General features: G+C 67.3%; 43 protein-coding genes. 8 read left to right on the forward strand and 35 right to left on the reverse strand.

What is annotated here, in order from left to right:
- Nucleotides 1-199: 199 nt before the first annotated feature.
- The 14 genes from AB4Y94_RS16900 to AB4Y94_RS16965 all read right to left on the reverse strand — a co-directional run bounded on the left by AB4Y94_RS16900 (nt 200) and on the right by AB4Y94_RS16965 (nt 16,358).
- Nucleotides 200-1,162, reverse strand: a complete 963-nt coding sequence (locus tag AB4Y94_RS16900; RefSeq protein WP_441729178.1) for a pseudouridine synthase — start codon at nt 1,160-1,162, stop codon at nt 200-202.
- A gap of 18 nt (nt 1,163-1,180) precedes the next feature.
- Entirely contained in the window at nt 1,181-2,851 is a 1,671-nt protein-coding gene (locus AB4Y94_RS16905) for a cytochrome b/b6 domain-containing protein (protein WP_441729179.1), read from the reverse strand.
- Between the two features lie 2 nt (nt 2,852-2,853).
- Nucleotides 2,854-3,822, reverse strand: coding sequence for an electron transfer flavoprotein subunit alpha/FixB family protein (locus AB4Y94_RS16910; protein ID WP_441729180.1), 969 nt, complete (start codon nt 3,820-3,822; stop codon nt 2,854-2,856).
- An 11-nt stretch (nt 3,823-3,833) separates the two neighbouring features.
- Nucleotides 3,834-4,610 carry an electron transfer flavoprotein subunit beta/FixA family protein gene (locus tag AB4Y94_RS16915; RefSeq protein ID WP_441729181.1) on the reverse strand — a complete coding sequence of 259 codons (777 nt, stop codon included), beginning with the start codon at nt 4,608-4,610 and terminating at the stop codon, nt 3,834-3,836.
- A 76-nt stretch (nt 4,611-4,686) separates the two neighbouring features.
- On the reverse strand, nt 4,687-6,153 hold the full coding sequence (locus AB4Y94_RS16920; protein WP_441729182.1) for an aldehyde dehydrogenase family protein: 1,467 nt from the start codon (nt 6,151-6,153) through the stop codon (nt 4,687-4,689).
- A gap of 8 nt (nt 6,154-6,161) precedes the next feature.
- A complete protein-coding gene (locus tag AB4Y94_RS16925; protein ID WP_441729183.1) occupies nt 6,162-6,977 on the reverse strand; it encodes an enoyl-CoA hydratase/isomerase family protein in 816 nt (271 codons plus the stop codon).
- Nucleotides 6,974-8,191: a CaiB/BaiF CoA transferase family protein gene (locus AB4Y94_RS16930; RefSeq protein ID WP_441729184.1), complete on the reverse strand. Its 1,218-nt coding sequence runs from the start codon at nt 8,189-8,191 to the stop codon at nt 6,974-6,976. The genes AB4Y94_RS16925 and AB4Y94_RS16930 overlap by 4 nt, the downstream gene beginning before the upstream one ends.
- Nucleotides 8,188-9,333: a citramalate synthase gene (locus tag AB4Y94_RS16935; RefSeq protein ID WP_441729185.1), complete on the reverse strand. Its 1,146-nt coding sequence runs from the start codon at nt 9,331-9,333 to the stop codon at nt 8,188-8,190. The genes AB4Y94_RS16930 and AB4Y94_RS16935 overlap by 4 nt, the downstream gene beginning before the upstream one ends.
- A complete protein-coding gene (locus AB4Y94_RS16940) occupies nt 9,330-10,724 on the reverse strand; it encodes an MmgE/PrpD family protein (protein WP_441729186.1) in 1,395 nt (464 codons plus the stop codon). Before AB4Y94_RS16940 ends, AB4Y94_RS16935 begins: the two co-directional genes overlap by 4 nt.
- 5 nt (nt 10,725-10,729) lie before the next feature.
- Nucleotides 10,730-11,917, reverse strand: coding sequence for an acyl-CoA dehydrogenase family protein (locus AB4Y94_RS16945; protein ID WP_441729188.1), 1,188 nt, complete (start codon nt 11,915-11,917; stop codon nt 10,730-10,732).
- Between the two features lie 79 nt (nt 11,918-11,996).
- Nucleotides 11,997-13,406 carry an MmgE/PrpD family protein gene (locus AB4Y94_RS16950; RefSeq protein WP_441729189.1) on the reverse strand — a complete coding sequence of 470 codons (1,410 nt, stop codon included), beginning with the start codon at nt 13,404-13,406 and terminating at the stop codon, nt 11,997-11,999.
- A complete protein-coding gene (locus tag AB4Y94_RS16955) occupies nt 13,403-14,251 on the reverse strand; it encodes a cyclase family protein (RefSeq protein WP_441729190.1) in 849 nt (282 codons plus the stop codon). Before AB4Y94_RS16955 ends, AB4Y94_RS16950 begins: the two co-directional genes overlap by 4 nt.
- The gene (locus AB4Y94_RS16960) at nt 14,248-15,117 is read right to left on the reverse strand and encodes an HpcH/HpaI aldolase/citrate lyase family protein (RefSeq protein ID WP_441729191.1); all 870 of its coding nucleotides are present in this window, start codon (nt 15,115-15,117) and stop codon (nt 14,248-14,250) included. The genes AB4Y94_RS16955 and AB4Y94_RS16960 overlap by 4 nt, the downstream gene beginning before the upstream one ends.
- Nucleotides 15,117-16,358 (reverse strand): CaiB/BaiF CoA transferase family protein, encoded by a 1,242-nt coding sequence (locus AB4Y94_RS16965; RefSeq protein ID WP_441729192.1) that lies wholly within the window; start codon nt 16,356-16,358, stop codon nt 15,117-15,119. Before AB4Y94_RS16965 ends, AB4Y94_RS16960 begins: the two co-directional genes overlap by 1 nt.
- A gap of 216 nt (nt 16,359-16,574) precedes the next feature.
- On the opposite strand from AB4Y94_RS16965, the gene AB4Y94_RS16970 reads away from it, so the two are divergent.
- On the forward strand, nt 16,575-17,786 hold the full coding sequence (locus AB4Y94_RS16970) for an FAD-dependent monooxygenase (RefSeq protein ID WP_441729193.1): 1,212 nt from the start codon (nt 16,575-16,577) through the stop codon (nt 17,784-17,786).
- A gap of 15 nt (nt 17,787-17,801) precedes the next feature.
- On the opposite strand, the gene AB4Y94_RS16975 is transcribed toward AB4Y94_RS16970, so the two are convergent.
- The 6 genes from AB4Y94_RS16975 to mdlC form a co-directional block, all read right to left on the reverse strand.
- A complete protein-coding gene (locus AB4Y94_RS16975; RefSeq protein ID WP_441729194.1) occupies nt 17,802-18,554 on the reverse strand; it encodes an IclR family transcriptional regulator in 753 nt (250 codons plus the stop codon).
- Between the two features lie 10 nt (nt 18,555-18,564).
- Nucleotides 18,565-19,860 (reverse strand): MFS transporter, encoded by a 1,296-nt coding sequence (locus AB4Y94_RS16980; protein WP_441729195.1) that lies wholly within the window; start codon nt 19,858-19,860, stop codon nt 18,565-18,567.
- Nucleotides 19,861-19,956: 96 nt separating this feature from the next.
- The gene (locus tag AB4Y94_RS16985) at nt 19,957-21,060 is read right to left on the reverse strand and encodes an ABC transporter substrate-binding protein (protein ID WP_441729196.1); all 1,104 of its coding nucleotides are present in this window, start codon (nt 21,058-21,060) and stop codon (nt 19,957-19,959) included.
- A 47-nt stretch (nt 21,061-21,107) separates the two neighbouring features.
- A complete protein-coding gene (locus AB4Y94_RS16990; RefSeq protein WP_441729197.1) occupies nt 21,108-22,919 on the reverse strand; it encodes an ABC transporter permease in 1,812 nt (603 codons plus the stop codon).
- Nucleotides 22,916-24,061 carry an ABC transporter ATP-binding protein gene (locus AB4Y94_RS16995; RefSeq protein ID WP_441729198.1) on the reverse strand — a complete coding sequence of 382 codons (1,146 nt, stop codon included), beginning with the start codon at nt 24,059-24,061 and terminating at the stop codon, nt 22,916-22,918. The genes AB4Y94_RS16990 and AB4Y94_RS16995 overlap by 4 nt, the downstream gene beginning before the upstream one ends.
- Before the next feature lie 14 nt (nt 24,062-24,075).
- Nucleotides 24,076-25,653, reverse strand: a complete 1,578-nt coding sequence (gene mdlC, locus AB4Y94_RS17000) for a benzoylformate decarboxylase (RefSeq protein WP_441729199.1) — start codon at nt 25,651-25,653, stop codon at nt 24,076-24,078.
- Nucleotides 25,654-25,776: 123 nt separating this feature from the next.
- On the opposite strand from mdlC, the gene AB4Y94_RS17005 reads away from it, so the two are divergent.
- A complete protein-coding gene (locus AB4Y94_RS17005) occupies nt 25,777-26,667 on the forward strand; it encodes a LysR family transcriptional regulator (RefSeq protein ID WP_441729200.1) in 891 nt (296 codons plus the stop codon).
- Nucleotides 26,668-26,736: 69 nt separating this feature from the next.
- On the opposite strand, the gene AB4Y94_RS17010 is transcribed toward AB4Y94_RS17005, so the two are convergent.
- Nucleotides 26,737-27,510: an IclR family transcriptional regulator gene (locus AB4Y94_RS17010; RefSeq protein ID WP_441729201.1), complete on the reverse strand. Its 774-nt coding sequence runs from the start codon at nt 27,508-27,510 to the stop codon at nt 26,737-26,739.
- Nucleotides 27,511-27,653: 143 nt separating this feature from the next.
- Between AB4Y94_RS17010 and AB4Y94_RS17015 the strand changes: the two genes are divergently transcribed.
- Nucleotides 27,654-28,679 carry a cupin domain-containing protein gene (locus AB4Y94_RS17015; RefSeq protein ID WP_441729202.1) on the forward strand — a complete coding sequence of 342 codons (1,026 nt, stop codon included), beginning with the start codon at nt 27,654-27,656 and terminating at the stop codon, nt 28,677-28,679.
- The gene (locus AB4Y94_RS17020) at nt 28,679-29,533 is read left to right on the forward strand and encodes a fumarylacetoacetate hydrolase family protein (protein WP_441729203.1); all 855 of its coding nucleotides are present in this window, start codon (nt 28,679-28,681) and stop codon (nt 29,531-29,533) included. The genes AB4Y94_RS17015 and AB4Y94_RS17020 overlap by 1 nt, the downstream gene beginning before the upstream one ends.
- On the opposite strand, the gene AB4Y94_RS17025 is transcribed toward AB4Y94_RS17020, so the two are convergent.
- Nucleotides 29,520-30,578, reverse strand: a complete 1,059-nt coding sequence (locus tag AB4Y94_RS17025) for an MBL fold metallo-hydrolase (RefSeq protein ID WP_441729204.1) — start codon at nt 30,576-30,578, stop codon at nt 29,520-29,522. The genes AB4Y94_RS17020 and AB4Y94_RS17025 overlap by 14 nt on opposite strands.
- A 173-nt stretch (nt 30,579-30,751) precedes the next feature.
- Here AB4Y94_RS17025 and AB4Y94_RS17030 point away from each other — a divergent pair, with 173 nt between their 5' ends.
- Nucleotides 30,752-31,450, forward strand: a complete 699-nt coding sequence (locus tag AB4Y94_RS17030; protein WP_441729205.1) for a helix-turn-helix transcriptional regulator — start codon at nt 30,752-30,754, stop codon at nt 31,448-31,450.
- Here the strand turns inward: AB4Y94_RS17030 and AB4Y94_RS17035 are convergent.
- On the reverse strand, nt 31,424-31,873 hold the full coding sequence (locus AB4Y94_RS17035) for a group III truncated hemoglobin (RefSeq protein WP_441729206.1): 450 nt from the start codon (nt 31,871-31,873) through the stop codon (nt 31,424-31,426). The two genes, AB4Y94_RS17030 and AB4Y94_RS17035, sit on opposite strands and share 27 nt — an antisense overlap.
- 45 nt (nt 31,874-31,918) lie before the next feature.
- Here AB4Y94_RS17035 and AB4Y94_RS17040 point away from each other — a divergent pair, with 45 nt between their 5' ends.
- Nucleotides 31,919-32,416 carry a hypothetical protein gene (locus AB4Y94_RS17040; protein WP_441729207.1) on the forward strand — a complete coding sequence of 166 codons (498 nt, stop codon included), beginning with the start codon at nt 31,919-31,921 and terminating at the stop codon, nt 32,414-32,416.
- A gap of 27 nt (nt 32,417-32,443) precedes the next feature.
- Here AB4Y94_RS17040 and AB4Y94_RS17045 read toward each other — a convergent pair whose 3' ends face one another.
- The 4 genes from AB4Y94_RS17045 to pdhA form a co-directional block, all read right to left on the reverse strand.
- Nucleotides 32,444-35,236, reverse strand: a complete 2,793-nt coding sequence (locus AB4Y94_RS17045) for an aconitate hydratase (RefSeq protein WP_441729208.1) — start codon at nt 35,234-35,236, stop codon at nt 32,444-32,446.
- A gap of 65 nt (nt 35,237-35,301) precedes the next feature.
- Nucleotides 35,302-36,660 carry a pyruvate dehydrogenase complex dihydrolipoamide acetyltransferase gene (locus AB4Y94_RS17050; RefSeq protein WP_441729209.1) on the reverse strand — a complete coding sequence of 453 codons (1,359 nt, stop codon included), beginning with the start codon at nt 36,658-36,660 and terminating at the stop codon, nt 35,302-35,304.
- Between the two features lie 8 nt (nt 36,661-36,668).
- Nucleotides 36,669-37,661 carry an alpha-ketoacid dehydrogenase subunit beta gene (locus AB4Y94_RS17055; protein WP_441729210.1) on the reverse strand — a complete coding sequence of 331 codons (993 nt, stop codon included), beginning with the start codon at nt 37,659-37,661 and terminating at the stop codon, nt 36,669-36,671.
- Nucleotides 37,658-38,770 carry a pyruvate dehydrogenase (acetyl-transferring) E1 component subunit alpha gene (gene pdhA / locus AB4Y94_RS17060; RefSeq protein ID WP_441729211.1) on the reverse strand — a complete coding sequence of 371 codons (1,113 nt, stop codon included), beginning with the start codon at nt 38,768-38,770 and terminating at the stop codon, nt 37,658-37,660. The genes AB4Y94_RS17055 and pdhA overlap by 4 nt, the downstream gene beginning before the upstream one ends.
- 383 nt (nt 38,771-39,153) lie before the next feature.
- On the opposite strand from pdhA, the gene AB4Y94_RS17065 reads away from it, so the two are divergent.
- Together AB4Y94_RS17065 and AB4Y94_RS17070 are read left to right on the forward strand one after the other, a co-directional pair.
- A complete protein-coding gene (locus AB4Y94_RS17065) occupies nt 39,154-39,993 on the forward strand; it encodes an ABC transporter ATP-binding protein (protein WP_441729213.1) in 840 nt (279 codons plus the stop codon).
- Nucleotides 39,990-42,506, forward strand: coding sequence for an ABC transporter permease (locus tag AB4Y94_RS17070; RefSeq protein ID WP_441729214.1), 2,517 nt, complete (start codon nt 39,990-39,992; stop codon nt 42,504-42,506). Before AB4Y94_RS17065 ends, AB4Y94_RS17070 begins: the two co-directional genes overlap by 4 nt.
- 172 nt (nt 42,507-42,678) lie before the next feature.
- Here AB4Y94_RS17070 and AB4Y94_RS17075 read toward each other — a convergent pair whose 3' ends face one another.
- From AB4Y94_RS17075 to AB4Y94_RS17110, 8 genes are all read right to left on the reverse strand, one after another.
- Nucleotides 42,679-43,050 carry a PH domain-containing protein gene (locus AB4Y94_RS17075; RefSeq protein WP_441729216.1) on the reverse strand — a complete coding sequence of 124 codons (372 nt, stop codon included), beginning with the start codon at nt 43,048-43,050 and terminating at the stop codon, nt 42,679-42,681.
- Between the two features lie 166 nt (nt 43,051-43,216).
- A complete protein-coding gene (locus tag AB4Y94_RS17080; protein WP_441729217.1) occupies nt 43,217-44,650 on the reverse strand; it encodes an MFS transporter in 1,434 nt (477 codons plus the stop codon).
- Nucleotides 44,651-44,807: 157 nt separating this feature from the next.
- Complete coding sequence (locus AB4Y94_RS17085) at nt 44,808-46,289, reverse strand: MFS transporter (RefSeq protein WP_441729218.1); 1,482 nt, start codon at nt 46,287-46,289, stop codon at nt 44,808-44,810.
- 2 nt (nt 46,290-46,291) lie between these two features.
- Entirely contained in the window at nt 46,292-46,888 is a 597-nt protein-coding gene (locus tag AB4Y94_RS17090; protein WP_441729219.1) for a DJ-1/PfpI family protein, read from the reverse strand.
- A 73-nt stretch (nt 46,889-46,961) separates the two neighbouring features.
- Nucleotides 46,962-49,730 (reverse strand): AAA family ATPase, encoded by a 2,769-nt coding sequence (locus AB4Y94_RS17095; RefSeq protein WP_441729220.1) that lies wholly within the window; start codon nt 49,728-49,730, stop codon nt 46,962-46,964.
- Nucleotides 49,731-49,958: 228 nt separating this feature from the next.
- Nucleotides 49,959-51,365 (reverse strand): alpha/beta fold hydrolase, encoded by a 1,407-nt coding sequence (locus AB4Y94_RS17100; RefSeq protein WP_441729221.1) that lies wholly within the window; start codon nt 51,363-51,365, stop codon nt 49,959-49,961.
- Nucleotides 51,366-51,443: 78 nt separating this feature from the next.
- Nucleotides 51,444-51,836, reverse strand: a complete 393-nt coding sequence (locus tag AB4Y94_RS17105) for a GlxA family transcriptional regulator (RefSeq protein ID WP_441729222.1) — start codon at nt 51,834-51,836, stop codon at nt 51,444-51,446.
- Nucleotides 51,722-52,084 carry a DJ-1/PfpI family protein gene (locus AB4Y94_RS17110; protein ID WP_441729223.1) on the reverse strand — a complete coding sequence of 121 codons (363 nt, stop codon included), beginning with the start codon at nt 52,082-52,084 and terminating at the stop codon, nt 51,722-51,724. Before AB4Y94_RS17110 ends, AB4Y94_RS17105 begins: the two co-directional genes overlap by 115 nt.
- Between the last annotated feature and the right edge of the window lie 167 nt (nt 52,085-52,251).

Raw genomic sequence — 52,251 nt, forward strand, 5'->3', positions numbered from 1 at the left:
AGCCACGATGGCGAGAACTCCACGAGGCCCAACTCAGCAACCGGGATCACGGTGAACTCGTCGAACTCGACGGCGGCCACTACCTCCACTGGACCCAGTCGACAACCATCGCCCAGAAGCTCACGCAGTTCCTCGACTCCGTCGCGGTAGCCCGGTGAACTCCATCATCATGGGCGGCGCCTCGGAACCCCGATCCGCGCTAGCGAGCTTCGCCCTGGAGTGGAAGCCTGCGGACGCTGTCGAATTGGCGCATTCCCCCGTCGATGGGATCGCTGAACCGCACCTGGCTGGCCAGGAGTTGCAGCGGGGTGGTGAAATCGTGCACCGGGACATCCTGAACCACCGGGTACAGCGGGTCGCCGATAATCGGAACGCCGAGGCCGAGCATATGCATCCGCAACTGGTGGGTGCGCCCGGTGCGGGGCGTCAGCCGGTAGATCGCCGTATCGGCTGACAGCACGGATTCCCGTTCGATCAACGACTCGGCGTTGGCCGGAGCGCCCCGCACCACCTCGGCCTGCATCCGGCCGCGATGCTTGATGAGGTGGTTGCGTACGGTGGCCGGGAGGTCGAGGTCCGGCCGATGCGGGGCAAGCGCATGGTAGGTCTTTCCCACCTCCCCACGTTGGAACATCGTCTGGTAGGCTCCCCGCCAACGCTTCTCGGTGGCGAGGATCAGCAGCCCCGACGTCACCCGGTCCAGGCGATGCAGTGGCGACAGTTCGGGCAGGCCCAAATCGGCGCGCAGGCGCACCACCACACTCTGTTGCACATGCCGGCCGCGCGGGATCGTCGAGAGGAAGGCCGGTTTGTCGATCACGACGATCCGCTCATCGCGGTGGACGATATGAATCTGCCCGGGCACGAATGTCTCGCTGGAAAGGTCTCGATGAAACCAGACGAAGGTGTGCGGTCGGTATACGTCGCCCCCGTCTGCCGGTGTTCCATCCTCGTAGACAAATCGTTCCTCGGCCAGAAAGGCGGGCACGTCGATGAACTCCGAGAGCTTCGCGCCGATCCAATCACCCATCGTCGGCCAGGGAAACGGCTGCGCGCTGTCAAAATCCGGGGTGCGTATCCAGGCGGCATCCAGTCCCAGTCGTTGCGGCAGCGGAGAACGTGGAGGCACCACCTGATCGTACGTGCCGTCGGCGATGCCCACTCGCTGGCCGGCCGGCTCCTAGCGCGCGCTGACCTTGCCCATGAGGCCGGCGATCGGCGCCAGCACCAGCGGCCGGGCGGCCGCCCAGCCCGCGGCGATCACGATCAGCGACCCGGCGAAGATCCAGAAGCCCACCCAGTTGCCCGCGTCCTGGCCGCCGTACATGTGGTTGAGGTTGCGTAGGGCGCCGGTCGAGATCACGAGCACCACGTGCACGAAGATGAACAGGACGAAATACAGCATCACCGGGAAATGCACGGCCCGCGCCCACTCAACCGGGTAGGCCCTGGTGAGCGCCTTGGCCCTGCTCGGCCAGAGACCGGACATGCGCACGCCCGTGATGGCGGCCAGCGGCGCGGCGATGAACACCGTCGTGAAGTAGGCGAGCTGCTGCAGCGCGTTGTAGTTGACCCAGCCGTTCTCGACCGGCCAGTCGAGCGAGAGGTACTGCAGGGCCGCAGACAGCGCGTTCGGGAACACGTCCCAACTCGTCGGCACGATGCGCATCCACTGACCGGTGACGAACAACAGCACGACAAAGGCCAGTCCGTTCACCAGCCACAGGATGTCGAGCGACTGGTGGAACCACAGCGTCAGGCTGATTTTGCCCCTGCTGCCGTTCTTCGGCGTCCAGAATGCGTTCGGCCGCTTCTCGGATCGCACCTGCAGGCCCGAGCGGATGATCAGCACCATCAGGAACACGTTGAAGAAGTGTTGCCAGCCGAGCCACGCGGGAAACCCGACCGGGGCGCCCCCTGGCAACTGGTACTCGCCGGGGTATGTGGTGAGGAAATCCTGCATGATGTCGAGGTCGAGGAACCAGCGCACACCGAGCACGAGCAGCGCGGCGAGCACGATCAGCCATCCGCTGCCCAGGGCGACCCCGACCATCCACTGCCGTCGCGTGAAGCGGCCGAGGCCCTTCTCGCCCGTGGCGGGTGTGGGCTGGGCAGGTGTGTGGGGGGCAGGTGTATGGGGGGCAGGGGTGTGCGGGGCGGTTGTAGCGGCTGCCGCAGGCGGGAGCGTCTCGACGACGACGGGCCGTGCGGCCGGAACCTCCACGACGACGGGTGCGGCGACGACGGGTTCACGCACGACAGGAGTCGCCACCGCCTCGGTGGCGGGCGCTGGCGCGGGAGCCTGCCCCGCGCTGCCGGCGGGGACGAAACCGACGGGAGGCCACGGGTCTCCCCCGGCGACGCGTGGGAGGCCGCGGCGCAGCGTGGCGCCGGCGCCGGCAACCGCGGCGGCGGCCGGGGCAGCGGGTGCCACGGTCGGGTCAGCGGGAACCGCCGGCGCCACCAGAACCTCGGCGGGTGCGACCTTCGCCGCCATGACGGACGCAGTGGTCGCGACCGGGTACTGGGAACTGGTCCCGGCGACGGATGCGGCGGGCCACCGATCACCACCGGCCACCCGGGGCAGGCCGCGGCGGATCGACGTGGCCACGGGTTGAGCCGCCGGAGCCGCAACCCCAGCCGCAACCACGGGCGAGGATGCAGGCGGAGGATCGGCCACGACGACTGGAACCACCTCGGGAGTGGTCCCCACCGGCACCGAGGCGAACGCCACGGCATCCGTGGCCAACGAGTCGACACCCGGGGCCGGGGCGTCGCCGGCGGGAGGCCATGGCTCCCCGCCGGGCCGGCGCGGCAGCCCGCGGCGGAGTGCCTGCGTGTACGTTGCCATGGCTAGGCCTTCCGCGCCTCGAGGGCGGCGATCAGCTGCGGCACCACGGTGAAAACGTCGCCGACGACCCCGTAGTCTGCGATGCCGAAGATCGGGGCGTCGGCGTCGGTGTTGATCGCGACGATCGTCTTGGCGGTCTGCATGCCGGCACGGTGTTGGATCGCGCCCGAGATGCCGAGCGCGACGTAGAGCTGTGGCGAAACCGAGACACCGGTCTGGCCGACCTGGTGCGCCTGGGGAATGAAGCCGGCGTCGACCGCGGCGCGGGACGCGCCGATCGCGGCGCCGAGCACATCGGCGAGTTGCTCCACCAGCGCGAACTGCTCCTCGGAGCCAAGCCCGCGGCCGCCGGAGACGACCTTGGCGGCGCCCCGGAGTTCGGGCCGGGTCGACGTCACGACGGTGGCGTCGATCGCGCCGGCGACGGCGGACTTGCGCCCGGAAGCCGGTACGTCCAGCGGTACCACTCTCGGGGAGGCGACGGCCACCGCCCGTGCGTCGATGGAGCCCTGCCGGATCGTGATCACCGGTGCGCCGAACGTGACTGCGGCGTTGACGTTGTACGCCCCGCCATAGACGGAGTGCTGCGAGGTGACGCCCTCGGCGTCGCGGGCCACCCCGACGGCGTCCACGGCGATGGCCGAGCGGGTGCGCGCGGCGAAGCGGCCGGCGACCTCCCGGCCCTCGATGGAGTGCGACACCAGGATCGCGTCGGGCCGCAGCAGTTCAGCGGCCGCGGCCAGGGCGTCGACGGCGGCAACGGTGAAGCCCTCACCGGGAGACGCGACGAGCACGGATGCCGCGCCGAGTGCCGCTGCGGCATCCGCGAGACCGTCGGCAGTAGACACCACGAGGGCGATGGGCGTTCCGACACCGGAGGCGGCGCCGAGCAGCCCGGCCGCGGACGAGGCGAGCGCCCCATCGGCGGTGACGTCGAGCAGGACGAGAATCGGGTCAGTTGCACTAGTCATAACAGTCACCCTTATGCGAGCCGGTTCTGGACGAGGAACTCCGCGAGCTTCTCGCCCGCGGCCCCGTCGTCGATGATTGTGACCCCCGCGGCGCGCGGGGGTTTTTCTGCGAGGCCGATCATGATGGAGCGCGCCCAGCTGGGGTCGGCCGCATCGATGCCGAGGTCGCTGAGCGACAGGGTCTCGAACGGCTTCTTCTTGGCCGCCATGATGCCCTTGAAGGTCGAGAAGCGGGCATCCGGCAGCGCCTCGGTGATTGAGATCACGGCGGGAAGTGCCGCGGACAGCTGCACGGTCGCGCCGTCGGACGCACGCGACCCGGAGACCTCGGTTTCGCTGATCGTCACGGCGTTGAGGTTCGTGGCTCCCGGCACGTCGAGCAGTTCCGCGAGCATCCCGGGCAGCACGCCGCCCGACCCGTCCGTGGACTGGTTGCCGGCGATCACCAGGTCGAAGCCGATGCGCTTCACGGCCGCCGCGAGCACCTCGGCTGTCAGGCCCAGGTCCGCGCCGACCAGCGCCTCGTCGACGACCTGGACAGCGGATGCCGCGCCGATGGCGAGGCCCTTCCGCACCACCGCCGCTGCACCAGCGGGCACCATCGACACCAACACGACCTCGGTGCCGGGGTTCGTGTCGGCGTAGGAGAGCGCGACCTCGAGCGCCCGCTCGCCGACCTCGTCCAGCACGGACTCGCCGGCGACGCGGTCAGCGAGACCGGTCTCGAGGTTCAGCGTGCGGTCACCGTAGGTGTCCGGCACGACCTTGGCCACAACAACGATCTTCACTTCATTCTCCCTTTTACGCGAAACCGATGCGGCCGGGGGCTGCCCGTCGCGCCCGCACCCCGCTTGTCCACGGTCGTCATGCTTTGATCTCGTAGTGCTCGATCTCGGCGCGCACCGTCACCCATTGGGTCTCGGTGAACGCCTCGATGTTGGCGGTGGGGCCGCCGAAGCGAGCGCCGTTGCCCGACGCGCCCACGCCGCCGAACGGCGCATTGGCCTCATCGCCGACGGTCTGCTCGTTGATGTGCACCTTGCCACTCTCGACGCGGTCGGCGACGGTGAGGGCGGTGCCGACATCGCCCAGGATGCCCACGGCCAGCCCGTACTCGCTCGAATTGACGATCTCGACCGCCTCGTCGATGGAGCCATAGGCGAGTACCGGCGCGACGGGGCCGAATATCTCCTCGTGCCAGGCGGGCATCGCGGCCGTCATGCCGCTGAGCACGGTCGGACGGAAGAAACGCCCATCGGAGGTGCCGCCCGCTGCGACCGTGGCGCCTGCGGCGACGGTGTCGGCCACGAGTGCGGCCACGCCGGCGAGCTGGCGGTCATCGATGATGGGGCCGAGCTGTACGCCGTCCTCGCGGAAGGGGTCGCCGACACGCAGCGAGTCCGCGATGCGGGCGAGTTCGGCGACGTACTCGTCGTATTGCGAGACGTGCACCAGATGGCGCCCGGTGGTCTGGCAGATCTGGCCCTGGTGCATGAACGAGCCGAAGGCGCCGGCGGCAGCTGCCTTGGTGATGTCAGCGCCGGGCAGCACGATGATGGCGTTGTTGCCACCGAGTTCGAGGTGTGCGCGTTTCATCTGGCGGGCCGCCGCCTCGCCGACGAAGCGGCCTGCGGCGGTCGACCCCGTGAATGAGATGATGCGCACCTCGTGGGCGCCCACGACCGCTGCGCCGACCTCTGCGCCGCCCGGCAGGGTCTGCAGCACGCCGGCGGGCAGCCCCGCCTCCTCGAAGACACGCTGGATCGCCACGCCGCCGCACACGGAGGTGCGCGGGTCCGGCTTCAGCAGCACCGCGTTGCCGAGGGCGAGCGCGGGGGCGACGGAGCGGATAGCGAGGGTCAGCGGGTAGTTGAACGGCGCGATCACGGCCACGACACCGGCGGGAACCCGGCGAGCGATCGACCAGCGCGGCTTGTTGCTCTGCAGGACCTCGCCGTGCGGGTGGGTGGGTAGCGCCGAGGCCTCCCGGCACTCCCCCATGGCGGCGAGGACCTCGCTGCCGGCCTTGGTCCACGTGCCGCCCGACTCGCGCACTATCCAGGCCGTGATCTCTTCGGCGTCACGCTCGAAGATGTCGGCGGCCCGGCGCAGCACCGCCGCGCGCGCCGACGGCGTCACGGCCGCCCAGGCCCGCTGGGCGACGGCCGCGCGGGCGGCCGAGGCGGCCACCTGCTCGACCGACGCCGCGCCGAGCTCCCCGAGGACCTCGCCCGTCGCGGCTTCGCGCACGGTCAGCGGTGCGCCGTCGCCGGGCAGCCATTCGCCCGCGGCGATATTGCCCGTCCAGGTCTGGGCATCAAGCAGCGCCATGTCGTCTCCTACCTGTTCTTCCACTCGGGGGCGCGCTTCTCGATGAAAGCGCGCACACCCTCTGCACGGTCTTCGCTGGTGTACGGGTTCGGGCCCACGTTGAGCCTCAGCGCCGACGCGACCGGCAGGCCCCAGCTCTTGGTGGCCATCTCCTTGTAGCGTCGCAACGACACCGGCGAGTTCGCGATGATCGTGTCGAGGTAGGCCTGCACCTCGGTCTCGAACGCCTCGCGGGGAACGACCTGGTTGATCAGGCCGAGCTGTTTGGCCTCTTCGACGGGCACCATGCGCGCCGTGTAGAGCATGTCCATCGCGATCGCGCGCGGGATCAGCAGCGGCAGCACGACAGAGCCGAAGTTCGCGCCCATGCCGCGCTTGGCTTCGGTGAGCCCGATGGTTGCGCCCTCGACGGCGATGCGGATGTCGCTGGCCAGCACGATCTCGCAGCCCCCGGCCAGCGCGTGCCCGTTGATCGCGGCGATGACCGGCTTGTAGGTCTCGAGCATCACCTCCAGCAGCGCCCGGTACATGCCCGTCATCGGGGTGTGCACCTGGCGGCCGGCCTGGGCGATGTCATTCATCTCTTTCATGTCGCCGCCGGCGCAGAACGCCTTGTCGCCGGCGCCGGTGATCACGATGGCCCAGACCTCCGGGTCTTCACCGGCCTCGACGAAGGCCTCGGTCAGGGCGCGGACGGTGTTGCGGCTCATCGCGTTCCTGCGCTCGGGCCGGTTGATCGTGATCCACGCGGCGCGGCCCTTCACCTCGTAGAGCACCTCGCCTGCGGCGCCAGGGGTCAGGCCGTCGTTCGATGCGTCACTCACAGTTGCGCTCCTTCGTTCCCGGTCTCGATGATGCCCGCGGCACGCAGCGCGCCAATCCGGTCCTCGCCGAAACCGACGCTGGCCAGTACCGGCGCAGTGTCGGCGCCGAGCGCCGGCGGGGCGAGCCGGTGCTGGAGGTACTCGCCGTCGAAGGTGATCGGCGTGTTCACCACGGTCACATCGCCGAGCTGCGCGTGCTCGACCGTGCCGAGCTGGCCGACCGCCACGACCTGCGGGTCCACCAGCACACGGTCGAGCGTGTTGACCGCCGAGTGCGGCACGCTCGCCGCGTCGAGGCGGGCGAGCAGCTCATCCATGGTGAACCGGGAGGTCGCCGCGCCGAGCTTGGCATTGACCACATTGCGGTTCTTCACCCGTGCCATGTTGTCGGCGAACTCGGGCTCGTCCTTCAGCTGGGGTGCCTCGATTGCCTCGAGCAGGCGATAGAACGCCTCGTTGTTGCCGACGGAAAGGAACACATGGCCGTCGGATGCCGGGAACGCACCGTTGGGCACGTTGCCGCGGAACCCGGAGCCGAGGCGCTCCGGCACGGCTCCGCCGGCGGCGACGCTCATCAACGGGGTGCCCACCCAGGCCAGTGCCGTCTGGAGGAGCGACACCTGGATGTGGGTGCCGACACCGCTCCGCTCTCGGCTGCGCAGGGCGTCGAAGACGCCGAGGGAAAGCCACATGCCGGTGCCCATGTCCATCATCGACAGCGGCACACGGGCGGGCGGGCCGTCGTCGGAGCCGGTCATCGCAACGATGCCGGAGTAGGCCTGCAACATGGCGTCGTAGGCGGGCTGGTCGCGGCGTGGCCCGGTGTGGCCGTATCCGCTCATCTCGACGTAGATCAGCCGGGGGTTGAGCTGCTGCAGGCGCTCCCAGGTGAACCCTGCCGCGGCGAGAGCGCCGGGGCGAAGATTCTGGACCAGCACGTCGGCCGAGGCGATCAGTTCGTCGAGCGCCTCCTTGCCCCGCTCGTCCTTGTAGTTGAGCACGACCGACTTCTTGTTGCGGTTCAGCGACAGGAATGTGACCGAGATGCCGTGGGTGAGCGGGGCCCAGTTCCTGGCCTCGTCGCCGCCGCCGAGTCGCTCGACCTTGATCACCTCTGCGCCGAAGTCACCGAGGATCTGGCAGCCGAAGGGAACGGCGACGCTGGTGCCGATCTCGATGACCCGGATACCGGAAAGCGAACCTTCGCGACTCATGCGCTCTCTCCTTCTTCCGCGGCGAACCGCGCCTCATATTCATCGCGCACGGCCGAGGTGACCGGATCGCGCCACGGCGACAGTGCGCCCGCGTAGACCGAGGCGTCCCGGCGGAAGTGCGAGGCCTCCTCGAACGTCTCGACGAACGGCATGTCCATCGCGTAGACGTCATGCCCGGTCGGCCGGGGTCCGGCCGCGGTGACCTTCGACCACAGTTCGTGGCCGACGACCTCTTCGGCGATGACTCCGGCCTCGATCAGGGCCTTCAGGTTGATCCCGGTCGGGACGCCCTCGGATTCCAACAGGTGGGCGAAGTCTTCCGTCGGGATCATCCGCGTCGCTCGGCCGTTGCCGCAGTACGGGCATCCACCCATTCCGCCGATGGCGGTGTCGATCAGGATGTGGTGGCGCTCGTCGAGCTCCTGCATGGCGGTGTATGCCGAGAGCATGGCCATGCCGCGGGCATCGTGGAGGTGCAGGTGGAAGTCGTGCACCTCGGGCCAGGTGGCCAGCACGCGCCGCATCATGGAACGCATGGCGGCAGGGGTGTTCCAACTCATCGGGTCACCGATGTGGATACGGGTGACGGGGATCCCCGCGGCCGTCCATGCGTCGTACTGCAGCTGCAGCAGTCGGATCCGCTCGTCTTCCGCGAACTCGCCGAGCCAGTTCGAGCCCCAGGCAGCGTTGACGCTGATCTCGGCGCGGGTCACGCCGGCCGCCTTGGCGGCGTCGACGATGCGCGGCACCGAGTCGATCTCTCCCTGCTGGCTGCGGTTGATGTTGCGCTTGACGAAGACGTCGCAGAGGTGGATCTTGCTGCGACCGAGCATCGGGTCGGGCAGGGTGAGCTTGTGCGCGTAGGCCTCGCGCCTTTCTGCGCCCCGCGGGTTCAGTACGATCGCGGTGTACTGCACACCGGGCTCGGGGGTGAAGCCGTCGATGACCTCCTCGACGTTGGCCATCTGCGGCGTCCACTTCGGGCTGACGAACGCGCCGACGATGATGCGCTTCAGGCCGGTCTTCGACAGGGCATCGAGCAACCGCACCTTTTCCGCGGCGGGGATGTCGGCGCTTTCGATCTGCATGCCTTCACGCATCCCCTCCTCCTGGATGGAGATGCTGGGCTTTCCTCTGGTCATAGCAGGGTCCTCTTCTGGATTGTCGACGTGAATGCCGCGCCGGGCTCGGCGGTGATGGCGGTGAAAACGCGCTCGGCGTCCTGGCCGAGGTATCCCCCGGCCACACAGCAGTCGATGAACTTGGCGTGCAGTTCGGCGTCCGTCAACGGATCCGATGCCTGCCCGTGCGTGACGTCGACGCGGGAGGAGCGGGTGGTGCCATCCGCGAAGGTGATCTCGACAACCGTATATCCGGTGCTGAACGTGGCAGGCCCGAACGGCGGCACCGGGCTCTCGCCGATGACGACTGAGCGCATCAGATCCTGCACCGACGGGTCTTCGAAAGCCTCGTCGGTGAAGTCGGCGAGGGTTACGGGTCCGCGCAGATAGGCCGCGGCGAGGGTGTACTCGAGGCTGAACTTGGCCTGCGTCGGAGTGGTCGGCGGTGCGGAGCGCAGCGGGCGGGTGCCCCGCGGGTGCAGGGTGGCACGGATCTGCACCGGTGACACGGACGGGCCGGCGGCGCGCAGCTCCAGGATGGCATCGATGCCGCGGTGGGTGCCGTAACAGCTGGGGTAGCGCTTGAGTCCCCAGTTCGCCACCCAGGCATCGCCCCAGTAGTCGAGGCGCTCGGCGAGGGTCTCAGCGGCATCCCCGACCGGAGCGGCGTCCGGGTCACCGTAGCGTTCGAGGAACCCGCTGGGCGCCTCCAGCTCTTCGGGGTTCGCGGTGAATCCCGCCTCGGCCAGCTCGAGCGCCATCACGCCGTCGCGGGCGGCGGCCCCGGCGTGCAGCGGCTTGGTCATCGAGCCGAAGTTGGGCCGGCTGCCCGCGGCCAGCGATGAGGCGATGCCGAGTGCGTGGCGCGCCGTCTCGACGTCGGCACCCACGAGGCGCACCAGGGCGGCGACGGTGGCGAGGCGGCCGACGGTGGAGGTCGTGTGCCAGCCGCGTGCGTAGTGGACGTGCTGCGGCAACAGCTCGGACACCGCACGGAACACGGCTGCCCCCACGTTGTATGCGGCGATGAACCGACCGGAGGAGGTGCCCCGGGCCTCGGCGACGGCCACCAGCGCGGGCATCAGGACCGCGCTCGGATGCAGCGGCATCGACGGTGACACGTCGTCGAAGTCGAGCAGGTGTGCCGCCGTGCCGTTGACCAGCGCCGCCACCGACGAAGAGGCGGTCCCGCCGGAGGTCCACACCGTCGACACACCGGTGGAGGCCTCCTGCCCCGCCCACGCCCGCAGGATGCGCTCGCCGTCGGAGCCGGCCGCGCCGAGGGCGACGGCGACGGTGTCCAGCAGCGCGCGCGTGACAGCGGCGGAGTGGTCATCGGCCTCCGAGAGCCCCCCGACCGCGAACAGGGCGAGCGCCTCGGTGACGCCGACGTCGATGGTTGCGTCAGTCACGGTGATCAGAAGGACTTCGGCATGCCGAGCGTGCCGTGGGCGATGCCAGCGAGCACGATGTTGTTGCTGATGGGCGCGGTCGAGGGCAGGCGCGCCTCACGGAACTTGCGCTCGATGCCGTACTCCTCGGCGGCCGCGTAGCCGCCGAAGGTGTCGAATGCGGCGTTGGCCGCCTGCCACAGCGCCTGCGACGCGAGCAGCTTGGCACCGTTCACTTCGAAGCGCGGGTTCTCGCCGGCCGCGTACATCTCGGCGGCGCGCCAGCGCATGAGCGACGCGGCTTGCAGGTTGGCATAGGCCTGGGCGATGGGAAACTGCACGCCCTGGTTCTGCCCGATCTTGCGACCGAAGACCTCGCGCTCGTTCGCGTATTCCACAGCTCGGCCCAGCAGGTAGAAGCCGGCCCCGATGTACTCGCTGGTCACGATCACTCGCTCAGAGTTCATGCCGGAGATGATGACCTTGAAGCCCTTGTCCTCGTCGCCGATGCGGTTGGCCACTGGCACGCGCAGGTTGCGGATGGCGAGCTCGTTGGTCTCGTGGTTCACCATCGTGCGGATCGGTGTCGCCACGATCGTGCCGTCTGCGATGGCCGTGCGCAGGTCAACGAGCAGCACGGTGAAGCCGTCGGTGGGCTTGGCGGCGTCCTCGAGCTTGGTCGTGCGGGTCAGGAGCAGCAGCAGGTCGGAGTGCTGGATGCGCGAGATGAAGATCTTGTTGCCGTTGACGACGTAGTCGTCGCCGTCGCGTACCGCGTAAGTGGTGATGCGGGTGGTGTCGCTGCCGGCGTCGGGTTCCGTGACGCCGAACGACTGCAGGCGCAGTTCGCCCGATGCGATCTTGGGCAGCCATTCGGCCTTCTGCTCTGGCGAACCATGACGCAGGATCGCGCCCATCGTGTACATGCCGGCGCGGGCGGCTCCGGCGTGGGCGCCACGGCGTTCGAGCTGTTCGAGCACGACAGCGGCGTCCCGGATGTCGGCCCCGCCTCCGCCGAATTCCTCGGGGATCAGCATGCTCATCCAGCTGCCCTCGTAGAGGGCGTTCACGAATTCTTCGGGGTAGGCGTTCTCGGCGTCGAGTTTGCGCCAGTACTCGTTGTCGAACGGCTGGCACAGGTCGTCGATCGCGTCGCGGATCGCAAGCTGCTCGTCAGTGAGGCTGAACGCCGATGACTCGATGTGGTCTGCCATGGGAATCTCCTTTGAAGTGTTGTGTCAAGAGAACTCGACGTCCGCCGGATTGCGAAGGCCGGATCTCACGTGGTGGAATTCAGTTGTCCCAGTTCATGCCGGCGAGGAGCTCGCGCACGTTGCCGGCCGCTGGGATCGCGCCGATCACACCGCGGAGTGCTCCCGCGGTGTCGCCGCTGAGGCCGCGGACGTTGAGGTCGAATTTGAGCTGCACCTGCTCGGCGGCGAGGGGCCGGTCGACTGTTCCGAGGTTGGCGAGCACGCGCTCCTCGATGACGGAGCCGTCGGTGAGGAAGACGCGGGCGAAGGTCGGCAGCGCCTGCGGGTAGCGTGCCTCGACCTCGGCATCCGGCAGGTACCAGACGCGCTCGGCGATCCTCCGCACCAGCGGGTCGTCGATGGCCTCCTGGGTGAAGTCGTCGAGGGAGAGCCCGAGGCCGGTACCGCCCCGCCAGGCCATCGCGAAGGTCAGCGGACCGCTGAACTGGGCGTGGTAGGGGGTCTCCGGGTTGATCTTGGCTTCGCGCGGTTCGGCGATCGTGCGGGTGACCGCCATCGGCACCGACAGTTCGATCCGCTCGATCGCGTCGACGTCGATGCCGCGCTGGGCAAGGCGCATCGCCGCGTCGATGCCGGTGTGCGTGAAAACGTTCGTGGGGTATGGCTTGACGAAGCAGCGGTCGAGTTCCCACTCGTCGCCGAGCCCCTCGAGGAAGGCGTCACCGATCGGGTGCAGTCCGGTGAACGCGTTGAAGAAGCCGAACCGTCCTTCCAGAACGCTGTCGGGGGCGGTGACACCCTGGCGGGCGAACTGGGCGGCGGTCACGCCGGCGTGGGCGGCCCAGCCGCAGTGGATGCGCTTCACTGAGCCGCCGTTGCGGTTCGCCTCGAGGATGCCGCTGCCCATGCTTGCCGCGATGCCGATCGCATGACGGGTGACCACCGCATCGAGGCCGAGGGCGACGGACGCTGCGACCGCCGAGCCGATGGCGCCGCAGATCGAGGTGGCGTGCAGCCCGCGCTCGAAGAACACGTTGTTGCCCAGCTCCGGGTCGTCCGCCCCGTTGCCGAGCCTGATCGCTATCTCGTTGCCCGCGGCGACGGCCGCCAGGAGCGTGCGTCCGGATGCGCCTGACACCTCAGCGGCGGCGATGGCCGCCGGCACAGCCGAGGCGCTGGGGTGCAGGATCGAGGGCAGGTGGGTGTCGTCGAAGTCGAGGGCGTGCGCGGCTGTGCCGTTGACGAGCGCCGCGACCGGCGCAGGCATCCGGTCGGTGAACCCGAACAGGGTGGACTGCGTGTTGCCGCCCCACTCACGGGCGAGCGCGACAGCAGCCTGGACCGGCCCGGTAGCGATCGCCGCGATCGAGATGCCGATCGTGTCGGTGATGCGGCCGAGGGAGTCGGCGGCGATGCGGTCGGGCAGCTCGGCTGCGGTGCGGGTGGCGAACTCGGCGAGCCGGGCGCTGAGGGTGGTTGTGTCGGTCATGCGGTCACCTCGAAGATGGCGAGCGGGCGCACCGGTGACCCGGTGGCGCCCAGCAGGGGCAGGGGGGAGATGACGAAGTCGAAGACGAGGCCGCCGTGGGCGGCGAGCGGCTCGAGGTTGAGCATCTCGATGATCGGGATCCCGTTCTCAACCAACATGATCTTGTGCACGGGGAGGCGGGCGTGCCCCTCCCCCGCCGGGATGTGCTCGAACGCTGTGGTGTCGCTGCCGACGAAGCGTGGCCGGTGCGCGGCGAGCCACGTGCCGCCTTCGGCATCCGGCCCTGGCACCCCCGAGTCGTGCCCCACGAAGCTCGCGCCCTGCTCCCAGAGCTGGGCCCAGCCGGTGCGCACAAGCAGCGCGGCGCCCGTCGGGATCGATTCCTCGCCGCCGGGCAGCAGCGCCGCGGCCGCGGAGAGATCGGCCGAGCTGATCGGATGGCCGCCGGGCAGCCGCGGAACCCCGAGGGCACGGGGAACGTCGAGCAGGAAGCCGGGCACCAGGGCAGGAGCGATCTGCTCGGCGCCGTGTGAGGCGAACCGGCCGGAGCGCTGTGCATCGTCGGCGCTCACGCCACCGTGCAGCAGGCCGTCTGCGCTGATGTGGGCGAGCGCGTCGACGTGGGTCCCGGTGTGGGTGCCGAGCACGAGCAGGTCGTTGGCGCCGGAGGTGCCGTCCACGCGCACGGCGTCGCCGTGCCGGCGCATGAGCGCGTGCTTGTAGCCGGGATGGCTCGGGGAGGTGGGGATCGCGGCGTGCAGCACGTGGCCGAGGTCGACGATCTCGAGGCGGGTGCCGTTGGAGCGAATTCCGCCGAACACGCCAGTGGCCGCGCCGCCGCTCATCGCAGGCCCCGCGCCGCGAGGGCCGAGATGGTCTCGGCCTGGCGAATGACGGGCGCGTCGATGAACGAGCCGTCTGCCAGCGTGGCGACGCCGCTGCCGGCGGACTTCATGCCCTGGGCGCGTTCCAGAACCGATTCGGCCCAGTCGACGTCTGCGGAGGCTGGCAGGAAAGTGGAGCGCACGATGTCCACCTGGTCCGGATGGATGCAGCTGCGGCCCAGGAACCCGAGGGCGCGCTGGCGTTCACAGTCGGCGGCGAGGCCGTCGAGGTCGGTCACGTTGACGAACGCACTCGCGAGCGGCGACGGCAGTCCGGCCGCGCGGGCCGCCAGCACCACGCTCTGTCGCGCGAGAACCAGCCCGTCGTCGTGACTGGTGCCGCGGGGCAGCCCGAGGTCGGCGCGCAGGTCTGCCTCACCGAGCATGAGCGAGTGCACGCCGGGCACGGCGGCGATCTGGTGGGCGTCCCGGATGGCGCGGGCAGTTTCCAGCTGGCAGATGAGGCGGCGGTCGATGCCCCAATGGGACGTCGCTGCGGCCGCCATTTCGGCGTCCACCGCGCTGTCGACCTTGGCCACGCGCACCGCGAGGATCACCCCGGAGAGCACGAGCGGCGTGACCGCGGCCACATCCAGCTCGAAGTCGGGTGACGACGGCGGGTTCACCCGAACAACAGTCGGCACGCCGAGGCCGGCGCCGAGCGCATCGGCGAGGCCCGCACGGGCTTCGGCGCGCCCGGCCGGGTGCACGGCATCTTCGAGGTCGATGACGACGCCGTCGGCAATCGCCGCCGCCTTCGCGAAGCGGTCGGGGCGGGTGGCCGGAACGTACAGCCAGGCCAGGGCCAGTTCCCAGGGGGCGGGCATCAGACGGCGCCCGTCTCGCGCAGGCCTGCGATCTGCTCGGCGCTGTAGCCCAGCTCGCCCAGCACCTCCTGGGTGTCTGCGCCGTGTGCGCGCCCGGTGTGCCGGATTGTTCCGGGTGTGTCGGACATGCGGAACAGGATGTTCTGCATCTTCACCGGTCCGAGGTCGGGGTCATCGACCGTGGCGATGGCACCGATGTGGTTCAGCTGCTCGTCGGCGATCACCTGCGACATATCGTAGACCGGCGCTATGGCGGCCTCGGCCCTCTCGAACTCGTCGATGACCTCGTCCATCGTACGTTCGGCGATCCAGGCGGCCACGGCACCGTCGATCTCATCGGCGCGCTGTGCCCGCTCCAGTCCGGAGCCGAACCAGGGTTGCGCGGCAATGTCGCCGCGGCCCACCAGGCGCATGACGCGCTCGGCGATCGACGTCGAACTCGACGAGATGGCGACCCAGCGCTTGTCCCTGGTGAGGTAGGTGTTGCGCGGGGCGTTGTTCTCAGAGCGGTTGCCGGCGCGCTGCGTGATGTGGCCGAGCTGGTCGTAGGCCAGCAGTTGCGGGCCCAGCATGGTCAGGATCGGCTCGATGATGGCGAGGTCGACGACCTGGCCGGCGCCGGTGCGGGAGCGTGAGTGCAGCGCCGTCAGCGTCGCGATCGCGGCGGCGAGGCCGGCGATGTTGTCGGCGAGGGCGAGCGGCGGCAGTGTGGGCGGCCCGTCCGGCTGGCCGGTCGAGAACGCGAAACCACTCATCGCCTCGGCGAGCGTGCCGTAGGCGGGGCGGCGGGCCATCGGCCCGGTCTGGCCGAAGCCCGTCACGCGGACCAGGATCAGTCGCGGGTTCACCGCCTTCAGCGTCTCGTAGTCGAGGCCCCATTTCTCGAGTGTGCCCGGACGAAAATTCTCAATGACGATGTCGGCTTCGCGCACCAGCGCCAGGAAGATGTCCTTGCCGTCGGGGTGTGAGAGGTTCAGCGTGACGGTGCGCTTGTTGCGGGCGAGCATGAGCCACCAGAGACCCGTGCCGTTCTTGCTTTTGCCGTGCGTGCGGGCACCGTCTGGGCGGGTGGGGTGCTCGATCTTCAGGACGTCGGCGCCGAAGTCGGCGAAAATCGTCGCGGCACTCGGGCCGGCGAACAGCGTGGCGATGTCGATGACCTTGAGATCGTCGAAGGGGCCGCTGCGCGTGACTGGCTGGGTGCTGGCCGGTGTCGCGCCTGCAGGGGGGATGTTGGTCAACGTGGACTCCAGACTCTCGAACGTTCCGGTCAGCGTAAGCCGGGCTTGCTGTCCACGGAACGTGCCCTATCACTGGCTGATAGAGGTGTTTCCCGCACCGGTTGACGGATCCGGCGTGAGGTTTGTATTCTGTCATATCGAATCGTATTCTTCTATACAGAATTAACCGCCTGTGACGACACCGCCCCAGGCCCGTCCCAAAGGAGACAGGGAACCATGCCAGACCAGCCCATCCACGTCGACACACTCGTCGCCGGCGGCGGCATCGCGGGCCTCGCCACCGCACTCGGACTCGCACGAGGGGGCAAGCAGGTGCTCGTGCTCGAGCGCGCCCCCGAGTTCGGCGAAGTGGGAGCGGGCATCCAGCTCGCCCCGAACGCGCTCGCCGCGATCGACAAGCTCGGCGTTCTCGACAAAGTGCTCAAGGACGCCTTCTACCCCGAGCGCAAGGTCTATATCGACGCGGTCACCGGCAAGACGATCGCCACGATCGACCTGGGCGCGGAGTTCGTCGAGCACTACGGTTACCCGTACGTGGTCGCGCACCGCGTCGACCTGCACGCTTCACTGCTCGAGGGCTGCCAGGAGAGCGGCCTGGTACAGCTCGAGAACAGCCAGGAGGTCACCTCGGCGGTCAACCAGGCAGACGGCACAGTGCTGGTCACCACCAGCGCCGGCACGCAGTATCTCGCCAACGCCGTCATCGGCGCCGACGGCGTGCGGTCCAACCTGCGCTCCGGCATCATCGAAGACGACCTGGTGCCCTCCAGGTACGTCGCCTATCGCGGCACCGTCCCGGTCGAGGTCGTCGGCGAGGACATCACCTCGTCCCCGTCGGTGCTCTGCTGGCTCGGCCCGAACATGCACCTGATCCAGTACCCGCTGCGCGGCGGCAAGGTCTACAACAATGTCGCCGTGTTCAAGTCCGATGCCTACTCGGCAGACCACGAGAACTGGGGCACGCCCGAGGAGCTCGACATGCGTTTCGCCGCCTGCTGCGAGGCAGTGCAGAACGCCGGCCAGTACCTGAGCCGCGACATCCGCTGGCCGATGTACGACCGTGAACCGGCCGAGAACTGGATTGACGGCAAAGTGGCGCTCATCGGCGACGCGGCCCACGCCATGCTGCAGTACCTCGCACAGGGCGGCGCCCAGTCGCTTGACGACGCCGCCGCGATGTCTGAAGCGCTGCTGTCCACTGACGACGTCACCAAGGCGTTCGCGAATTACCAGGAGCGCCGCCTGGCCCATGCCGGTAATATCCAGCGTCTGGCGCGCGTGGCAGGCGAGCTCTTCCACATTGACGGGATCGGTCGCAACATGCGCAACTTCACCTTCAAGAATCACGACCCGAAGGACTACTCGAACCTCGACTGGATGTTCATGCCGCTGGACAAGGCTCCAGCAGTGCGCTCGTATCCGGTCTGACGGCCAGAAACCGCCTCAGCGGCGCAGCTCATCTTCGAGCTGCGCCGCTGCCCGCTTCATCGACTCCACGAGCCGGGGCGTCTGCCCCGATGCGATGCGCCCGGTGGGGAAGGTGATGCCGATCGCGTATTCGATTCCCCCGGTCGTGCCGCGCACGGGCACCGCGAGGGCGCTGACGCCCGCCTCCACCTCGCCGTGTTGCAGCATGTAACCACGTGCGGAGATCTCGGCGGATTGCGTGGCCTGGGTTGCGTCGTCGAGATCGGCTCCGGTGGCGCGTACCGAGGCGGCGACCTCCATCGGGTCACGGTCAGAGAGCAGCACCCGCCCCATGGCGCTGAGGTACGCGGGCTGAACATGGCCGGAGCGGTCTCCGACGCGGAGGAGGTGCGGGCTCTCAACAGAGAACAGTGTGAGCGCCGACAGTCCCTCCAGGGTGCTGAGGTGCACGGTCTCGCCGAACTCATCGACGAGCCCGGTGAGCACGGGTAACGCCACCTGCCGCGTGCGTTCGCGTGGGTTCGTCAGCCGGGCGATGGTCCCGCCAGGGTGGTAGACCTTCGTGGCCGGGTCCTGGCTCGCGAAGCCGTGTAGTGCGAGCATCTGCAGCAACCGGTGCGCCGTCGAAGGCGCGACGCCGAGGGCGCCGGCGGCATCACCGATTCGCACTCCCCCTGGCTTCTCCGCGACGAGCATCAACATGCGCAGCGCCTTGTCCACGGATCCGATCGGGTAGGCAGGCTGGTCGAGTTCTGTCGGCTCGCTCATAGGCCTCATTCTAGTTGAGGGAATCCGATTCTGCGGGCGGCAGGTCGGGTCGGTCGTCGCTGTCCAGCAGGGGGAAGCCGCGCCCGGGCAGCATCCGGATCGCTGCGGCAACGACGAGCAGTGCGCCGCCGAAGAGGATCGTCGCGAGCTGCACACCGCAGAGCTCTGTGAGAATACCGCCGAGCAGCACGCCGAACGCGATCGACGCCGAGAACACCATGTGCCGGGCTGCGAGCACACGGCCGCGTAACGGATCTGGCGCGCGCAGCTGGATCACGGTGTTCAAGGTCGCGAACGCGGCCAGGAACGCCGCCCCGACCCCGACGGCAGCAATGATGCCCAGGGCGAGCGTCGGCATGACGCTCAAGACGATCAGCGCCACTCCCAGGGCGACCATCACGAGGGCCACCTGGCGTCCGAACTCCTGCTTCCTGCGCGCGAACAGCGTTCCGGCGACGGCGTAGAGCACGGCCCCGGCACCGAGGCCCGCGGTGAGCAGGCCAAGACCGATCGGCCCGGTGTTGAAGACGTCCTTGGCGAAGACCACGGTGAGGGTGAAGATCGGGTTGCCGAATATGCCGACCAGGCAGCACAGCCCGATGGCCAGCATGATCGCCCGGCTTCGGGCCATGTAGCGGAGCGCGTCGCGCCACTGGCCGAGGAACCGTCCGGCGGAAGGACCGACCGCGCGCGGGCGGTACTGACGCACGAAGAGCAACGCGACGACAACGACCGCGAACGAGACGGCATTGAAGAAGAACGCCCACTCGGCGCCGAGGGAGGCCAACAGCAGCCCAGCGATGGCGGGACCAACCGCGCGGGCGATGTTGAACTGCAGCGAGTTGAAGGTCACCGCCGACATCAGGTCCTCCCGCGGCACGAGGTCGTTGACGAGCGACTGCCACGCTGGATTGTTGATCCCGTTCAGCACGCCGAACAGTGTCACCGCGCCGATGAGGATAAGCGGATCGTGCCAGCCTGACGCCCACTGCAGCCACATCCACAGTGCGATGACGCCGAGCCCGGTTTGCGTCCACAACAGCAGCAGGCGGCGGTCATGGTTGTCGGCGAGGAAGCCGCCGAGCGGAGCGAGGACGAATGCCGGCCCGAACTGCGCCGCCGCGGCCAGACCGACCCAGATGGCGCTCCCGGTGTGCTGGTAGAGCACATAGGGCACCGTCAGGCTCCCCAGCCACGTGCCCGTGCTTGAGATCAGCGCGCCGACCCAGAAGATCGAATACCCCCGGTGCCGGAAGGCCCCGAGCGGTCCGCCGCGTTTCGGTGTGGAGGAAGTGGCGTGGGTCACGCGCCTGCCTTGTTCGCAGAGATGAATGGTGCGGAATGCAATGCAACCCGGAGAGCCCGGCCGATGGCCGGGCTCCCGAGTGAGATGCCGCTCGGACTAGCGTCCGAAGGCAGCCTTCCAGACGTCTGCGTCGGCCGAGCCGAACTCGAGTTCCTTCTCAGCGGGCATCATCCACACCTTGTCGGAGTCGAGCCGGGGCAGCTTCACGCCGTCCACGACCGGCGGGGCGACGTCTGCGCGGGCGGCGTAGTCGCCGACCTGCGAGATGACCGACTGGCCACGCTCAGAGAGTGCGTAGTTGATGAAAACCTCAGCCGCTTCGGAGTTCTTGGCCTGTGCGACCTTGCCGATGAAGAAGCTGAACAGCACCAGGCCCTCGTCGGGGACGACGAGTGCGAGCGGGGCGTTGTCCTGGGTGACCGCAACGTTGACGGCCGCGGTTCCAGCGGTGGCCACGTTGAGCTCGCCACGGGCCAGTGCCTCCTGGCGCTGTCCGCCGCTGTCGAAGATCGTCGGGTTCAGCGCGGCGAGCTTCGTCCAGAATTGGGGGTCGACCTTTTCCTGCAGGAAGCGGTTGAGGGCGATCGAAGAACCGCCGGCCGTGCCGGAGGTGATGCCGATCTTGCCGGCGTTGGCGGGGTCGAGCAGGTCACGCCACGAGGTCGGGGCGTTCTCCGGCGCCACCAGTTGCGTGTTGTAGGCGAAGGAGACCGCCGGGCTGGCGAACGTGGTGAAGTTGCCGTCATCATGCTGCAGGTCGGCGTCGTCGGCGATCGGGAGGGGCGTGAACGGATCCCACACGCCGGCCTTTGAGAAGCTGTTCGCGACCTTGTAGTCCGAGGTGATGATCACGTCAGCACCGAGCTGTTTGGCGCCGGATTCCGACAGGATACGCTCCGCGAGCTTGTTCGTGACGTCGCGCACGTACTCGACCTTGATGCCGGTGTCGGCGGTGAAGGCATTGTTGAATGCGACCTGGTTCGCTTCCTGGTACCCGGTGTACAGGGTCAACGTCTGCGTCTTGGCAACGTCGTAGGTATTCTGGTCTGCGATGAGCTCGCCGTCGATGACCAGACCGTCCTTGACTTCAACCTTGTCGGCGGCGGTTACCACCGATTTCCCGGCTGAGCCGCCGGAGCATGCACTGAGGGCCAGCGCGAGGATTGCCGCGGAGGCAATTGCTGTGTATCTGAATCGCATGGATTTTCCTTTTCTGGTGGGATGTTGCGGAGAGGCGGCTTTGCCTCTCACAGTGACGCGTCCTTGAAGCGCTTCTCGCGCATCCCGATGACCTGGGTGGCGATCGCCAGCGAGGCGATGACGGCGACGAAGACGAGGCTGAGGGCGGCCGACGCGCTGATGCTGCCGTTCTCGAAACTGTGGAACACGAGGATCGAGAGCACGCGGGTGTCGGACGTGTAGAGGAAAAGCACCGCGCTCATCTCGCGCATGCCGAGCATGAGCAGCAGCAGAAGGGTCGAGACGATGCCGGTGCGCATCAGCGGCACGGTGACGTTGCGGATTGCCGTGAACCGGCTGGCACCGAGCATGACAGCGCTGTTCTCGAGGTCCCCGTCGAGTTGAAGCATCGAGGAGGAGACGCTGCGGTAACCCTGCGGCATGTTCACCGCGACCGTGGCGATGATCAACAACAGGATCGTGCCGTAGACCGGGAACGGCAGGCTGAGCCAGGCCCAGAGGATCCCCATGCCGAGTACCACCTGCGGGATCGCCAGCGGAGACATCGCGACCTGCTCGAGGAACTGGCCGAGTTTGGACTTGCTGCGGTATCGCACGTACGACGACATGAACGCAATGAGCGTTCCGACGACGGCAGCGCACAGCGCCATGACGATCGAGTTGACGGTCGAGATGCGGAAGTCGGCGCCGCTGAGCGCCTGGCTGATGCGGTCGAAGGTGAACCCGCCGAACAGGTCGCTGAAGCGGTTGATATAGACCGTGTCAGACATCGCAGTGAAGACCAGGGCGATGACGGGCAGGGCAACGGCGACTGCGAAGTAGGCCACGGCGAAGCCGGTCGCGACCCAGCGCGCCCAGCGCAGCGGCACCGGGCGGGGTCGGTTGCCCTTGCCGGTCATCGTTGTGAAGTTCCTCTTGTTCACCACGCGTTGCTGGAACCAGGTGATGAGCACGATCGCCGCGGTCAGCGCGACAGCGATGCCGGCGGCCGCGTTCGGGTTGGGGTCTCCGGCCATCAGGCGGTAGATGTAGGTCGGCAGCGTCTCGATACCCGCCGGATTGCCGAGGATCGCGTTGACCGGGAAATTCTCCATCGCCAGCGTGAAGCTGAGGATCGCGGCTCCGGCCAACGCGGGCATGGCCAGCGGCAGGGTGACGGTGCTGAACATCCTACGCAGGCTCGCGCCGTGCACAGCGGAGGCCTCCTCGAGGTCGGCGTTCATCATCGAGAACGAGCTGTAGGTCAGCATGAACGTGTACGGCGCGTAGTACAGGCCGAGCACGAAGATGATGCCGCCGTATGAGTAGATGTTGAGCTCCCCTGGCAGCCCGAGGCTGCGCAGGAACAGATTGATGTGACCGGAGGTCGGGCTGGCCAGGATTGTCCATGCCAAGGCCCCGACGAGCGCGGGCAGGAACATCGGGGCAATGCCGGCGATATAGATGAAGCGCTTCCAGGGCGCGTCGCTGCGCGCCGCGATGAAGGCCAGCAGTGCGCCGATGACCAGGGACAGGATGCCGGCGCCGACGCCGATGACCAGGGAGTTGACGATGCTCTGTACGCCCTGTGGCGTGCCGAGGATGGCGAAATTCGACCAGGTGAAGGTACCGAGGTCGGTGTTTCCCGGGCGCGGAACGGCAGTCGAGAACGCGGCGATCACAATGAAGATCACCGGCAGCACTATCAGGAAGAACAGTACGATCCAGATGATCGAGCTCGGGATCTCGCGACGGAGGTGCTGCAGCGCGATGCGTCCGCGGTTGCGCGCGGCGGGGCGGGGGCTCTGGACACCGCGGCGGGCGGCGATCGAGCGCGTCGAGAGGTCCACTGTCCTCACCGGCGCCGGCTTGAGTGTCATGCTGGCACCACTTCGGCGGTGGCCCGGGACTCAGCGATCGCCCCGGCGGCGACGCGCGTGCCGATCGCGTGCTGCGGCAGGACCTGCACGGCCGACGGGTCGACGGTCACCCAGACCATCTCGCCGACGGCGAAACGCTCGGCCGAGGCGAGTGGTGTGACGACGTCGAACGTGCCGTCAGCGATCTCGACGGCGTAGCGGATGCTGCTGCCCTGGAAGCTCGCGACCCGCACGATGCCCTGCCAGCTGTTGACCCCGGGGATGCCGGCACGGTCGAGTTTGATATCTTCGCTGCGGATGCAGGAATGCAACTCCGCCGCGTCGGCTGCCGGGCGCTGGTTCGACGTCGAAAGCGTGGTCACGCCGCCGCCGAAGGTGTACAGGCCGTTCGGGTTCGACGTGACCGGGTGCACGTTCGAGACCCCGAGGAAGTGTGCGATCGATGAGCTCGCGGGCTGGGTGTACATGCCGCTGGGCGAGTCCATCTGCACGATGATCCCGTCCTGCATGAGCGCGATGCGGTCGGCGAGGGCGAATGCCTCCTGCTGGTCGTGTGTCACGTAGACGGTGGTGAGTCCGAGGCGCAGTTGGATCTCACGCAGCTCGATCCGCAGCCGGTCGCGGAGGCGAGCGTCGAGGTTGGACAGGGGCTCGTCGAGAAGCAGGACGGACGGGCGCATCACGAGGCTGCGCGCGAGTGCCACGCGCTGCATCTGGCCACCGGAGAGCAGGCTCGCACCGCGGCCGGCGAAGGCTTCGAGGCCCACCAGCTCGAGGGTCTCGAAGACTCTCTCCTTGATCTCGGACTTGGACACCTTCTGCAGTTTGAGCGAGTAGGCGACGTTGTCGAAGACCGTCATATGCGGCCACACCGCGTACGACTGGAAGACCATGCCGATGTTGCGTTTGTGCGGCGGGATATTGATGCCTACCTCAGCGTCGAAGACCACGGTGTCTCCGACGGTGATGCGGCCGGCCGTCGGCTCCTCCAGACCGGCTATGCAACGCATCGTGCTGGTTTTGCCGCAGCCCGACTTGCCCAGGAGCACGACCGACTCGTGGTCGCCGATCTCAAGCTGCATATTGTCGATCGCAGTGAACTTGCCGTAACGCAGCTGGAGGTTCTCGATGGTGATTTTCATGATTTTCCTGCTTATCAGTTGTGGTAGGTCAGCGCTTCGATGAGCACGGGTCCGGTGGCGGCGAACGCGCACGTGAGGGCGTCACGGAGTTCGGATTCGTTTGAAACCGAGACGGCTGGCACGCCGTAGCCTTGGGCGATCTGCACGAAGTCGATGCCGGGCAGGTCGAAAGAAGGGGTGCAGTGTGCCTCGAGTCGCCGGCCGAAACTCACCAGGGCACCATAGGTCTCATTGCGGAGGATCACGAACACGACAGGCACCTTGTGCTGCGCGGCGGACCACAGTCCGGTGATGCCGAAGTTGGCCGAGCCGTCCCCGATGGACGCCACGACACGGCGCTCCGGCTGTGCCAGCTGGATGCCGACCGCCGCGGGGAGGCCGAAGCCGAGTCCACCGGCTGCGGCCGAGTAGAACGAGCCCTGCGCACCGATGCTGGTGTTGGACCAGAAGGAGTCGGCGGTCGATGTCGATTCCACGACGTGGATGACGTCGTCCGGCGCAACCTCGGTGATGGTGCGGAAGACCGTGTCGGAGTGCATCCGGTCCGGGCGGTCGACACCGGCGGCGCGGTGGGGACGGCAGGGAACCGACGCCACCCGCTTCGCCACCGAATCCGCCAGACGCGAGAGGGTGTCGGCCACCGGGGCGAGGAACGCGTCGCCGAACGGTGCACGTGCGATTTCGGCCGGATCCTGAGAAAGATGGATCAGGGCGGATCCCTCGGCGAGGTAACGACCCGGGTGGTGGTGGTGGTAGCGGAAGACCGGCGCCCCGGCGACGATCACCAGGTCGTGTGCGGAGAGAAGTTCGTTGATGGCGGCAACGTTGGCGGGCAGCAGGCCGACGAACAGCGGATGCGTGGTGGGGAACGGGCAGCGCGGGGGCGACGGCGCGATCCACACCGGTGCGCTCAGGCGCTCGGCGAGGCGCACAGCGTGCTCATTGGCGTGCGTGGCGTCGACCTCCGGGCCGAGCACGAGAACCGGCGACTCAGCGGCATCGATCAGCCGGACCAGCCCGGCGAGCTGGGTCTCAGAGAGGGCACTGGCGTCGACGACGGCGCGGCGAATGGTGAGTGCGTCGTTGTCCTCGGCTTCGTGCTCCCAGTCGTCGTAGGGCACGGAAACGTGAGTGGGGCCTTTCGGGTGAAGGTTTGCGGTGTGGATCGCCTCGGCAAGCGAGCGCACCACGTCGTTCGGCGAGAGGGGCTCGATGCTGAACTTCGTCAACGGCTTCGGCAATTGTGCGGCATCCGCGCTCGCGACCATCACATCCTGGCCCACCATTGAGCGCACCTGCTGGCCGGAAAGCACCACGACAGGCGACTTCGACTTCACCGTGTTGGCGAGCACGCCCATCGACGTGCCGGTGCCGGCCGCGGAGTGCAAGCTGACCAGGGGCGCCTGGCCGGATGCCTGGGCGTAACCATCGGCCATCGCCATGACGGCACCCTCGTGCAGGCCGAGAACGTAGCGGAAGTCTTCGGGGAAGTCCTTGAGGAAGAGGAGCTCGTTCGATCCCGGGTTGCCGAAGACGGTGGTGATCCCGTGTCGGCGAAGCAGCTCGAAGCTTGCCTCTCGGATGGTCGTCATCGATCTTCCCTTACTCGGGTGAGCCTTCTTTAGCTCACCATCTGCCCTCAGCCTAAGCTCGCGAGGAATAAAGAAGAATAACGAACTCTTGATCGCTCCATAGACTGCGTTTATGCTGGGTTGATGTCCACCTACGATCTCGGCATGCTCAGGGTTTTTGTTCTGATTTATGAAACGGGCAGCGTCACGGCGACGGCCGACCGGCTCTTCGTGAGCCAGCCGTCGGTCAGTTACACGCTGCGGAAGCTTCGTACTCACTTCAATGACCCGCTGTTCCAGCGCCGCGGACAGCGCCTGGAACCCACGCCCGTCGCCGAGGACCTGCACCCGCAGTTGCGGGGCCTGCTCGAGTCGATGGACGACGTCATGTCGCGCACGTCCGCCTTCCGCCCCGAGACGTCAACGCGGCGCTTCCGCCTGCGCATGACCGATGTCGGCGTCAGCGGGCTGCTGCCGCGCATCTTCCACCGCATCCGCTCAGAGGCACCGCAGGTCAGCCTCGACATCGAGTCGCTGAACCTCGACACCGTCGTGCAGAACCTCCGTTCGGGCTCAACCGATGCCGCCGTCTGTACGACCCGACTCGACTCCCCTGACCTGCTGCGCGAGCCGCTCTTCACGCAGGAATACGTCGGATTGTGCGCGGCTGACCACCCGCGTATCGGCGAGGCGCCGAGCGTGGCCGAGTACCTGGCCGAGGAGCACATCACGGTCGCGACATCCACTGGCCACACCGCCCTCGACCAGCGGGTCCGGGACCTCGGACTCCGACGCACGATTGCGCTCACCGTCCCGACCTTCTCGGCCCTCCCAAATCTGCTCGCGGGTACCGACCTGCTCTCCCATGCGCCAACGAGCGTGGCCCACCGGCTCATCGCGACCGGTGAGCTTCGAGAATTCCTACTGCCGTTCACGGTCCCGATCACTGAGATTGCCCTCTACACGATTCGACGAGAACTCCCCTCCGCCGAATTCGACTGGTTTCGGCGGGCCGTCGTCCTCGCTGTGAGTTGACAGGAACTCCCGGTACTGGGTTGGCGAGACATCCCAGCCCGGACTGTGCGATCGACTACGCCCGGGCACTCAAAAAGACACCCGCCCGGACCGCCGCGACAGATCAGTGCTGATCGCGCGTGCCGCACCGAGCACGAGTCCGACGATCGTCCGGGGATCTGCGATGCGCGTTTCGGGAAAGGCCACTGCCACGCTCGCCACGAGCATGCCGTCCTCGCCGAAGACCGGCGCGGCCACCGAGGTGCGCCCGGGCAGGCCGTCGTTGCGCGAGATGCCGATTCCAGTCGCGCGAATCTCTGCCACCTCCGTGCGCAGCGAGGGCATCATTGCGGCGAGGCGGTCGGAGTGCCGTGCGGCGTCCTGCAAGTCTGCCCAGGCGTCGTCGCTGTATGCGAGCAGGACCCGACCGCCGCCGGTGGCCTGTAGCGGCATCCGCCGCGTCGCCCGCGTTGAGCCGGCGGTCGGCTTGACCCGGGTGATGCGGTCGGCGAAGACGGCGTCACTGCCGTCGCGCACACCGAGGTAGACAGTGCCCCGGGTGACGACGTGCAGGTCGACGAGGTAGGGCTGGGCGAGTTCACGCAGCCGGCGCACTTGCGGGGCGCCGATGCCCAGGCGCCAGATGCGGGTGCCGAGACGGTAGCGCCCATGGCCGAGCCGCTCGATCCCCTCCCACTCCACGAGGGCGGCAAGCATGCGGTGCACCGTGGCGGGGGGAAGCCCAGTGCGTTCGCAGATGCTTGACACCGTGGTCTCGTTGCCGCCCGCGAAACAGTCCAGGATCTCGAACGCGCGGCCCAGCACGCTGCGCTTGGACTCATCGCGTTCATGCGGTTCCGACATGGGATTGTCCTTTGTGCCACTGACCCCCAAGTGGGTCAGCCCTGAAAATTCTAACCCCGTCGATTGCCACTTGACTGCACGTCGAGAAGGGTGCAGTATTCTACAAAGCAGAATTACAATCTGCTCTACAGAATGGAATTGACGTGACCGTAGAGACAGCAACTGACGAGGCGTTCTACGCCGAACTCGCTGAGAACCATTACTCCCCACTCTGGCAGCTCATGGGCGGCATAGGTTCTGACGCGAAGACGAACCTGGTGCCGCACATCTGGCGCTATGAGCAGGCCAGGAGCCTGATGGTCAAGGCTGGTGAAGTCGTCCCCCTGGAAGACGCCCTGCGTCGCGTGTTGGGGTTCCGCAATCCCGGATCCCGTCCCGACCAGCGCACCGGAGCCACCGACTCGCTCTGGGCGGCGCTGCAGCTGGTGCAACCCGGGGAGATCGCGCCCCCTCACCGCCACACGCCGTCGGCGCTGCGCTTCATCATCGAGGGCGAGGGCGCGTACACCGTCGTCAACGGCCAGCGCGTCCCGATGGAGGTCGGCGATTTCCTGTTGACTCCCAGCCTGCACTGGCACGAACACGGCCATGAGGGCAACGGCCCCATGATCTGGCTCGACGGCCTGGACTCGCCGCTGGTCAGCCGCCTCAACCAGTACATCATCGACGAGGCTTCCGATTTCCAGCAGACCGACAAGCCGATGCCCGCCGCCTACGCGCAGGGAATGCTGGCCAAGACCTACGGCGAACCGCACGCGCTGACCCAGCCGTTGGTCTACAAGCTCACCGATGCCCTTGAGGCGCTGGAGTTCCTGCGCGACGCCCCGGCCGACCCCTACGATGACGTGATCGTCGAGTACAAGAACCCGACCACCGGCGGTCCCGTCATGACGACGATCTCCGCCTACCTGCAGCTGATCCGGCCCGGCGTCGACACCAGGTCGCACCGCCACACACACAGCACCGTGTACCACGTCGTGCGCGGAAACGGCTATTCGATCGTCAACGGCGAGAAGATCGAGTGGACCACGGGCGACACCCTCGCCATCCCGCTCTGGTATGCGCACTCCCACCACAACCACACCTCGGAGGATGCCGTTTTGTTCTCGTACACCGACCGCCCGGCCATCACGGCTCTCGGCCTCTGGCGCGAGCAGGCGGCCGCCTGATGCGCGTCTGCGTGTACAACGACCAGTTACTCGGCGCACTGGCCGCGGACGGCACCATCGTCGACCTCACAGACCTCGTGCCGGAGCACACCTCCGTCGGAGAGCGCATGAATGCGCTCATCACCGGCTGGGACTCGCTCCGCACGCCCGCAGCGGCGCGCGTCGCGGCCGGCGGCGGAACGCCTGAAGCTGAGGCCACCCTGCGCGCCCCGCAGCCGCGGCCGCGCAATGTCTTCGCCGCACCGGTGAACTACCACAAGCACCAGCAGGAGATGGGCGGCGACGCCGGCGTCTACGCCGGTCGGCAGATTCTCACGGCCGAGGTGCGCAAGGGATTCCTCAAGGCCGTCACCTCGATCGTCGGCCCGGACGGCGCCATCGAGCTGCCCTGGCCAGACCGCCGGTTCGACCACGAGGCAGAGGTCGGTATCATCATCGGCAAGACCGCCAGTCGTGTCTTGGCCGAGGACGCCCTGGACTACGTCTACGGCTACACCCCACTCCTGGACATCACCCTGCGCGGCGAGGAAGACCGCTCATACCGCAAGTCGATGGACACCTTCACGCCGATCGGGCCGTACATCGTGACCGCTGACGAGGTGCCGGAGCCGGAGAACCTCGACTTCTGGCTCACGGTCAACGGCGAGCCGCGGCAGAAGTCCAACACGTCGTACCTGATCTACGGCATCGCAAAGCTCATCGAGGTCTACTCCGAGGTGATGACGCTGCAGCCCGGCGACATCATCGCCACGGGCACCCCGGAGGGCGTCGGTCAGATTCTCCCTGGCGACACCGTCGTCCTGACAATCCCTGAGATCGGCGAACTCACCATGCCGGTGGTCAGCCGGCCTTGACGCTGATCGCTGTGGGGCCGGGTTCGCCCTGGCCCCACAGCGCCAGCACCCTCGCATGACCGCCCGCGTGCACGAGGCGCGCGTGCATCGCCGTCTGGCGCAGGGCCGCCACCAGGTAGTGGCGGGTCAGCCCCGCCCAGCCGCGCGACCACCTCAGGCGCGAAGCAATCTCCCATGTCGTCGCTTCCGGGCTCTCGGCCAAAACGTCGGCAACCTCCGCGGTGCGGTTCAGGTGGTGTCGCGCGGTCACTGCCGCACGCTCCGCGACGCCGCGGAACCGGTAGCCGTGCCCCGGCAGCACCTCACAGTCGTCGAGGGCGGCGACGCGGCCGAGTGCCGCGAGATATCCCTCCAGCGGGTTGTGCTCGGTCGGCCCACCGAGGCCGATCCCGGGTACCACCGTCGGCAACACGTGATCGCCGACGAAGAGCAGCTGGGCATCCGTATCGTGCAGGCACACGTGGCCCGGTGTGTGTCCAGGCGTGTGCAGCACCTGGATCCGGCGCCCGGGTACGTCGAGCCAGTCTCCGTCGCCGACCAGCGCGTCTGCCATCACAACGGGGCGGGGTGTCGCCTTGGCGAAGCCGGCGACCTCCTCGACGCGGTCGGCCGGGACCCCCCAATCGGCGAGGTCGGCGTAGAGGAATCTGTCGTCGGCCGCGCGCTCGGCCAGGGTAATCTGGGCCCGCTGCTCGCGTGCGTGGAACAGGATCGGAGCGCCGTACATCGACCGCAGCAGTTCGGCAAGGCCCAGGTGGTCGGGGTGCAGGTGGGTTGCGATCATCGACGCGAGGCGAGGCGACCTCGGCTGGACCTCGGCCAGCGCGGCCTGGATGATGGCGACGTTGTCGTCGATGGCCGAACCCGGGTCAACCAGGTGGATGCCGCCGGCGGAGTCCTCGATCAGGTACGACAGCGTGTACGGCATGTGCCCGGGCGGGATCCGCAAGGGCAGCGACCAGACGCCGTCGGTGACTTTCTCCAGCCCGGGCAACGGCTCCCCCACCCGGGCAGCGAACTGTGCTGCACTCGTCGGGATCATCATGCTTCGAGCCTAATGGCGGCGGCGAGAGTGCGGCCCGGTGAAACGCGGCATCCGCCGCCTCATCGGATCCGGCGCACGGTTGCCGGTGGCGACGCTGCCCGTCCCAGACGAACCGAGCCGGGTCGAACACCGCATCTGCGGGCGGTTTAAGCGCACAATGTTACCCTCAAAGAATGGAGCAGCAGGAGCGCGACCAGGCCCACCACTCGGCCTTGGCCTCAGATATGCGCCGCCAGGTCCTCGCACTGCTGCTCGCCTCCGACCGACCCATCGATGCCGGCGCCGTCGCGGGCGGCATCGGGCTCCATGTGACAACCGCGCGCTTTCACTTGGAGCAGTTGGAACGGGCCGGCCTGGTACGGCGAACGGTGGAGCGAGCCGGTCAGCGCGGCCGCCCGCGCATCCTTTTCAGTGCTGCAGCCGGTGCGCGCGAAGACGGCGCCCAGCACGAGCTGAGCGAGGCACTGGTGGGTGCACTGGCCGAGGACGCCGACGGTGGTCGCGCCCGTGCGGTCCGTGCGGGAGAAAAATGGTCACGCAACTTCGACGACGAGCTGCGGGCGACGGGCGACCCGGGCGCCGCGCCCCTGCTCAGGATCCTCGAACGGCTCGCTTTCGACCCGCAGCACAACCCTTCAGAGTCAACGATCGACCTGCACGCGTGCCCGTTCCGGGATGAGGCCCGGAACAACCCCGCCGTCGTCTGCTCAGTGCATCTTGGCCTGATCCGTGGTGCGGCCCGCTCCCTGGGTCACAGTGCAGAGAACACCGGTCTTCGTCCGTTCGTTGAGCCGGAACTGTGCATCGTAGACCTGCTCGGCGGCTGGGCCAGCGAACAGCACAACTCAGGAGCAGCGCGCCTCAACGGGTGACGCGCCCTCGCGCGCGACGATAGTCTCGAAATCACTGCCAGAACGTCCCTGCAGCCGACGATGGATCGACCCGGCGATGCGACCGGCGTGTACTTTTGCGAGCTCGGCCTTCTCCCCGACGAAGTGCTCGTCGACGGTACTCGACCAGAGCGACAGCCAGCGGTCGAAGTGCACCGTCCCGAGCTGCACCCTCGCATTCAGGCTCACGTGCATCGCCAGCGCATTGCGCTGGTAGAGGCCGGCGCGAAACAACACCGTCTCCCAGAAGTCGCAGATGATCGGAAGGTGATGATCCAGGTCCATGTGGGCGATTTCGGTGAAGATCGGGCCCAGGAGCTCGTCGACGAATGCGCGCCGATAGAACTCGCTCACCAGCCGATACACATCGTCGCGGTCCCGCAGGTCGGTGAGTTCGGTTGCCATGCAAGAACGATACCGAAGATAAAAGGAAGATGTTACGTTCAATTCATGACGAACATCCCACTCACCGATCACCCGGCGTCGGAGGTCACCCGGAACGCCCGGCTGGATCCGGCCAGCATCTTCGGCACCGCCTCGGTCGTGGTCGGAGGGCTGGTGGCCGCGGCCACCGGTCCGCTCCAGTTGGTGCACGGCTCCTGGGCGGCGGCCTATCTGGTTCTGGTCAACGGCGTGGGCCAGGTTGCGCTCGGCACAGCGCAGACGGCACTGGCTCCGCATCCGCACTCCCCCGCGGTGCTGACCACCCAGTTGGCGGCGTGGAATGCCGGCGGTGCAGCCGTCATCGGCGGAACGCTGGTGCGCGTGCCGCAGATCGTCGATGCGGGAGGACTCCTGCTCGTGATCGCCCTGGCCCTGATGATCCGCACCGTGCGTGGCAGGACCGCGGGACCGCGCTGGGCGCTCTGGACCTACCGGCTGCTCCTGATCATTGTGCTGGTCAGCATCCCCATCGGACTGGTGCTGGCGCACGTGCGCGCAGCTTAGCCTTCTGGAGGCGCTGAAGCGCGCCCATCAACTCGCGAGGAGTTGGCGCAGCACATACTGCAGGATGCCACCGTGTTGGAAGTATGCGGCCTCAGCCGGCGTATCGATCCGCACGTCTGCTTCGAACTGCCGCTTCTGTCCCTCGTGCTCCACGATCACTGTCACGCGTTTCGGAATCGCCCCCGCCCCTTCCAGTCCGGCGATCGAGTAGACCTCTTCGCCGGTCAGGCCGAGCGACCCTGCTGATTCGCTGGGCAGGAACTGCAGCGGAAGCACGCCCATCCCGATCAGGTTCGAGCGGTGGATCCGTTCGAACGAGGTCGCCAGCACCGCCTTCACGCCGAGCAGCAGGGTGCCCTTGGCCGCCCAGTCACGCGACGACCCCGACCCGTACTCTGAGCCGGCGATGACCAGCAGGGGCACGGCATCCACTGCATACCGGATGGAAGCGTCGAAGATGCTCAGCTGTTCGCCGCCGGGGAGGTACCGGGTGAAACCGCCCTCGACGCCCGGCACCAACTGGTTGCGCAAGCGGATGTTCGCAAAGGTGCCGCGAATCATCACCTCGTGGTTGCCGCGCCTCGACCCGTAGGAGTTGAAGTCCTTGAAGGACACGCCGTGCTCCGCCAGGTACGTGCCCGCCGGAGAATCCCGTTTGATCGAGCCGGCAGGCGAGATGTGGTCGGTGGTGACCGAGTCACCGAGAAGCGCGAGCACGCGCGCCCCCGTGATGTCCTGGAGCGGCTCCGGTTGACGGGGCATCCCCTCGAAGTACGGTGCCCGGCGCACGTACGTGGAGGACTCGTCCCAGGCGAAGATGTCACCCGACGGGATGTCGAGGCCGCGCCAGTTGTCGTCGCCGTCGAACACGTTGGCGTATCCGTCGGCGAACATTTCCGCCTCGAGCACCTCGCCCACGACCTTCTCGACCTCCGCTGTGCTGGGCCAGATGTCGCGGAGGTACACCGGTTCTCCGGCCGCATCGTGACCGAGGGGGTCGCTCAGCAGGTCGATGTTCATCGTGCCGGCCAGCGCGTAGGCGATCACGAGGGGCGGAGAGGCGAGGAAGTTCATCTCGGTCTCGGCGTGGATGCGGCCTTCGAAGTTGCGGTTGCCGCTGAGCACGGACACTACGGTGAGGTCGTTTTCGGCGATCGCCTTGCTCACCTGTGGGATTAACGGCCCCGAGTTGCCGATGCAGGTCGTGCAGCCGTATCCGACCAGGTCAAAGCCAAGCTGGTTGAGGTACGGTGTGAGCCCGGCGCGGTCGTAGTAGTCGGTGACGACGCGCGACCCCGGCGCGAGGGAGGTCTTGACCCAGGGCTGCGACGCCAGGCCGCGTTCCACGGCTTTCTTAGCCATCAGCCCGGCGCCGATCATGACCGACGGGTTTGACGTGTTGGTGCAGGAGGTGATCGCAGCGATGACGACGTCGCCGTTGTCGACCCGGGTCGCGCGGCCGTCGCCGAGGGTGACGGATGCCGGATTGGACGGCCACTCTCGCGCCGATCCGGGTGCCGACCGGTCCACCGGTTTCTGGCTCACGCCGTCGAGGCCGTCAAAGGCAATCGGGTCGCTGGCCGGGAAGGAATCCGAGGAGGCGTCGTCGAGGCCGACGAGCAGTTCCGGCACCTGGGAGCCGTCCACGAGGATCTCGCTCACCACGCTGCGGGCGTTGACCAGGGGTATCCGGTCCTGCGGGCGCTTCGGCCCGGCGATGGACGGCTCGACGTCCGCCAGGTTGAGCTCGACCGTCAGCGAGTAGTCTGCTTCAATCTCAGGATCGTGCCAGAGGCCCTGGGTCTTGGCATAGGCCTCCACGAGCCTGATTTGGTCCCCCGGTCGATTGGTCAGCCGCAGGTAGTCCAGCGTCACCTGGTCGATCGGGAAGATGGCACAGGTCGACCCGTATTCCGGGCTCATGTTGCCGAGCGTGGCCCGGTCGGCCAGTGGAACATTCGCAACGCCGGGGCCATAGAATTCGACGAACTTGCCGACCACTCCGGTCTGGCGGAGCAATTGGGCCACCGTGAGCACGAGGTCGGTCGCTGTCACTCCCTCCCGCAGTTCGCCGGCCAGCTTGAATCCGAGCACCGGGGGAACCAGCATGCTCATGGGCTGGCCGAGCATGGCGGCTTCGGCTTCGATGCCGCCGACTCCCCAGCCGAGCACGCCCAGGCCGTTGACCATCGGAGTGTGGGAGTCGGTGCCGACGAGGGTGTCGGGGTAGGCCTGCGTGACCCCGTTGTGTTCCCGGGTGAAGACGACGCGGGCCAAGTACTCGAGGTTGACCTGGTGGCAGATGCCGGTGTCCGGCGGAACGACGAGGAAGTCGTCGAAGGCCTGCTGCGCCCAGCGCAACAACTGGTAGCGCTCCTCGTTGCGCTGGAATTCCAGCCCGGCATTGATGTGGAACGAGTCGGAGGCGCCGAACGAATCGGCGATGACCGAGTGGTCGATCACGAGTTCAGAGGGGATCAGCGGGTTGATCTTCTGCGGGTCGCCGCCGAAGGACACCATGGCGTCGCGCATTGCGACCAGGTCGACGACGCAGGGCACACCGGTGAAGTCCTGGAGGAGGACACGCGCCGGCGTGTACTGGATCTCCGCACCATGCTCGGCCGTCGGATCCCACTCCGCGACGGCACGCACCTGATCCGCGGTGACCAGCGTGCCGTCCTCATTGCGCAGCAGGTTCTCCAGGAGCACCTTCAAGCTGTAGGGCAGCCGTGCCGAGCCAGGAACCGCGTCAAGCCGGAAGACCTCATAGGTCTCGTCGCCGACCACTAGCGTGTCACGAGCACCGAAACTGTTTCTCATAACAGACCTCCACCGGCTTCGCCGGACTTGGTAGCGACGATGCGCTATCCCCCATCGTGCCCAGGTCACACCACGATCCGCAATGGTTCCTCCAGGATCGCCTTAAGGTCACGCATGAAGGCCGCAGCCGTGGCGCCGTCGAGCACCCGGTGGTCGACGGTGAGTGTGATCGCAAGTTTCGGAATGGTGACGAGTGTGCCGTCTCGCATCACCGGTTCCTGCCTCGCGGCGCCGACCGCGAGGATCGCGGCCTCGGGAGGATTGATCACCGCTGTGAACTGGTCGATGCCGAACATGCCGAGGTTGCTGATCGTGAACGTTCCACCGCTGAATTCGTTCGGCTTCAGCTTGCCGGCCCGTGCACGCTCGGCGAGCGCCCGCGATTCGGTTGCGATCTCGTTGAGGCTCTTCCGGTCGGCGTCAACGACGACCGGCACGATCAGACCGTCATCGAGTGACACCGCGATCCCGACATTGACGCGGTGGTGCCTAAGAATCGTATCCTCGCCCCACGACGCGTTCACCTCGGGATGTGCGCGCAAAGCCACGGCGCAGGCTCGCACGAGGAGATCGTTGACACTGATCTTGATACCAGCTGACTCGAGGCGTCCGTTGATCTCAGCACGTAGCGCGAAGAGCCGCTCGACATCGACGACGTTGGTGAGGAAGAAGTGCGGCACCGACTGGCTCTCGGTGAGTCGGCGGGCCGTGATGCGACGGATGTTGCTCAGCGGCATTTCGTCGACGTCGTTCGATCGAGTGTTGGCGGGCGTGTCCGTGAGAGCTTGACCCTGCGCCGGGGTGGTGCGCCCCGCACCAGTCTCTGCGGCCGGCTTGCCGTCGGCGTTCGCCACGGCGTCCTCGACGTCCGCGCGTACGATGCGCCCGCCGGGGCCGGAACCGGTGAGCGACGCGATGTCGATGTTATGCTCGCGCGCGACCCGTCTGGCCAGCGGCGATGTGCGGAGCTCGGTCGGGGTGGCATGGCCGGCCACGGGCCGGGTCGGCGCCGCAGGCTGGCCCGCGCTCTCGGCCGCGCCCTTAGCCTCGGTCTCTGTCTCATCCTCGTCCGCGATGGAAGGCTGGGTGGACGCGCCATGATCGGCCGCATCGGCCGACGTCGCCAGTCGCTCAGTCGAGGCGGTCTTGCCAGCGGGGGAAGCAGCATCCGTCGCCTGGCCCTCCGCGGTGCCATCACCGATGATGGCCAGCGGCTGGCCGATGGGCACCAGCGTGCCCTCGACCACGAGGTGTTTCTCCAGCACGCCGTCGTCGAACGCCTCGAGGTCCATGGTGGCCTTGTCGGTCTCGATCTCGGCGAGGACGTCGCCCTTGTGCACCTCGTCGCCTTCCTGCTTCAGCCACCGGCTGAGTTCGCCCTCCTCCATCGTGTCGGAGAGCCTCGGCATGAGCACCTCGGGCATGGGAACCCCTATCTCGCGAACCGTGTCGCGTCGAGAACCTCGTGGATGACCTTGGTCAGGTCGGCTGCGTGGGGCAGGGCGGCGCTTTCCAGCGGCTTCGAATACGGCAGGGGAACCTCGGCGGCCGCCACCCGGCGCACGGGTGCGTCGAGGTAGTCGAACGCCCCCTCGCCGATCGTGGCGGATACTTCGGCGCCGATTCCGTAAGTCAGCCAGTCGTCTTCGAAGACCACGGCGCGGCTGGTCTTCCGCACCGATGCGCAGATCGTTTCCCGGTCAAGCGGCCTGAGGCTGCGGAGGTTGACCACTTCCACCGAGATGCCCTCCTCCTCGAGTTGCCTGGCGACCTCGAGCGCCGTGACGGTGGCGCGAGAGTATGTGACGACGGTGACGTCGGTTCCCGTTTTCACGACCTCGGCCCTGCCGATTTCGGCGACCTGCTCGCCGTCCGGCACCTCGCCCTTGGTGCTGTAGAGAGCGAGGTTTTCCAGGAAGATGACCGGGTCGTCGTCACGGATCGCTGCGGTCAGGAGCGCCTTGGCGTCGGCCGGCGTCGACGGCGCGACGACCTTGAGGCCGGGAATGTGCGCGTACCAGACCTCGAGGTTCTGCGAGTGGGTCGCCGCGAGTTGCTGCCCGCCTCCGCCGGGAGTGCGTATCACCATCGGCACCGAGACCTGGCCGCCGAACATGCCGTGAAGCTTCGCGGCATGATTAACGATCTGGTCGATCGCCAACAGGCTGAAGTTAATGGTCATGATCTCGACCACCGGGCGCATCCCGAGCATCGCGGCGCCGATCGCCGCGCCCACGAAACCCTCCTCCGCGATCGGGGTGTCCCGCACCCGGTCAGGACCGAACTCGGCGAGCAGCCCGGCCGTGATCTTGTACGACCCCTCGAAAATGCCGATCTCCTCGCCGATCAGGAACACGTTCTCGTCCCTGGCCAGTTCGGCCTGCAGGGTGTCGCGGAGCGCCTGCCGGTAGGTGATGACCGTCATGACGCCTCCATCAACGGATCCCCCGGCAACGCGTGGGGGGCGTTGGCCACCGGGGTGGCGTAGGAGTAGTCGAACAGCTGATCCACCGTCGGATCCGGGCTTGAGTCGGCAAAGGCGACAGCCTCAGCGACGACAGCCGCGGCATCCTTTTCGATCCGCGTCGCCGACGCCTCATCGAAGGCGCCTGAACTGATCAGTTGGGCGCGAAAGGCCGGCAGCGGGTCAGACTCCTTCGCCTCCTCCGTATCTTCTGCAGATCGATACCGCGCCGGGTCGACCACCGAGTGACCCTTCAGCCGATAGGTCATCACCTCGATCAGGCCGGGTTTCCGCTCGGAGCGGGCCCTCTCCAGGGCGGTCCGGGCGGCATCGCGGACCGCGACGACGTCGTCACCGTCCACACGAACCCCGGGGATCCGGTAGGAGCAACCGCGTTTGTAGAGTTCGGGTTCGGCCGAGGCCGCTTCAACGGTGGTGCCCATGCCGAGCCGGTTGTTGATGATCACGTAAACGATGGGGAGGTCCCAGAGCCCCGCCAGGTTCAGCGATTCGTGGAAGGCGCCGATGTTGGTGGTACCGTCACCGAGCAGGCACATCACAGCCTCCGCGTCTGGGCCGGGTTTCTGGCGCAGGCTCAGCGCCAGGGCCGCACCGGTGGCCGGCGGAATCTGACCACCGACGATGCCGTATCCGCCCAGCATCCGGAGCGGGGCGCTGAACAGGTGCATCGATCCGCCGCGACCGCCGGACACGCCGGTGCTCTTGCCGAACAGCTCGGCCATCACGGCCCCGGGTTCCATCCCGCGCCCGATCGCGTAGCCGTGATCCCGATAATTGGTGAAGAGGTAGTCACGAGCCTGCAGGGCATGGGAGAGGCCGACCACCGCGGCTTCCTCCCCCAGGTTCAGGTGGCAGTAGCCGCCGATCTTCGCCTTGGCATACATTTCGGCGGCCGTGAGCTCGAACGCCCGAACCAGCGCCATCTCGCGGTAGTAGCCGATAAGCACGTCCGCCGGCTCGGCGCCGCTGACCTTCGAAACGACGCGGGCCGTCGAACCTGCCCTCGACCGGGCTGCGCCGCCCTGGCGTGTCGTGCCTGCCGTGGCCATGTGTGCTCCGCTCTGCTCGCGACCGTCTCGAGTGCAGGCGGATGAGCCCTCGGCGCATCCGGCCGCAGACGCGACCTTCCGCCAGCCTATGGGGCTGGGCTGGTTGGCGCTAGGCGCGGCCGCCTCGTGCCACCGGAGCAGTGGCCGCCAGGGGTTTTCCAGTAGGGCGCCCGCTGACCGATACAACGACGTCGCGTCGCGGTCCCACGCCATCGACCAGGAACGCCAACCGGCCTGCGAGGCATGCTCCGTCTCACTTTCGCTGTCGAGCAGTAGTCAAGCGGGACCCGGCGATTTCCCCGGCGCGAGCGGGCGGTGGCCCTGAAGAGCATGAAGGTGTCATTGAAACATCACCAGCTCCTCCTATCCGAAAGGAAACGCTCATGACCGAGGCAGCCAGCCTCACCCAGCCCGGCTTCTCCAGGGTCGCCCACCCATCGCACGACATCCGTCCCCGCCCCGAGTACGCCATCGTTGCCGAAGGCCTAATCAAGACCTACGGCCGAGGCGCCACCACCGTGCACGCTCTCGATCACGCCTCCCTCTCAATCGCGGCCGGACGCTTCACAGCGATCATGGGTCCCTCAGGGTCCGGCAAATCCACCATGATGCACGCGGTGGCCGGGCTCGACACTGTCGATTCGGGAAGCATCCGACTCAGAGAAATCGAAGTCACTGCGCTCACCGAGCAGCAGCGCACGATCATGCGTCGCGAAAAGGTCGGCTTTGTCTTCCAGAGCTTCAACCTGGTGCCAGCGCTCACGGCAGCGGAGAACATCGCTTTACCGCTCACACTCGCCGGAAAGCGGGCCGACAAGGACTGGATCAATGAACTCGCTGAGACCCTCGGCATCAATGATCGCCTCAGCCACCGGCCGAATCAGCTCTCGGGCGGCCAACAACAACGGGTCGCCGTTGCACGCGCGCTCGTCGCGAGGCCAGAGGTCGTCTTCGCAGACGAACCGACAGGGAGCCTGGATTCGCGTGCAAGTCAAGCTCTGTTGACTTTTCTGCGTCGTGCCGCTCATGACTTCGGCCAGACGATCGTCATGGTCACGCACGACCCGACCGCAGCGTCCTACGCCGACCGCGTCGAATTCCTCGCGGACGGCCGTGTACTCGACGGGTTTGACGCCCCCACCGCCTCCGCTGTGCTTGAGCGGATGGCCCGCTTCGATACCGGCCGCGTGGCCGACGGCATGCCCGAGGCGGTATCAGAATGATCCGGATCGCGTTCGCACAGGTGCTGGCACACCGCCTGCGCCTGGCTCTCACTGTGATCGCCGTGCTGCTCGGCGTCACCTTTGTCACGGGCAGCCTCGTGCTGAATGACACCGCCCAGCAACTGTTCGACGACCAGTTTCGCACGGCGTCTGCCGGCGCCGATCTCACGGTTCGAACGGCGACAGCCTTTGACTCCGGAATGGGAGTGGAAGTCGAACGGGACCCGCTCGCGAAGGGGATCGTGGAGACTGCCGCATCCGTTGCTGATGTGGAGTACGCGGTGCCCGTCGCGAAGGGTCCGGCACGTCTGGAAGCTGCAGACCGAGATCTCGGTGCTGTGGGGTTGTCGACGTGGGTCGCGGCCCCGATCGGCGCCTATCCACTCCGCGACGGCCACGCACCGACCGGAGCAGGTGATCTTGCCCTCGATGTCGCCACCGCCCGGGGGCTTGGCCTCAATCTTGGCGACACCGTCACCCTTGTGGCGGAGGAACGCCTGACGTTGGAGATCGTCGGCCTGGTGGGCTTCGGTGAGGCCGACGGTCCCCCGGTCGGCTCCACCGCACTCACCACGCTTCCGACCGCGCAGCGCGCCCTGCAGCTCGGGGACGCTGTTTCGGAGATTCTCATCGCAACTGCCCGTCCCGTCGGAGTAGTGCAGCCGGTCCTCGCGGACGCCCTCGGCGATGAGGTCGAGGTGGCGACAGCGCAGGATCTCGCATCGGCCGGTGCCGAAGCCGCTGCCGCGAATCTCCAGATGCTGCAGGTGGTGCTGATCGCCATGTCGGTGGCAGCCCTGCTGATTGGATCCTTCCTCATCATGAACACCTTCTCGATCGTCGTATCGCAACGCACTCGAGAACTGGCTGTGCTTCGGGCGGCGGGTGCGACCGGGGCGCAGGTGTTCCGATCGGTCCTCGTCGAAGCGGGCATCGTCGGCCTCTTCGCATCCGCTGCTGGAACAGTGTCAGGCGTGGGAGCTGCTTTCGGCTTGCGCGTGCTGGCCGGAGCGTTCGGCGTCAACATTCCCGACGGCGACCTGGTCCTCGAGCCACGCACGTTGCTCATCGCCATGGCCGTCGGCGTCGTCGTCACATTTGTGGCTGCGATCGGGCCGGCCCGGCGCGCGGCATCCGTCTCGCCGGTACTCGCCATGAGCGAGGCCACCGTGGAACGGCCCGGTCTGGGTCGCATCCGCGTCATCGTCGCCGGGATGTTGGTCGGAATGGGGGTCGCCGGTGCTCTCGCTGCTTCATTCGGGAGTCCGCTCCCGGTGCTCGGCGTGGGTGTTGTGGCGGCTGTCGGCGGAATAGTCCTCGGGGCGCCGGCTGTGATGCCGCTCCTCAGCCGCCTGTTGGGCCGTCCTCTGGACCGTCTCGGCGTTCCGGGTCGTCTGGCCCGCGAGTCGGCCACCCGCGCCCCCCGCCGCACGTCAGCGACCGTCATGGCCCTGTCGCTCGGGCTGGCGCTGATGGTGTTCGTGTCGATCGTGGCCGGCTCAGTGAAGGCGGGAACGGCTGAGCAGTACCGCGAGGTGATCTCCGCTGATGCCGTCATCGAGAGCGCCGGGCAGGAGATGCTCGGCGGCGTGCACGCGGCCGTCTTTGACGAGGTGACCGGTGTCGATGCGGTCGGGGTAGCTACCCGCCTGAAGTACGGGCACTGGCGCGACGGCGACACGACGAGCGCCCTGACCGCCCTCGACCCCGACAAGATCGGCGAGGTAGCGGCCGTACGAATGATTGACGGCTCAATCGACAAACTCGCATCCGGTGGCGTCGTCATCGCGCAGCGTGTGGCGCTCGAACGAGAACTCTCGGTCGGCGACGAGCTGCCCATGACGTTCGCACGCACAGGAAAGATCGTCCTCCCCATCGTCGGGATCGTTGCCGACGGTACCGCCCAAGCGCTCATGACCGACTACGTCATCTCGCTGGCAACCTACGAAAAGCTCTACACGGAGAGCATGGACGCAAGCATCTTTGTTACCGCCCGACCTGGCGTGGATTCAGCAGAGCTACGTGGACTGTTGCAATCCGCACTTGTCGATCACCCGACCGTGCAGGTGCGGGATCAAGCTGCTGTCATCGCCGGTCGAACCCAAGCGGTGGATCAGATCCTCGGACTGGTGACGGTGCTGCTGCTGCTTGCAATGTCCATCGCGGTTCTCGGCATCACGAATACCTTGGCGCTGTCGATTGCGGAACGCACCCGAGAGATCGGCCTGTTGCGTGCGGTGGGCATGACGCGCGCGCAGGCCGGAAGGATGGTGCATTCCGAGGCGATCCTGGTGGCCGTGATCGCCCTGCTGGTCGGCGTGGCGCTGGGCTTTGCTGCCGCGCTGGCGACGGTGGGGGCGCTTGGCCAGATCGCCCCGCTCGGTCTGGTCGTCCCTGCGGGCACAATCGCGGGATTCGCCGTCTTGACGGCCGCCGCGGGACTGCTTGCAGGGCTGGCTCCGGCCCGACGGGCCGCCCGCCTCGCCGTACTGGAAGCGATCGCACACCCGTGACATCAGTTCAGCTGGGCGGGGTGACCCGCCCAGCTGAATCCCGCGTTGAAGCCGTATTGGCCGGACCGTCGGGCAGAACCGGACTCAGGACTGTCACTTTGTCACTGTTGCGTAATTCGCGGCTGGTCGAGCGTAAGGGATGTAGCGATTTTCGAAAAGAACGCGCTGCTGGCTAGTCTGCCGCGAGGACCACCTGTGCGATCAGGTTGTCGAGCTTGCGCACATCCACACCCTTGCCGACCTTGATCTTGATGTGACCTGCACGCGTCCAGAGCTCAAGTTCCGCATTGAAGTCGAGGGTACCCGCATTCTCGGAGGACCACATGTTCACCCTGGAGTAGGGCAACGAGTAGAGCTCCACCTTCTTCCCAGTCATACCCTGTGCATCCCGAACGATGAGGCGCTTATTAGTGAACACGGCACTGTCGCGAAACGTCTTGTAGGCAGCAATGGGGTGCTCACCTGACACAAGCATGGGTTCGATATCAGCCGGTATGGGAGTTTCGGCGATGAAGGTCCAAGCAGTGATGGCAGCGGTTTCCACGGGGCTCCTAATCGATCAACCAGTTGCACCAAACCAGGTGCATCCAGCCACTCTAGGGGCTCTATTCCAAGAGGAACCGGCTGTCGCACCCCCAGAACGCGCGAACCAGTTCAGCCCTACTCGGCCAAGACCCGGCAATCCTCGCGGAACAGCGCTTCACGTTGCCTCATGCGCGCCGGAGGAGCACGGTGCCCAGAATCGCGGCGGCTGCCGCGGTCGTGCTCGCAGCGAGGAACGCGGCACCGAAGCCGCTCGTGGCTGCTTCGGCTGATAGGCCGGAGTCGTGGAGTCCCAGCTTGACGGCCGCGTGGATGGCACTGAAGGTCGCGATTCCCAGCGCCCCACCCATCTGCGCGCTCGCACTGGCGATACCCGACGCCATGCCCGACCGCGCAGTGGGCACTCCGGAGGTGATGACGAGTGTGGTCGGCGTGAAACTGAGAGCCACGCCGGAGGCCGCGATCAGGAGGCCGGGGAGCACGTCCAGGGCGTAGTTCCCGGTCACGGGTCCGCGAGCAAGCCACAGGTGAGCGACGGCGACGATCGCCAGACCGACGATCATGGTGCGAGTTGCGCCCCACTTCGCGACGACGCGAGGGAGAAGGAGGAGGGTGACAGCGAAGCCGGCGATCGAGGTGGGCATCATGGCCGAGCCCGCAAGGGCGGGGTCGAAGCCGAGTCCCTGCTGCAGGTAGAGGGCGACGAGGAAGAAGCACGCGACGCGGGCTGCCCCGCCGAGCAGGTTGATCGCAACTCCCGCCGACACGTTGAGGCTGCGAAACAATTCCAAAGGCACAACCGGCTCGGCGGCGCGCCGTTCGATCCGCACGAAGAGCAGCGTGAGGAGGAGGGCGGCGCCAATTCCGCCCAGCACCTCGAGCGAGACGAAACCGGACTGCGGAGCGGAGAGGATGGCGAAAACCAGCGCGAGCATGGCACCAGTGACCGTGACGGCACCTCCGAAATCGAAGGGTCGACGCACCCGAACCGGGTCGGGGGCGGTGAATCGGGCCGCGATGACAACGTTCACCAGCGCGACGGCCCCGGTGAGGACGAACACCGACTGCCAGCCGAGCGCGGCCACCAGGATGCCGCCGGCTGCGACACCGGTCGCCCCACCGAGGGCGGACGCAGCGCCCCACGCGCTCATCGCCCGCGCCTTCCCTTCGCCGGGAAAAGTGAGAAGCAAGAGGGAGAGCGCAGCGGGAGTGAGGGCGGCGGCGCCGAGTCCCTGAAGCAGGCGAGCCGCGATGAGCAGGGTCTCCGTCGTCGCGAAGCCCGCCAGTGCCGATGAGGCGATGAGCACCGTGGAACCGAGGAGGAACATCCGGCGCCGGCCGAAAAGGTCGGCGGCCCGGCCCGACAACAGCAGTAAGCCGCCAAAGGTCAGGAAGTAGGCGTTGAGGATCCAGGCCGTGCCGGTCGGGGTAAGAACCAGGTTTTCAGCAACGGAGGGCAGTGCGACGTTGAGGATGGACGAGTCCAGCATCGCGACGAATTGTGCGCAGACGAGGGCGAGTAGGACGATCCTGCCCCGCGACGTCGAGGGCTGTACCGTTCCGCGAGAGCGTGCGAGCGGGGCGGTGAGCGTGTTTGCCACGATTTCCTCCTTGGTGATGCGTGAGCGGATGCGCCGAGCGGTTGTTGCGGAATCATCTTCGGTTGCGCGCACGGTCTGTCGCGCCGGCGAAACCGCCAGTTCCGGTCAAGCGAGCGGATGCCAAGATGCTGATCTCGGCATCCGCTCGCTTGGAGGGTCAGTCGGGCACGCCGGCCCGGCGGGGCACCGCGACCAGTGCGACGACCGCCAGTACGCCGAGGACCACAGCCAGTGCGGTGAACGCCTTCGGATACGCGGCCAGGAGACCGGCGGCGTTCGCCAGTTCCCCGCCAATCGTCGTCAGCACCGCCACGCCCAGCGCGGCTCCGACCTCGTGCCCGGTCATCATGACGCCGGAGGCGAGCCCCGCCTCCTCGCCACGGATTCCGCTCATTGCGGCGACCGAGATAGCGACGAACATCGGGCCGACGCCGAGGCCCATCACGATGAAGCCGGGCAGCACGTCGATCACGTAATTCGCGTCGGCGCCGACGTGGATGAGGAGCGCTGCCCCGACGGCGGTGATGACGAGGCCCCCCGCCATCATGACGCGCGGAGTGATTCTGCCCAGCAGCTTTCCGGACGCCGCGGCCGCCAACGTGATGACCACCGCCAGCGGCAGGAACTGCAAGCCGGTTACCAGGGGGGAGCCGCCCAGCGCATTCTGAAGGAGCAGGGAGCTGAGGAAGATCGCACCCACGACGGCACCGGTCACGCCGGCCATGATCCCGGTGGAGGAGACGAGGGAGCGAATGCGCCAGACGTGCGGTGGAACGAGCGGCGTGGCGACCTTCATTTCGATTCGCGCGAACGCAGCGAGGAGCACGACCGCGGCGGTAAAGGAGGCGAGCGTGAGCGGAGCCGTCCAGCCTTCGGAGCCGGCGGCCTGGATGCCGAAGACGAGCGCCACGAGGCCAAGCACGCCCGTCAGTGCACCACCGAGGTCGAGATCGCGCACCTTGCGCAGCACCGTAGTACCGGCCGGCACACGGCGGAGTGCGAGCACTCCGACGGCAATGCCGATCGGCACGTTGATGAAGAAGACCCCTTGCCAGCCGAGGAGAGTGGTGAGCAGACCCCCGAAGAGCACCCCGGCGGCGATGCCGGTGCTGCCGACCGTGCCCCAGACGGCGAGAGCAGTGGCTCGTTGCCGACCCGCGTACGCGGTCATGATGATCGCCATCGCGGCGGGCGTGAGCATCGCTGCGCCCATGCCTTGCGCAGCCCGAGAGGCGACGAGCATCAACGGCGACACGGCGAGCCCACTCAGCAGCGAAGCCGCCGTGAACAACGCCAGCCCGGTGAGGAACATCCGGCGGCGGTTCACGAGGTCGGCGAGCCGACCACCGAGCAGGAGAAGTCCGCCGCTCAGCAGCACGTACGCGCTGACGGTCCACTGGTAGTCACCAGTGCTGAAACCAAGCGCTGTGCCGATGCTCGGGAGCGCGACATTCACCACGCTCACGTCGAGAATCACCATGAACTGCGCGAGAAGCATGAGCCAAAGAATCAGCCAGGAGGGGCGTGCCTGCGGCTCGGCGGAGCCGGGACCAGCGGTCCGGACGTGAGGATTGTGGGCGGCGGGACGCTGGTCGTCGGAGGTCGACGGTATGACCTCCGTCGCTTGTGCGTGAGTCATGATTATTCCTTTGCGTTCGATGTGGTTGTAGTACCGAGATCAGACTCCGACTGGCAACCAACGTGCCGCGCCGGGAAATTCGCCGGGTCTGTGGCCCAACGGATGCGAGTGGCCAGCTCGCGGGCGAGCTCCAGGGCGGCGGTCCCGTCCGCAGCGGTCGCGTAGGCGCCATCAAAGATTGCGCGAGATGCTCCGGGGAGCGCTCCGAGCGTCTCCAGCTCGCGGCGCGCGGACGCAGTGGTCGTCGCGACCTGTCGACCATTCAGAAGACCCGCAGATGCGAGGATGAGCGCCCCTTCACCGATACCGATCATCCAGTCGGTGGTCACAGCTGCGGCGCGGAGCCACTGATGCACCGCGCCGTTTGTCATGTGTCTGTCGCGTCCCGCTCCCCCCGGAACGACCACGATGTCGGGGTGAGGCAGCTCCTCGAGTACGGCGTCCGCGGTGATCGTAAGTCGCCCGGTGTCGCATCGCACGGGGCCCACCCGTTCACCCACGAACGTAACCTGGGCAGCGGGAAGCCGACTGAGCACCTCGTAGGGGGCGACGGCCTCCAGAGCGGTGACGCGGTCGAAGATAAGGATTGCGATTTGCACATCTCGATCGTCCCGTCGTTGACGACGACACCGCACCGGCACAATCGCCGGGTTGTGCCTAGGCGGGTCGTGCTCAGCCCACCGCGTCCAGGTCGGCCTGGAGCAGGCCACCTCGTGAGCTGATCCCCAACTTCGTGAACACATTCCGCAGGTGGAAATCGACGGTTCGGGGACTGATGAACAGCCGGGCCGCCACATCCCGATTCGGTAGCCCCTGCTGAACCAGCCGCGCCACCTGGACTTCCTGGGGCGTCAGAGGATTCTCCGGGGATTCATCCCGTCGGCGCGACGATTCGCCCGAGGCCCGGAGCTCCTCACGCGCGCGTTCGGCCCACGGCCGGGCCCCCAACTCCTCGAACGTCATGAGGGCGGCCCGTAGATGCTCTCGTGAGTCAACCCTCCGCCGTGCTCGGCGAAGGAACTCTCCGAAGGCCAGTTCCGTCCGAGCCCTGTCGAAGGGGCGGGTCCCCCCGGTATGCCGTTTCAGGGCGGAGCGGAAATGCCCCTCGGCGTCGGTACCGTCAGCCAGCAAGGCGCGACCGTAGTCCGCAGCGGACGCGGCCCATCCAGCATCCGTTCCCTCTGCGTAGCCGGCGATGTCGTCAACAGCGGCTTGCAGATCGGCTCGCTGCCCCGCGCGGGCGGCAGCCTCCATGCCGTCGATCACGGCGGCTCTCCGGTGCTGCGAGTGGGAGATGCGGTCGAAATGGTGCAGCGCCTCCGTCGGGTTCGAAGGCGCGACGTGCACGCCGCGGGCCCAGGCCAGAAGGTCCTGAATGCTGGTGTCAAGAATCCCGGCCGGATGGGTTTCGGCCAGCCGCTCGACCTCCCGGAGGTCGCCCTCGAACCCGTCGGCACCCCGCAGCGCACCAAGCAGCAGAAGCACAGCACTCGGGAACGCCTTCTGGTTGGGCTGATTCGTCGTATCGGCCAGGTCCAACGCCTCCGAAGATGCGGCGGCAACCTGCGACCAACGCCCCGTGACCAGGTCCGGCAGCGAACGGCGGGTAAGTGCGTGGAGGATATGAAACGGCGACGCGTTCTGACGGGCTTCGTCGAGTTCGATTTCGTGCCAGTGCACAGCAGTCTCATCGTCCCCCAACTGCACGGCTGCGATCGGGATGTTCGACAAGAGGTCCGGCGAACGAAGGCCCTCGGCAGCGCTCAACGCTCGGCGAAACTCCCTTGCACCCTCGGCGAGGTTCCCCTGCACCAGATGGCGCATACCCCGGAGCAAAGCCCCGAAACAGTCGTCGTGAGCGCTGCCGTCATGAGCGCTGCCGTCGTGAGCGTCGCCGTCGTGAGCGAATCGCGGCGCAAAAGTCAGGGGGTCTATGTCGATTCCGGAATCTGCTCCGAATACGGCGACCGCGGATGCGATCATCGCTAGCTCTCCAGCTCGACTGGCATCCGTTGGCGCAACGTCCCGTGCGGCACGCAGCAGTACACCGTGGGCGACACGGGGAGATCCGAAGTTCATCTCGATAAAGGCACGTAGCCGGTCAATGTCGGCACGGATCACGGGGTCCTCGGTCCGTGCCCGCGCGGTCTGGGCGAGGTGTCGGGTCCGGTTGGGCTGGCCGGACATCCAGGCGGCACCGGCGGCCGCATTTAGACGTCGCGCCGCGACCTCCTCCCCCGGCGAAAGCTCCGCCGCCCGTTCCCACGCTGCAGACGCCGCCTCATGGCCGCCACCCGACTGTGAGGCTCGCGCCACCGCCTCCAGTCCCGCGGCGATCCGCTCATCAGGCGTCTCCGCAGCCGCAGCACTGTGCCAGACGGCGCGATTGCGATCGCCATGCCGAGTCAACGCTTCCGCCAGCGACGAATGAACGCGACGGCGTTCAGGGCGTGACGCGGAGGAGTAGATAGCAGATCTAACCAAGGGGTGCCTCAGCTGGATCGAGTCCGCTTGTACACGCACAAGTCCTGAACGCTCGGCCTGCTCGCGGGCATCGTCCCCAACCCCCAGCCGCTTGCTCGCGTCGTCAACGGTGACCACGTCTGCGGAGTCGTCCGCAGCGGCGACGAGCAGGTACACGCGTGCTGACTCGGTGAGACGTTCGTACCGATCGAGGAACAGGCGCTCGAGGCTATCGGTGAGCGGCAGATGCGCGGGAAGCGGGGCCTCTCCCTCGAGCTGGGCGGTGGAAAGGGCTGAAGGGATTTCTGACAGGGCGAGCGGATTCCCGCCCGTTCTGGTGAGGAGCTCGTCCCGGACCGAGGCAGGAACCCTCACCGTCGTAGAGGCCAGCAGGAGTTTCTGCGCCGAGTCCAGATCGAGGCCTTCGAGTCGGAGCGCGGGCAACTCAGCTGGGTCGAACCGACGAACTCCCCCGTCCCGAGCACCGAACAACAGGGCCACTCGTTCATAGGGCACGCGTCGAGCGATGAAGAGGAGTGCCGCGGCTGACGCCTCATCCAACCAGTGGGCGTCGTCGATCACGCAGAGAACTGGCCGGTCCACGCTCGCTTCTGCCAGGAGTCCCAGGGCAGCGAGGAAAACCAGGAACCGCTCGTTCCCAGACTCCGAGCCGGTGGAGGCGGCCAGCCCAAGCACGCCGCGCAGAGCGTCCGCCTGCGGCTCAGGCAATAGCGGCAGCTTGTCGAGGACTGGGAGAAGGAGACGGTGCAGGGCCGCGAACGCGAGCGGAGCCTCCGATTCGATGCCCTGCGTCCGGAGGATCTCGAACTCGTCTGCGCCCTCGGCAACCCCGGTAAGAAGAGCAGACTTGCCTACGCCCGCTTCGCCGTGGACCACCAAGGCACCGCCATGCCCGGTGCGCGCACGCTCGAGGAGCGCTCGACATGAGGCGAGCTCCTCGTCGCGTCCCAGAATCATCGGCCCATATTATCCAGAACCCGGCGGAAACACCGGCGCGACTGCACCCATCACGCGCGGATCCTGAATACGTCGAGAGAAAGGATTCGCAATGATTGCAGGATTCGGTATGCACCCGGAGGCATGGCTGAGGATGCAGGCCCAAGAAATCGAGCGCGGGTTGGCGACACGAAGACCGTGGGAGCCGGAGCGCGCTGCCCTGACCGCCCGGCGAGCCTCTAGCCGGGATCACATGACCAGGGGCCGCGAACTCCGGACGCAGGAGACCACGTCGAAGATCGCTTGAGTGGTTGCAGCGACGCCGTCTCGCTCTGCAATCAACGCCTGGTGGCTGGCACCCTCGACTACGCGGTGAACGCTGTTGGTCGACAACGCGGCCATCTCGTTTTGCGTCTTCGACGATGCGGCATCATGTCCGCTGCCTGCCGTCAGGACGAACAGAGGCTTGTTGCCGAAGTCAGTGAGCGATGCCGCTTGTTTCACCGAATCGCCCGCGTCGGCGTATTCGTCGATGGTGCTGCGGAGGTCGCGAGCGGTGGCGCCGTACAGGCGGCCGAGTCCCAGCTGGGCCGAGGCCGAAACAAGTGCGAAGACGCGATTCAGGAGGTAGGGGTGGGCCGCGTAGTCCGGCGCTGCGGCACTTGGTGCAGTCGAGTCGATCAGCACCATGCCGGCGACCTCGCTCGGGTAGCGAGCCGCGAACGTCTGCACGTAGAGCCCGCCGAAGGAATGACCCGCCAGTACATACGGTCCGGGCACATGTCCGCGCTGCAGCAGGGTGTGAAGGTCGGTCGCTATCTGAATGCCGTGGGGAGCGGTCTGAGCGGACTCGCTCCATCCGCGGCCCGCGCGGTCGTAGACGCACACCCGGGTGTCGCGCTCGACGGCCGGTGCGATTCGCCCGAGGTCGGACGACTTCCCGCCTCCGCCCGCTTCCAGCACGACGGTGGGGCTACCGGAGCCGGTGCAGTGCAGGTGCAGGCGGTGTCCGCCAACATCGATCAGTTGCCCAGGCATGGGGTGCGACTGCGAATCCGCTGCCTCACCGATGGTTTCGTAGCCGCCGCCGATCGAGGCGAGAGCCAGCATCGCAATCACCGGGTAGAGCAGCCAGCGGGTTCGCCAGCCACGGAGCCGTTGGTGGACGCGCACGATCATCCAGATCGCCAAGGCGAGCATAGCGGGGGGCCAGACCCAGTTGAGAACCAGCTGCGCTGGTGAGCCGAACATCACCAGGAGAAGGCCGCTTAGACCGATCAGCAGCGCCGGAGCGAACGCCCAGCGTTGTGGCTGATCGGTGAACCGCACCGAGAGCACGCCCAGCATTGCCCAACCCAGCGCGAATCCGCACAGGACCGAACCGGTGACGGCGCTCTCCGTCCCTGGCCCGAAGCGGGCGACGACGAGGAGAACAGCTGCGAGTAGTCCGGCGGCCAACGAACCGGCCACAATCAATCCGATGCGTCCCCTCCGGACAGGAGCAGTGCCCATCGGTCCGGGCCGCCTCCCGTCCTCCGGGTTAAACGTGGCGATGAGGGTCGATTCAGTAAGCACAACGATCTCCGTTCCAAGGGTGGCGTCGCGCGAGTACAGCGACGTGTTTGTGAGGGTGCCTTCACGGTATGGCTCCCTCACCGGCCCACCTAGGACACGGTGTTGACGATCTCGGCCACGACGCCGACCGAAGACGGCTTCCGTGCAGCAGGGAACCGTTTAGCCAGGGCCGAAATGGTAGCGGTGGTCGGTCGGAGTGGTGTTGAGGCGACGTCGGAAGGCCCGGTCCATTGTTTCGGGGGTGCCGAACCCACTGCCGCGAGCGATCTGCTCCATCGAACTCGACGTCGTTTCCAGCAGGCGGCAGGCATTCTCCATCCGCACCGCCTCCACATATTCGGCGGGGGTTGTACCCACTTCGGTCTTGAACAGGCGACTGAATTGACGCTCGGACAGGTGGGTGCGCGCCGCCATGACAGGAATGGAAAGGTCGTCTGTCAGGTGCTCCGGCAGCCACTCGAGAAGATCACGGATCGGCTCGTGGTCTGCCGACTGCGCGGCCAGGAGCGCGGAGAACTGGTTCTGGCCCCCTGAGCGGCGCAGGTACACCACGAGGCGCCGCGCGACTGTCGCTGCCGCGGTCCTGCCGTGATCGTCGGCGACGAGCGCCAGGGCGAGGCGATTCCGGCTGTGACGCCGGCGGATGTCCAGACGTTTCCGTCGTTGACGTAGATGGCGTCGGGCTCGACCGTCACCTTCGGGTAGCTCTGCTCCAAAAGCGCGCACTCGGCCCAATGGGTGGTCGCCCTGCGGCCGTCCAGGAGTCCCGCGGCCGCGAGCAGGAAGGCCCCTGAGCAGATCGGCGTGGAGGCGAACTAGAGTCCGCTGGTCGAGAGCACTGGACCGCCGTCGGTGCTGACGACCTCGGTCGCGTATCGCGGTATCGGCAGGAAGCGCGAGGCGCTCGAGAAGACCTCGAGCGGCCCGGTGATGTCGAGGATCTGAGCGGACGGAAATCCGACGATGA

The organism is Glaciibacter sp. 2TAF33 (genome assembly GCF_052114945.1).
Classification (GTDB): domain Bacteria; phylum Actinomycetota; class Actinomycetes; order Actinomycetales; family Microbacteriaceae; genus Cryobacterium.

Excerpts from the sequence above, each read along its gene's own strand:
- AB4Y94_RS16905 (WP_441729179.1), bottom strand. The coding sequence starts at position 2,851 with ATGGCAACGTACACGCAGGCACTCCGCCGCGGGCTGCCGCGCCGGCCC.
- AB4Y94_RS16910 (WP_441729180.1), bottom strand. The coding sequence starts at position 3,822 with ATGACTAGTGCAACTGACCCGATTCTCGTCCTGCTCGACGTCACCGCC.
- AB4Y94_RS16920 (WP_441729182.1), bottom strand. The coding sequence starts at position 6,153 with ATGGCGCTGCTTGATGCCCAGACCTGGACGGGCAATATCGCCGCGGGC.
- AB4Y94_RS16930 (WP_441729184.1), bottom strand. The coding sequence starts at position 8,191 with ATGAGTCGCGAAGGTTCGCTTTCCGGTATCCGGGTCATCGAGATCGGC.
- AB4Y94_RS16935 (WP_441729185.1), bottom strand. The coding sequence starts at position 9,333 with ATGACCAGAGGAAAGCCCAGCATCTCCATCCAGGAGGAGGGGATGCGT.
- AB4Y94_RS16945 (WP_441729188.1), bottom strand. The coding sequence starts at position 11,917 with ATGGCAGACCACATCGAGTCATCGGCGTTCAGCCTCACTGACGAGCAG.
- AB4Y94_RS16950 (WP_441729189.1), bottom strand. The coding sequence starts at position 13,406 with ATGACCGACACAACCACCCTCAGCGCCCGGCTCGCCGAGTTCGCCACC.
- AB4Y94_RS16955 (WP_441729190.1), bottom strand. The coding sequence starts at position 14,251 with ATGAGCGGCGGCGCGGCCACTGGCGTGTTCGGCGGAATTCGCTCCAAC.
- AB4Y94_RS16960 (WP_441729191.1), bottom strand. The coding sequence starts at position 15,117 with ATGCCCGCCCCCTGGGAACTGGCCCTGGCCTGGCTGTACGTTCCGGCC.
- AB4Y94_RS16970 (WP_441729193.1), top strand. The coding sequence starts at position 16,575 with ATGCCAGACCAGCCCATCCACGTCGACACACTCGTCGCCGGCGGCGGC.
- AB4Y94_RS16975 (WP_441729194.1), bottom strand. The coding sequence starts at position 18,554 with ATGAGCGAGCCGACAGAACTCGACCAGCCTGCCTACCCGATCGGATCC.
- AB4Y94_RS16985 (WP_441729196.1), bottom strand. The coding sequence starts at position 21,060 with ATGCGATTCAGATACACAGCAATTGCCTCCGCGGCAATCCTCGCGCTG.
- AB4Y94_RS16990 (WP_441729197.1), bottom strand. The coding sequence starts at position 22,919 with ATGACACTCAAGCCGGCGCCGGTGAGGACAGTGGACCTCTCGACGCGC.
- AB4Y94_RS16995 (WP_441729198.1), bottom strand. The coding sequence starts at position 24,061 with ATGAAAATCACCATCGAGAACCTCCAGCTGCGTTACGGCAAGTTCACT.
- mdlC (WP_441729199.1), bottom strand. The coding sequence starts at position 25,653 with ATGACGACCATCCGAGAGGCAAGCTTCGAGCTGCTTCGCCGACACGGG.
- AB4Y94_RS17005 (WP_441729200.1), top strand. The coding sequence starts at position 25,777 with ATGTCCACCTACGATCTCGGCATGCTCAGGGTTTTTGTTCTGATTTAT.
- AB4Y94_RS17010 (WP_441729201.1), bottom strand. The coding sequence starts at position 27,510 with ATGTCGGAACCGCATGAACGCGATGAGTCCAAGCGCAGCGTGCTGGGC.
- AB4Y94_RS17020 (WP_441729203.1), top strand. The coding sequence starts at position 28,679 with ATGCGCGTCTGCGTGTACAACGACCAGTTACTCGGCGCACTGGCCGCG.
- AB4Y94_RS17025 (WP_441729204.1), bottom strand. The coding sequence starts at position 30,578 with ATGATGATCCCGACGAGTGCAGCACAGTTCGCTGCCCGGGTGGGGGAG.
- AB4Y94_RS17030 (WP_441729205.1), top strand. The coding sequence starts at position 30,752 with ATGGAGCAGCAGGAGCGCGACCAGGCCCACCACTCGGCCTTGGCCTCA.
- AB4Y94_RS17035 (WP_441729206.1), bottom strand. The coding sequence starts at position 31,873 with ATGGCAACCGAACTCACCGACCTGCGGGACCGCGACGATGTGTATCGG.
- AB4Y94_RS17040 (WP_441729207.1), top strand. The coding sequence starts at position 31,919 with ATGACGAACATCCCACTCACCGATCACCCGGCGTCGGAGGTCACCCGG.
- AB4Y94_RS17045 (WP_441729208.1), bottom strand. The coding sequence starts at position 35,236 with ATGAGAAACAGTTTCGGTGCTCGTGACACGCTAGTGGTCGGCGACGAG.
- AB4Y94_RS17050 (WP_441729209.1), bottom strand. The coding sequence starts at position 36,660 with ATGCCCGAGGTGCTCATGCCGAGGCTCTCCGACACGATGGAGGAGGGC.
- AB4Y94_RS17055 (WP_441729210.1), bottom strand. The coding sequence starts at position 37,661 with ATGACGGTCATCACCTACCGGCAGGCGCTCCGCGACACCCTGCAGGCC.
- pdhA (WP_441729211.1), bottom strand. The coding sequence starts at position 38,770 with ATGGCCACGGCAGGCACGACACGCCAGGGCGGCGCAGCCCGGTCGAGG.
- AB4Y94_RS17065 (WP_441729213.1), top strand. The coding sequence starts at position 39,154 with ATGACCGAGGCAGCCAGCCTCACCCAGCCCGGCTTCTCCAGGGTCGCC.
- AB4Y94_RS17070 (WP_441729214.1), top strand. The coding sequence starts at position 39,990 with ATGATCCGGATCGCGTTCGCACAGGTGCTGGCACACCGCCTGCGCCTG.
- AB4Y94_RS17085 (WP_441729218.1), bottom strand. The coding sequence starts at position 46,289 with ATGACTCACGCACAAGCGACGGAGGTCATACCGTCGACCTCCGACGAC.
- AB4Y94_RS17095 (WP_441729220.1), bottom strand. The coding sequence starts at position 49,730 with ATGATTCTGGGACGCGACGAGGAGCTCGCCTCATGTCGAGCGCTCCTC.